Origin of the sequence: uncultured Agrobacterium sp. (assembly GCF_913777885.1) — a bacterium.
Lineage (GTDB): Bacteria > Pseudomonadota > Alphaproteobacteria > Rhizobiales > Rhizobiaceae > Agrobacterium.
Window position 1 is genome coordinate 508,451 of the sequence record NZ_CAJYTV010000003.1, and the last position, 57,671, is coordinate 566,121.

At 58.1% G+C, this 57,671-nt stretch carries 51 protein-coding genes (2 of these 51 running past the window's edge); 27 read left to right on the forward strand and 24 right to left on the reverse strand.

What is annotated here, in order from left to right; genetic code table 11:
* The 3 genes from QZ869_RS03395 to QZ869_RS03405 all read left to right on the forward strand — a co-directional run.
* Positions 1-620, forward strand: the end of a protein-coding gene (locus QZ869_RS03395) for an RDD family protein (protein WP_296019120.1). Its footprint begins 673 nt before the window's first position; 620 of the gene's 1,293 nt are visible here — the last part of the coding sequence; its start codon lies beyond the left edge, outside the window; its stop codon occupies positions 618-620.
* Positions 621-736: 116 nt separating this feature from the next.
* Positions 737-1,525, forward strand: coding sequence for an RDD family protein (locus tag QZ869_RS03400; RefSeq protein ID WP_296102466.1), 789 nt, complete (start codon positions 737-739; stop codon positions 1,523-1,525).
* Positions 1,526-1,721: 196 nt separating this feature from the next.
* On the forward strand, positions 1,722-2,174 hold the full coding sequence (locus QZ869_RS03405) for a hypothetical protein (protein WP_296019124.1): 453 nt from the start codon (positions 1,722-1,724) through the stop codon (positions 2,172-2,174).
* A gap of 62 nt (positions 2,175-2,236) precedes the next feature.
* Here QZ869_RS03405 and QZ869_RS03410 read toward each other — a convergent pair whose 3' ends face one another.
* Positions 2,237-3,484 (reverse strand): AGE family epimerase/isomerase, encoded by a 1,248-nt coding sequence (locus tag QZ869_RS03410; protein ID WP_296102467.1) that lies wholly within the window; start codon positions 3,482-3,484, stop codon positions 2,237-2,239.
* 189 nt (positions 3,485-3,673) lie between these two features.
* Here QZ869_RS03410 and metH point away from each other — a divergent pair, with 189 nt between their 5' ends.
* Positions 3,674-7,447, forward strand: a complete 3,774-nt coding sequence (gene metH, locus QZ869_RS03415; protein WP_296102468.1) for a methionine synthase — start codon at positions 3,674-3,676, stop codon at positions 7,445-7,447.
* Between the two features lie 201 nt (positions 7,448-7,648).
* On the opposite strand, the gene QZ869_RS03420 is transcribed toward metH, so the two are convergent.
* Both QZ869_RS03420 and QZ869_RS03425 read right to left on the reverse strand, forming a co-directional pair.
* A complete protein-coding gene (locus tag QZ869_RS03420) occupies positions 7,649-8,776 on the reverse strand; it encodes an S-(hydroxymethyl)glutathione dehydrogenase/class III alcohol dehydrogenase (protein ID WP_062440438.1) in 1,128 nt (375 codons plus the stop codon).
* Positions 8,777-8,864: 88 nt separating this feature from the next.
* The gene (locus QZ869_RS03425) at positions 8,865-9,803 is read right to left on the reverse strand and encodes a DMT family transporter (protein WP_296019133.1); all 939 of its coding nucleotides are present in this window, start codon (positions 9,801-9,803) and stop codon (positions 8,865-8,867) included.
* 205 nt (positions 9,804-10,008) lie between these two features.
* On the opposite strand from QZ869_RS03425, the gene glmU reads away from it, so the two are divergent.
* The 4 genes from glmU to QZ869_RS03445 all read left to right on the forward strand — a co-directional run bounded on the left by glmU (position 10,009) and on the right by QZ869_RS03445 (position 14,652).
* Positions 10,009-11,370, forward strand: a complete 1,362-nt coding sequence (gene glmU / locus QZ869_RS03430) for a bifunctional UDP-N-acetylglucosamine diphosphorylase/glucosamine-1-phosphate N-acetyltransferase GlmU (protein ID WP_296102469.1) — start codon at positions 10,009-10,011, stop codon at positions 11,368-11,370.
* Between the two features lie 161 nt (positions 11,371-11,531).
* A complete protein-coding gene (gene glmS, locus QZ869_RS03435) occupies positions 11,532-13,358 on the forward strand; it encodes a glutamine--fructose-6-phosphate transaminase (isomerizing) (RefSeq protein WP_296097325.1) in 1,827 nt (608 codons plus the stop codon).
* Positions 13,359-13,608: 250 nt separating this feature from the next.
* Positions 13,609-14,277 (forward strand): DUF502 domain-containing protein, encoded by a 669-nt coding sequence (locus QZ869_RS03440; RefSeq protein WP_296102470.1) that lies wholly within the window; start codon positions 13,609-13,611, stop codon positions 14,275-14,277.
* A 63-nt stretch (positions 14,278-14,340) separates the two neighbouring features.
* Complete coding sequence (locus QZ869_RS03445; RefSeq protein ID WP_296102471.1) at positions 14,341-14,652, forward strand: hypothetical protein; 312 nt, start codon at positions 14,341-14,343, stop codon at positions 14,650-14,652.
* A 46-nt stretch (positions 14,653-14,698) separates the two neighbouring features.
* Here QZ869_RS03445 and QZ869_RS03450 read toward each other — a convergent pair whose 3' ends face one another.
* The 8 genes from QZ869_RS03450 to QZ869_RS03485 form a co-directional block, all read right to left on the reverse strand.
* Positions 14,699-16,033, reverse strand: coding sequence for an MFS transporter (locus tag QZ869_RS03450; RefSeq protein ID WP_296102472.1), 1,335 nt, complete (start codon positions 16,031-16,033; stop codon positions 14,699-14,701).
* A 185-nt stretch (positions 16,034-16,218) separates the two neighbouring features.
* Complete coding sequence (locus tag QZ869_RS03455; RefSeq protein ID WP_296102473.1) at positions 16,219-17,085, reverse strand: protein phosphatase 2C domain-containing protein; 867 nt, start codon at positions 17,083-17,085, stop codon at positions 16,219-16,221.
* A gap of 5 nt (positions 17,086-17,090) precedes the next feature.
* Positions 17,091-18,134, reverse strand: a complete 1,044-nt coding sequence (locus QZ869_RS03460; protein ID WP_296036155.1) for a zinc-dependent alcohol dehydrogenase family protein — start codon at positions 18,132-18,134, stop codon at positions 17,091-17,093.
* A gap of 56 nt (positions 18,135-18,190) precedes the next feature.
* Positions 18,191-19,249, reverse strand: coding sequence for an ABC transporter ATP-binding protein (locus QZ869_RS03465; protein WP_296102474.1), 1,059 nt, complete (start codon positions 19,247-19,249; stop codon positions 18,191-18,193).
* Between the two features lie 11 nt (positions 19,250-19,260).
* Positions 19,261-20,043: an ABC transporter permease gene (locus tag QZ869_RS03470; RefSeq protein WP_296102475.1), complete on the reverse strand. Its 783-nt coding sequence runs from the start codon at positions 20,041-20,043 to the stop codon at positions 19,261-19,263.
* Positions 20,040-20,930: an ABC transporter permease subunit gene (locus tag QZ869_RS03475; protein WP_296102476.1), complete on the reverse strand. Its 891-nt coding sequence runs from the start codon at positions 20,928-20,930 to the stop codon at positions 20,040-20,042. Before QZ869_RS03475 ends, QZ869_RS03470 begins: the two co-directional genes overlap by 4 nt.
* A 96-nt stretch (positions 20,931-21,026) precedes the next feature.
* A complete protein-coding gene (locus QZ869_RS03480; protein ID WP_296076372.1) occupies positions 21,027-22,133 on the reverse strand; it encodes an ABC transporter substrate-binding protein in 1,107 nt (368 codons plus the stop codon).
* 225 nt (positions 22,134-22,358) lie between these two features.
* Positions 22,359-23,240 (reverse strand): MurR/RpiR family transcriptional regulator, encoded by an 882-nt coding sequence (locus QZ869_RS03485; protein ID WP_296019153.1) that lies wholly within the window; start codon positions 23,238-23,240, stop codon positions 22,359-22,361.
* 176 nt (positions 23,241-23,416) lie between these two features.
* Between QZ869_RS03485 and QZ869_RS03490 the strand changes: the two genes are divergently transcribed.
* The 9 genes from QZ869_RS03490 (at position 23,417) to QZ869_RS03530 (ending at position 33,446) form a co-directional block, all read left to right on the forward strand.
* Positions 23,417-24,190: an N-formylglutamate amidohydrolase gene (locus tag QZ869_RS03490; protein ID WP_296102477.1), complete on the forward strand. Its 774-nt coding sequence runs from the start codon at positions 23,417-23,419 to the stop codon at positions 24,188-24,190.
* 197 nt (positions 24,191-24,387) lie between these two features.
* The gene (locus QZ869_RS03495; protein ID WP_296019157.1) at positions 24,388-25,902 is read left to right on the forward strand and encodes an amino acid permease; all 1,515 of its coding nucleotides are present in this window, start codon (positions 24,388-24,390) and stop codon (positions 25,900-25,902) included.
* A gap of 73 nt (positions 25,903-25,975) precedes the next feature.
* Positions 25,976-27,343, forward strand: a complete 1,368-nt coding sequence (locus QZ869_RS03500) for a glutamine synthetase family protein (protein WP_296102478.1) — start codon at positions 25,976-25,978, stop codon at positions 27,341-27,343.
* 17 nt (positions 27,344-27,360) lie between these two features.
* Entirely contained in the window at positions 27,361-28,749 is a 1,389-nt protein-coding gene (locus QZ869_RS03505; RefSeq protein WP_296084851.1) for an aldehyde dehydrogenase family protein, read from the forward strand.
* Complete coding sequence (locus QZ869_RS03510) at positions 28,746-29,891, forward strand: iron-containing alcohol dehydrogenase (protein ID WP_296102479.1); 1,146 nt, start codon at positions 28,746-28,748, stop codon at positions 29,889-29,891. Before QZ869_RS03505 ends, QZ869_RS03510 begins: the two co-directional genes overlap by 4 nt.
* A gap of 111 nt (positions 29,892-30,002) precedes the next feature.
* Positions 30,003-30,479, forward strand: coding sequence for a VOC family protein (locus QZ869_RS03515; RefSeq protein WP_296102480.1), 477 nt, complete (start codon positions 30,003-30,005; stop codon positions 30,477-30,479).
* 168 nt (positions 30,480-30,647) lie between these two features.
* Complete coding sequence (locus tag QZ869_RS03520; protein WP_296102481.1) at positions 30,648-31,358, forward strand: ParA family protein; 711 nt, start codon at positions 30,648-30,650, stop codon at positions 31,356-31,358.
* Between the two features lie 188 nt (positions 31,359-31,546).
* A complete protein-coding gene (locus QZ869_RS03525) occupies positions 31,547-32,167 on the forward strand; it encodes a TetR/AcrR family transcriptional regulator (protein WP_367115307.1) in 621 nt (206 codons plus the stop codon).
* Between the two features lie 49 nt (positions 32,168-32,216).
* Positions 32,217-33,446, forward strand: a complete 1,230-nt coding sequence (locus tag QZ869_RS03530; protein WP_296102483.1) for an MFS transporter — start codon at positions 32,217-32,219, stop codon at positions 33,444-33,446.
* Positions 33,447-33,560: 114 nt separating this feature from the next.
* Here QZ869_RS03530 and QZ869_RS03535 read toward each other — a convergent pair whose 3' ends face one another.
* Positions 33,561-35,015 (reverse strand): L,D-transpeptidase, encoded by a 1,455-nt coding sequence (locus QZ869_RS03535; RefSeq protein ID WP_296078494.1) that lies wholly within the window; start codon positions 35,013-35,015, stop codon positions 33,561-33,563.
* A 212-nt stretch (positions 35,016-35,227) separates the two neighbouring features.
* Here QZ869_RS03535 and QZ869_RS03540 point away from each other — a divergent pair, with 212 nt between their 5' ends.
* The 3 genes from QZ869_RS03540 to QZ869_RS03550 all read left to right on the forward strand — a co-directional run bounded on the left by QZ869_RS03540 (position 35,228) and on the right by QZ869_RS03550 (position 36,911).
* Positions 35,228-36,064, forward strand: coding sequence for an aldose 1-epimerase family protein (locus tag QZ869_RS03540; protein ID WP_296015250.1), 837 nt, complete (start codon positions 35,228-35,230; stop codon positions 36,062-36,064).
* Between the two features lie 123 nt (positions 36,065-36,187).
* Entirely contained in the window at positions 36,188-36,526 is a 339-nt protein-coding gene (locus QZ869_RS03545) for a TIGR01244 family sulfur transferase (RefSeq protein WP_296015249.1), read from the forward strand.
* Between the two features lie 43 nt (positions 36,527-36,569).
* Positions 36,570-36,911, forward strand: a complete 342-nt coding sequence (locus QZ869_RS03550) for a RidA family protein (protein WP_062440491.1) — start codon at positions 36,570-36,572, stop codon at positions 36,909-36,911.
* Between the two features lie 113 nt (positions 36,912-37,024).
* Here QZ869_RS03550 and QZ869_RS03555 read toward each other — a convergent pair whose 3' ends face one another.
* The 4 genes from QZ869_RS03555 to QZ869_RS03570 form a co-directional block, all read right to left on the reverse strand.
* Positions 37,025-37,789, reverse strand: a complete 765-nt coding sequence (locus QZ869_RS03555) for a HugZ family protein (protein ID WP_296015245.1) — start codon at positions 37,787-37,789, stop codon at positions 37,025-37,027.
* Between the two features lie 152 nt (positions 37,790-37,941).
* The gene (locus QZ869_RS03560; RefSeq protein ID WP_296102485.1) at positions 37,942-39,606 is read right to left on the reverse strand and encodes a thiamine pyrophosphate-binding protein; all 1,665 of its coding nucleotides are present in this window, start codon (positions 39,604-39,606) and stop codon (positions 37,942-37,944) included.
* A complete protein-coding gene (locus QZ869_RS03565) occupies positions 39,603-40,808 on the reverse strand; it encodes a CaiB/BaiF CoA-transferase family protein (RefSeq protein WP_296102486.1) in 1,206 nt (401 codons plus the stop codon). Before QZ869_RS03565 ends, QZ869_RS03560 begins: the two co-directional genes overlap by 4 nt.
* 72 nt (positions 40,809-40,880) lie before the next feature.
* Positions 40,881-41,846: an alpha/beta hydrolase gene (locus tag QZ869_RS03570; protein WP_296102568.1), complete on the reverse strand. Its 966-nt coding sequence runs from the start codon at positions 41,844-41,846 to the stop codon at positions 40,881-40,883.
* A 116-nt stretch (positions 41,847-41,962) separates the two neighbouring features.
* On the opposite strand from QZ869_RS03570, the gene ettA reads away from it, so the two are divergent.
* The gene (gene ettA, locus QZ869_RS03575; RefSeq protein ID WP_296015240.1) at positions 41,963-43,612 is read left to right on the forward strand and encodes an energy-dependent translational throttle protein EttA; all 1,650 of its coding nucleotides are present in this window, start codon (positions 41,963-41,965) and stop codon (positions 43,610-43,612) included.
* Positions 43,613-43,709: 97 nt separating this feature from the next.
* Here ettA and QZ869_RS03580 read toward each other — a convergent pair whose 3' ends face one another.
* Positions 43,710-44,180, reverse strand: a complete 471-nt coding sequence (locus tag QZ869_RS03580) for a VOC family protein (protein ID WP_296015238.1) — start codon at positions 44,178-44,180, stop codon at positions 43,710-43,712.
* A gap of 297 nt (positions 44,181-44,477) precedes the next feature.
* Here QZ869_RS03580 and QZ869_RS03585 point away from each other — a divergent pair, with 297 nt between their 5' ends.
* Together QZ869_RS03585 and metF are read left to right on the forward strand one after the other, a co-directional pair.
* Positions 44,478-45,491 (forward strand): metalloregulator ArsR/SmtB family transcription factor, encoded by a 1,014-nt coding sequence (locus QZ869_RS03585; RefSeq protein WP_296015236.1) that lies wholly within the window; start codon positions 44,478-44,480, stop codon positions 45,489-45,491.
* A 1-nt stretch (position 45,492) separates the two neighbouring features.
* Positions 45,493-46,389 carry a methylenetetrahydrofolate reductase [NAD(P)H] gene (metF, locus tag QZ869_RS03590; protein WP_296102487.1) on the forward strand — a complete coding sequence of 299 codons (897 nt, stop codon included), beginning with the start codon at positions 45,493-45,495 and terminating at the stop codon, positions 46,387-46,389.
* A 421-nt stretch (positions 46,390-46,810) separates the two neighbouring features.
* On the opposite strand, the gene QZ869_RS03595 is transcribed toward metF, so the two are convergent.
* From QZ869_RS03595 to QZ869_RS03625, 7 genes are all read right to left on the reverse strand, one after another.
* Positions 46,811-48,037, reverse strand: a complete 1,227-nt coding sequence (locus QZ869_RS03595; protein ID WP_296015218.1) for a lytic murein transglycosylase — start codon at positions 48,035-48,037, stop codon at positions 46,811-46,813.
* Positions 48,038-48,274: 237 nt separating this feature from the next.
* A complete protein-coding gene (locus QZ869_RS03600; RefSeq protein WP_296102489.1) occupies positions 48,275-49,066 on the reverse strand; it encodes a GH25 family lysozyme in 792 nt (263 codons plus the stop codon).
* 140 nt (positions 49,067-49,206) lie between these two features.
* Positions 49,207-49,884, reverse strand: a complete 678-nt coding sequence (locus QZ869_RS03605) for a class I SAM-dependent methyltransferase (RefSeq protein ID WP_296102490.1) — start codon at positions 49,882-49,884, stop codon at positions 49,207-49,209.
* Complete coding sequence (locus QZ869_RS03610) at positions 49,881-51,131, reverse strand: DUF3419 family protein (RefSeq protein ID WP_296102492.1); 1,251 nt, start codon at positions 51,129-51,131, stop codon at positions 49,881-49,883. The genes QZ869_RS03605 and QZ869_RS03610 overlap by 4 nt, the downstream gene beginning before the upstream one ends.
* Positions 51,132-51,331: 200 nt before the next feature.
* Positions 51,332-52,435: a lytic transglycosylase domain-containing protein gene (locus QZ869_RS03615; RefSeq protein ID WP_296102494.1), complete on the reverse strand. Its 1,104-nt coding sequence runs from the start codon at positions 52,433-52,435 to the stop codon at positions 51,332-51,334.
* 121 nt (positions 52,436-52,556) lie between these two features.
* Positions 52,557-53,192, reverse strand: a complete 636-nt coding sequence (locus QZ869_RS03620; RefSeq protein ID WP_296102496.1) for a LysE family transporter — start codon at positions 53,190-53,192, stop codon at positions 52,557-52,559.
* A 239-nt stretch (positions 53,193-53,431) separates the two neighbouring features.
* A complete protein-coding gene (locus tag QZ869_RS03625) occupies positions 53,432-54,643 on the reverse strand; it encodes a pyrophosphate--fructose-6-phosphate 1-phosphotransferase (protein ID WP_296015179.1) in 1,212 nt (403 codons plus the stop codon).
* Between the two features lie 308 nt (positions 54,644-54,951).
* On the opposite strand from QZ869_RS03625, the gene QZ869_RS03630 reads away from it, so the two are divergent.
* The 4 genes from QZ869_RS03630 to QZ869_RS03645 all read left to right on the forward strand — a co-directional run.
* Positions 54,952-55,692, forward strand: a complete 741-nt coding sequence (locus QZ869_RS03630; protein WP_296076302.1) for a DnaJ family molecular chaperone — start codon at positions 54,952-54,954, stop codon at positions 55,690-55,692.
* Positions 55,689-56,456 (forward strand): N-acetylmuramoyl-L-alanine amidase, encoded by a 768-nt coding sequence (locus QZ869_RS03635; protein WP_296102498.1) that lies wholly within the window; start codon positions 55,689-55,691, stop codon positions 56,454-56,456. Before QZ869_RS03630 ends, QZ869_RS03635 begins: the two co-directional genes overlap by 4 nt.
* Positions 56,457-56,702: 246 nt before the next feature.
* Positions 56,703-57,239, forward strand: a complete 537-nt coding sequence (locus QZ869_RS03640; protein WP_296102500.1) for a lytic transglycosylase domain-containing protein — start codon at positions 56,703-56,705, stop codon at positions 57,237-57,239.
* Positions 57,240-57,326: 87 nt separating this feature from the next.
* Positions 57,327-57,671, forward strand: the 5' portion of a protein-coding gene (locus QZ869_RS03645; protein WP_296102501.1) for an FAD-dependent oxidoreductase. It continues 843 nt past the right edge of the window; only the first 345 of its 1,188 coding nucleotides appear in the window; the start codon lies at positions 57,327-57,329; the stop codon falls past the right edge of the window.

The window sequence follows — 57,671 nt, forward strand, 5'->3', positions numbered from 1 at the left end:
GCGTCGCAGCCTTAATCATGGTGCCGTTTATGCTGCTTCTTGTTAGCGGTGCCGTTGTTAATGTGAGCAAGCCCCGCTTCGACAAAAGGACCAATGCGAGCCATAGCACTCTTCCCATTTCTTCTTCTGGAGGTGTCCCGGTTGATCGAATGGTCGTGCCGAATTTGACGCTGACCGATTCGACCAGAACATGGGTCAATCCCAAGACGGGCAGGGGCGCCAGGATCAGCGAAATCTGGGAGCATGTCGCTAATAACGATCCTACCGATCATGACACGTTCATATTCAGATCCAGGGAACTGAGGATGGTGGCAATGTTTGGCTCCGATCTTATTGTCGATGAGGACGTCGATCATACGGCTTATCTGAAGGATCTGGAAATGCAGTTTTCTCCCCTGATAATACCACGCTCAGATTGGAGAGAAACCTATGTCAATGGGGCGCGGGTTTTTAGGTTGGAAGGAATTGCGCCACACGTGCCAGACACACATGTAGACGTGACAGTCTTCATTAGGGGGCGAAATGTATCGAGGCTTTTCACAAGCATGCGGGGGCGTTCCGAGCTGCAATTGGTGGAAAAGAAGAATTTTCTGAGCGCAATATTCGGTACAATCGATTGACTGAATGACAAGCCGTTCGTCCATTAAGTCGACGTTGCAGCATCTTGCTCTCCATACAACTTTACGTATCGATACCGCCTTGCTAGATGCTGTTGGTCGAAATGGGGGCACGAAATATGACCGTTTGGTATTACGCGGTCGGGCAGGAGCGCGAAGGGCCGGTCGACCAAGATAAAATTGAAAAGCTGATTGTCGGTGGCGTGATCGGACGCGACGCCTATATTTGGCGCGAGGGTATGGCTGACTGGCAGGTCGTCGCCGACCATCCCGATTTTGCCGCGTTTTTTCGTGTGCCGACTCCTGTGTCTGCACCGCCTGCGTTACCGCCTACACATGCTCCGGTGACGCGCGCCGAGCCCGCAACTGGTGCTGCGCAGTTGGCTTATGCACCCCGTCTGCGACCGTGGCCGCGCTTCTGGGCAAGAATGCTTGACAATATGCTTCTCTGGCCATTTCTTGAGGTGGGAAGTCGGGCCGCGATGATCACCTTCGCGCCCTATGCAGATGCACTACAAACGCTCGGTTATTCCGCGCTGTTCGGCCTCGCGGCGATGTTTGCGAGTGCCGTTTTGCTGGCGACGAGTATGACGTTGTTTGGAACCACACCGGGCAAGGCTGTCGTTGGCATCCTGGTGCCTGTGCCGGCAGGGGGAAGTGCATTCTCATTCTATCTCGCACGTGAGTTCAAGGTTTTGTTCTTTGCGTATGCTTTGGGAATACCGCTTGCGTTCATCGTGACCTTCATCATTCAATATCTGCGTTTAGCCTCTGGCCGTCCGGCCATGTATGACGAATACAATCCGCCAGTGATTGCAAACCCAGGAAAATTGCGGCTGACCGTCGCGATCATACTGGTCGTCATTGTTTTTGTGTTCGCTGTTCTCGTTAAGGCCGCGTTGCGGTAAGAGCAGAGATAGAGCCCTGAGAGTTCGATCGCCGTCTCTCCGGTTCTTCGTTTTGTTGTCACGCCGACTTTACTGCGTCTCTCTGTGCGTCTTCGCCTTTACCGCGCTATAAGGGGAGCGAAGCATGCCTTCTATCAAAGGCTTTGGGAGAGAGAAGACTGACTGACATGATGTCTCGTATTGCGGAGCGCCGTTCATGATCGTCGGTGTCGTTCTAACGGTCGCTTTGCTGTTGTTTCTCATCGCTTTTCCGCGGCATCTGAAGGCGGTTGTGGCGGCACTTGCCGTGGTCTGGGTGTGCCTTGGCAGCTGGGTGTTGTTCGACTGGATCCGCTCCGGCGAAAGGTTGGCGAAGATCATCGCCACAGCCGCCTATGATCCGACCTGCCAAGATGAGAATGCACCGATCCGGGTCAGTTTTCAGAATACCAATGACGTGGCGGTGGAGCGGCTGACTTACACGCTGCAGGGCTTCGAGCCGGCATTTCGTGCTCCTATTTCGCTCGAGTCATACCAGCCCAACGAAAGGCGTCTTGAGGCGCATGAAAGTTATGCTGCCTGCAGGCCTTTTCGGTTGCGCAGCAACGAACAGGCCGATCCGGCAAAACTGGAATGGCGGGTCACGGTTAATTCTGCGGATTTCGAGTGAGTTTTTCTATGGAGCGGCAAAAGCGGCGGTCCGCGTCGCCGCTCCATTTTTAAACGCTTGGACTAGAAGCGGGCGCCTTTTTCGGCGATCACCTTTGTCAGGCTTCCATTTGCCGGGAAAAGCGGGATGAGGCAGGCTTGCAGGGCGTGATAGATATCACCCTTGCCGGGGAAGAGTGTGTTGGCCGGAACGAGCTCTTCGGTCAGTTCCTCATGCCAGCCGCCGAATTGATGGTCGAGGAAGTTGTTCGCAATCGTGCTCCAGATGCGGCGGTAGCTGTCTTCGTAGAACTCGTCCGCGGGCAGGTGCTCATTGAGGAAGTGGGCGGCACCGGCTGCCTCGCACATGGGCCACCAGAGTTTTTCTGTCTTGGCGGGCGTGTTGTCCCAGTCGAGCGTGTAGAAGAAGCCGCCTTTTTCCCGGTCCCAGCCGAGCGCCATGGACTGGACGAAGAGTGACTTGGCGGCGGTCGGCATCCACTCGTGCTTGCGATTGCCCAGCACCCAGAGTTGTAAGAGAAGGCGTGACCATTCCAGCCAGTGGCCGGGCGTGGAGCCGGAGGGACGAAACATCTCGTTGCCGCGATAATTCTTGTCCAGCACCCAGTTCTCGTCGAAATGCTCAGGCACGCGGAAGTCCAGCGCGCCCGCTGCCCGGCGGATTATGAGATCGGCGATCCGTTCGGCTTTGGTAAGATAGCTCTTGTCGCCCGTGGCCTCGAAGGCGGCCATCAGGGCTTCGGTCAGGTGCATGTTGGAATTCTGGCCGCGATAATTCTCGATCGGCGACCAGTCTCGGTGAAACTCTTCATTGATGGCGCCGTGCTTCTCTTCCCAGAAGCGGGTTTCAAGAACCTCGGTGATGTCGGCCAACATGGCATCTGCCAGCGGATGCCCGACGACCTTGGCGGAGGAGGCGGCGAGAAGCACGAAGGCGTGGCCGTAACCTTGCTTGGTAGCGTCGGCAGGGCCGTTATCATCCACCTGCCAGAAATAGCCGCCATGCTCCTGATCGCGATGCTTGTCCCATAGATAGGTCATGCCATGATCGACGATATCGCCGCAGCCGGGGCGACCGAGAAGGTGGCCGATGGAGAAGCAATGCACCATGCGGGCTGAGGCGTGGATGCCGCGCACCGGATTGTCGGAGGAGAGGGGAGCGCCGTGCCGGTCGAGATCGAAGAAGCCGCCCTTGGGGTTGACCGCGCGATACTGGAAGAAGTCGAAGAGGCCTTCCGCCTGCTTTACCAACCATTGGCGATGCCATGGCAGCGTGCTCCAATAGGCTTTCGTGCTTTCCGTGTCGCTCATCCATTCCTCCTTTGATGCACTGGTGGAGGATACCTATATCTTTGAGGCGCGAGGGTGTCATCCGCACTGGAAATTTCGTACCCTATTTCTCGAACGGGAGCCGCGGAAGCTGCGCGATATGTTGACATAAAGATATCTTTATGTGACTTGATGACTTGCTGATTTGCACAGAATGAGGAGTAAGTGCCGATGTTGGACGATCTGTTTGGCCCTTTGGGCGGCAAACGCGACGGCGCGGAAATTCTGAAGGCGCTGAAACAGGCGGCTGAAGAGCGCATCCTCATTCTCGACGGCGCCATGGGCACGCAGATCCAGGGGCTTGGATTTGATGAAGAGCATTTCCGTGGCGACCGCTTCATCGGCTGTGCCTGTCACCAGAAGGGCAATAACGACCTGCTGATCCTGACGCAGCCGGATGCGATCGAGGATATCCATTTCCGTTATGCCATGGCAGGCGCGGATATTCTCGAAACCAACACGTTTTCCTCCACGCGCATCGCGCAGGCGGATTACGAGATGGAAGGCGCGGTTTACGACCTGAATCGCGAGGGCGCCTTTGTCGTTCGCCGTGCCGCGCAGCGCGCCGAGCGGGAAGATGGGCGCCGCCGTTTCGTCGCCGGTGCCATTGGCCCAACCAACCGCACCGCGTCGATCTCGCCAGACGTGAACAATCCCGGTTATCGTGCCGTCAGCTTCGACGATTTGCGCGCTGCCTATGGCGAGCAGATTGACGGCTTGATCGATGGCGGTGCTGATATCATTCTGATCGAAACGATCTTCGATACGCTGAACGCCAAGGCTGCGATCTTCGCCTGCGAGGAGCGCTTTGCTGCCAAGGGCATTCATCTGCCGGTGATGATTTCCGGCACGATCACCGACCTTTCTGGCCGCACGCTGTCTGGCCAGACGCCGTCGGCCTTCTGGAACTCGGTGCGTCACGCCAATCCGTTTACCATCGGCCTCAACTGTGCGCTTGGCGCGAACGCCATGCGTCCGCATTTGCAGGAACTGTCGGATGTGGCCGATACCTTCATCTGCGCCTATCCCAATGCCGGTCTGCCGAACGAGTTCGGCCAGTATGACGAAACGCCGGAGATGATGGCGGCACAGGTTGCCGAGTTTGCCCGTGAGGGTCTGGTCAATGTGGTGGGCGGTTGCTGCGGATCTACGCCGGAGCATATTCGCGCCATAGCAGAAGCCGTGAAGGGTTTTGAGCCGCGCAAGGTGCCCGAACACAAGTCCTTCATGTCGCTGTCCGGCCTCGAGCCCTTCGTGCTGACCAAGGACATTCCTTTCGTCAATGTCGGCGAGCGCACGAACGTGACGGGCTCTGCCAAGTTCCGCAAGCTGATCACCGCTGGCGACTATACGGCTGCACTTGCCGTTGCCCGCGATCAGGTGGAGAACGGCGCGCAGATCATCGACATCAACATGGATGAGGGCCTGATCGACAGCCAGAAGGCCATGGTCGAGTTCCTCAATCTGATTGCCGCCGAGCCGGATATTGCCCGCGTGCCGGTGATGATCGACAGCTCCAAATGGGAGATCATCGAGGCTGGCCTGAAATGCGTTCAGGGCAAGGCGATCGTAAACTCCATCTCGCTGAAAGAAGGCGAGGAGAAGTTTCTCGAGCAGGCGCGTCTGGTGCGTAATTACGGCGCTGCCGTCGTCGTCATGGCGTTCGACGAAGTGGGGCAGGCGGACACTTACGAGCGCAAGGTTGAGATCTGCACCCGCGCTTACAAGCTCCTGACGGAGAAGGCCGGGCTTCTGCCGGAAGACATCATTTTCGACCCGAATGTCTTTGCTGTGGCGACAGGTATCGAAGAGCACAATAATTACGGCGTGGATTTCATTCAGGCCACCAAGACGATCCGCGAAACCATGCCGCTCGTGCATATTTCCGGCGGCGTCTCGAACCTCTCCTTCTCCTTCCGCGGCAATGAGCCGGTGCGCGAGGCGATGCATGCCGTGTTCCTCTACCACGCCATTCAGGTCGGCATGGATATGGGTATCGTGAATGCGGGCCAGCTTGCCGTCTATGAGAGCATCGATGCGGAATTGCGCGAGGCCTGCGAAGATGTGGTGCTGAACCGCCGCGACGATGCGACCGAACGGCTGTTGGAAATTGCCGAACGCTTCCGCGGCGCTGGCGCCAAGGAAGGCAAGGTTCAGGACCTGTCGTGGCGCGAACTCCCCGTTGAGAAGCGGCTGGAGCATGCGCTCGTCAATGGCATTACAGACTATATCGATGCGGATACGGAAGAGGCGCGCCAGCAGGCGGCCCGTCCGCTGCATGTCATCGAAGGTCCGCTGATGGCGGGCATGAATGTAGTCGGCGATCTCTTCGGTTCGGGCAAGATGTTCCTGCCGCAGGTGGTCAAATCCGCCCGTGTGATGAAGCAGGCCGTTGCCGTGTTGCTTCCCTTTATGGAAGAGGAAAAGCGCCTGAATGGCGGCGATCAGCGCAAGGCTGCGGGCAAGGTGCTGATGGCGACGGTGAAGGGCGATGTCCACGATATCGGCAAGAACATCGTCGGCGTCGTTCTCGCCTGCAATAATTACGAGATCATCGATCTCGGCGTCATGGTGCCAACCACCAAGATCCTTGAGACAGCCGTGGCAGAGAAGGTCGATGTCATCGGTCTTTCCGGCCTCATCACGCCGTCGCTGGATGAAATGGTGCATGTGGCCTCCGAGATGGAGCGCATGGGGCTAGATCTGCCGCTTCTGATCGGCGGGGCGACGACCAGCCGTGTTCATACGGCGGTGAAGATCCACCCGCGTTACGAGAAGGGGCAGGCAATCTATGTAACCGACGCCTCGCGTGCGGTCGGCGTGGTGTCAGCACTTCTGTCGGAAGATCAGAAGCCAGCCTATATTGACGGCATTCGCGCCGAATATGCCAAGGTTGCCGATGCGCATGCGCGCAATGAACGCGAGAAGCAGCGCCTGCCGCTGTCGCGTGCGCGCGAAAACGCGCAGAAGGTGGATTGGACGGGCTATCAGCCGGTCAAGCCGCAATTCATCGGCACCAAGACATTCGAGGGCTACGATCTTGAAGAACTGTCGCGCTATATCGATTGGACGCCTTTCTTCCAGACCTGGGAATTGAAGGGTCGTTTCCCGGCCATTCTCGAGGATGAGAAGCAGGGCGAGGCGGCGCGCCACCTTTATGCGGATGCGCAGGCCATGCTGAAGAAGATCATCGACGAAAAGTGGTTCCGCCCGCGCGCCGTCATCGGATTCTGGCCTGCCAATGCGGTGGGAGACGACATCCGTCTGTTTACCGATGAGAGCCGCAACTCGGAGCTCGAAACCTTCTACACGCTGCGCCAGCAGCTTTCCAAGCGCGATGGACGGCCCAATGTCGCGCTGTCGGATTTCGTCGCGCCGAAGGACAGCGGTATTGCCGACTATGTCGGCGGCTTCGTGGTGACGGCGGGTATTGAGGAAGTGGCGATTGCCGAACGTTTCGAACGGGCCAATGACGACTATTCATCCATTCTGGTGAAGGCGCTGGCCGACCGTTTCGCCGAAGCCTTTGCCGAGCGCATGCATGAACGGGTGCGCAAGGAGTTCTGGGGCTATGCGCCGGATGAGAAGTTCACCAGTGATGATCTTGTCGAAGAAGCTTACGCCGGTATTCGCCCGGCGCCGGGCTATCCGGCTCAGCCTGACCATACGGAGAAGGACACGCTGTTCCGTCTTCTTGATGCGACGAACCAGACGGGTGTGGAGCTGACTGAAAGTTACGCCATGTGGCCGGGCTCGTCCGTGTCCGGCCTCTATATCGGACATCCGGAAAGCTATTACTTTGGTGTTGCCAAGGTGGAGCGGGATCAGGTCGAGGATTATGCTCGGCGCAAGGGTATGGCGGTGAAAGATGTCGAGCGCTGGCTTGGACCTGTTCTGAATTATGTGCCGACGGATGCGGCGAAGGAAGTTGAGACGGTGGCCTGAGTTGGGGATGAGGTTGCGTCTGACGTAGAGCGTTAGGCGTCATAACTCCTCTGTCCTGCCAGATATCTCCGCCTCAAACGGGCAGAGCCGATGCGGCAACCGCCCGCCAATTCTTAAAGTGAAATGGAAAGAGGGGCCTCGCAGCCCCTCTAAATCCTTCCAGCGCAGCAGCGCATACTCCCGCGCCAATCATATCTTACATCAATAGACCACGACGCCGCGGATGCTCTCGCCCTTGTGCATCAGGTCGAAGCCCTTGTTGATGTCTTCGAGTGGCATGGTGTGGGTGATCATCGGGTCGATCTGGATCTTGCCTTCCATGTACCAGTCGACGATCTTCGGAACGTCCGTGCGGCCGCGGGCGCCGCCAAAGGCCGTGCCCATCCAGTTGCGGCCGGTCACCAGCTGGAAGGGGCGGGTGGAGATTTCCTGGCCAGCACCTGCAACGCCGATGATGACCGACTTGCCCCAGCCGCGGTGCGAGGCTTCCAGCGCCTGGCGCATAACCTTGGTGTTGCCGGTGCAGTCGAAGGTGTAGTCCGCGCCGCCGATCAGATCGCCATTGCGCTTCGTCATGTTGACGAGGTAAGGCACGATGTCGTCGCCGACGTCTTTCGGGTTGACGAAGTGCGTCATGCCGAATTTTTCGCCCCAGGCCTTACGGTCATTGTTGATATCGACGCCGATGATCATGTCCGCGCCGGCAAGACGCAGGCCCTGAAGCACGTTGAGGCCGATGCCGCCGAGACCGAAAACGATTGCCGTCGAGCCGATCTCGACTTTGGCGGTATTGATGACCGCGCCGATGCCGGTCGTCACGCCGCAGCCGATGTAGCAGACCTTGTCGAAGGGCGCGTCCGGGTTGATCTTGGCAACGGCAATTTCCGGCAAAACCGTGTAGTTGGCGAAGGTGGAGCAGCCCATATAGTGATGGATCTTGTCCTTGCCGATGGAGAAGCGGCTGGTGCCGTCCGGCATCACGCCTTGGCCCTGAGTCGAGCGGATGGCGGTGCAGAGGTTGGTCTTGCGCGAGGTACAGGAATAGCACTCGCGGCATTCGGGCGTGTAGAGCGGAATGACATGGTCGCCCTTTTTTACCGAGGTGACGCCGGGGCCGACATCGACGACGATACCGGCACCCTCATGGCCGAGGATCGCCGGGAAGAGACCTTCCGGATCGGCACCCGAGAGGGTGAAGTCATCGGTGTGGCAGATACCGGTTGCCTTGACCTCGATCAGCACTTCACCGGCGCGTGGGCCTTCCAGCTGAACCGTCATAACTTCCAATGGCTTGCCTGCCTGAACGGCGACTGCGGCGCGAACGTCCATCCTCTGGTCTCCTTTATGTCTTTATCATTCGTGGAAGCACTTTTTGCCCGACGCGGGCCTTACGAACAAGTGCAGTTGCGGCAATTCTTCAAACTTCCGCGACCTCTGCCATCTTGAGACGTCGAGCGCTCAATCTCTCGCGCCAGATGATGAACAGACCTGACGTCACGATGATGACGATGCCGAGCCATTTGGACGGTGTTGGGAAATCCAAAAACAGCAGGTAGCCAAGGATCGTGGCGGAGATGATCTCAAAATACTGGAAGGGTGCCAGAAGCGATACGGGCGCGAGGCGAAACGCCTTGACCACGAGAAGATGCATATAGCCCGAAATCGAGCCGAGAAGGATCAGGAGAACGAGGCCATGATCCCAGCCGGGCAGGGACATGTCGAAATTGGTGTCTCCCAGTCCGTGGCCGATCAGAAGAGCGACGCCCATGAAGATCGTGCCGGCAATGCCTGCCATGGTCTGCATGACCAGGGGGCTGTCACCCTCACCAATCGCGCGGTTTAGGAAGAGGTAGAGCGTGAAGAGAAAGGCGCAGGCGACAGGCAGTAGCGAAGTGAGGCCGAAGAGTTCGAAGCTTGGCTGGATGACGATCATCGCACCGATGAAGCCGACGGCGATCGCGCTCCAGCGCATCCAGCCGACCCGCTCTCCCAGAAACAGCGCGGACATGATGGTGAGCAGAAAGGGTTCGACGAAATAGATGGCAAAGACGTCGGCGAGCGGCATGTATTTGACAGCGGCGAAGAAGGCGAGGCTTGCCGCAGCATGCAACACGCCGCGCAGCAGGTTGAGCCAGGGGCGCTTGGCATGGATCAGCGACTTTGGCGACATGAAGAGCAGCAGCGGAAGCGTGCAGACCAGCTGGAAGAAGAAGCGATAGAATGTCACCTGACCGGGGGACATGCCCTCATGCGCCATATATTTGGCAATCGCATCCATCACCGGCAGCACGATCATGCAGGCCGCCATGATAAGCATTCCACGGACGGGCTGGCTGACGCTCTGCGAAGAAGACATGCGGGGTTTCCGGATTTCGTTAGGAGGGCGATCAAGACAGATTAGAAGATTTTCAAAGCGTTGAAAGGGCGTTTTGGACTTCAACCGACCTCATGAAGCTTTCCATCACGTCGCTTTTCAACCCGTCATGCAATTTCCATGGTTTCTTTCTCGTCGAGCGTTTATAGCGGCTGAACAATATTCGATGCTTTGAGTGGAGATCCAAGTGGAACGCACCTGTCTTGCCGTCATTCTCGCCGCCGGTGAAAGCACGCGCATGAAATCGTTCATGTCGAAGGTTTTGCACCCCGTTGCCGGACGGCCGATGATCGCGCATGTGATGCAGGCGGTGTCCGGCGCTGGCGTGAGTGCTGCCGCGCTTGTCGTTGGTCGCGATGCGGAGAAGGTTGCGGATGCCGCGCGTGTCGCAGGCGTTTCTGTAGAACCTTACCTGCAGAAGGAGCGGCTTGGCACGGGCAACGCAGTGCTGGCGGCTCGCGAAGCAATCGAGAAGGGTTTCGACGATATTCTGATCGCCTATGGCGATGTGCCGCTTTTGACGGCTGAAACGCTGAACCGGGCGCGTCAGGCGCTGGCAGGGAACGTGGATATCGTCGTCATAGGTTTTCATACGGACAAACCAACCGGTTATGGTCGACTTCTCGTGCAGAATGGCGAACTCGTCGCCATCCGCGAGGAGAAGGATGCCAGCGACGACGAGCGCAAGGTCACATGGTGCAATAGCGGCCTGATGGCGATCAATGGTCGCCGGGCGCTCGATCTGCTCGACCGGATCGGCAACAACAATGCCAAGGGCGAGTATTATCTGACCGACATCGTCGAGATCGCCCGCGCCAATGGCGGCAAGGCCGTGGCCGTCGATGCGCCAGAGGCTGAGATGACCGGCTGCAACAACCGCGCCGAACTCGCCATCATCGAAAAACTCTGGCAGGAGCGGGCGCGTCATCAGTTCATGATCGACGGTGTTTCGATGATCGCGCCGGAAACCGTGTTCCTTTCCTGGGATACCAAGATTGGTCAGGACGCGCTGATCGAGCCGAATGTGGTGATCGGACCCGGTGTCACCATCGAATCGGGTGCCGTCATCCATGCCTTCTCGCATCTGGAGGGCGCTCATGTCAGCGCTGGTGCGACAGTTGGCCCCTATGCGCGGTTACGTCCCGGCGCCAATCTGGGGGCGAAATCGAAGGTCGGTAATTTCTGCGAAATCAAGAAGGCGGAAATCGGCGAGGGTGCCAAGGTCAATCACCTCACCTATATCGGCGATGCTTTCGTTGGTGCTGGCAGCAATATCGGCGCTGGCACGATCACTTGCAATTATGACGGCATCAACAAGCACGAGACGCGGATCGGCAAGAATGCCTTTATCGGCTCCAACTCTGCACTCGTGGCACCCGTGACGATTGGCGACGATGCCTATGTCGCTTCTGGGAGCGTGATTACCGATGACGTTCCCGGCGACGCGCTGGCCTTCGGCCGTGCGCGCCAGGAGGTGAAGGAAGGCCGCGCCAGCGTGCTTCGCGCCCGCGCCCAGGCCATCAAGAACGCCAAGAAGAAACCGGCGTAACCTTCTGACAAAGGTAACGAATAGACATTGAAAGTGACCGCGGTTGCGATTGCGGTTTTTGCGGAAATCGCTACGACTTCCGCCATTGAAAAAGCATCCGTATGGATACCCGACTCAGGTTTCGGATCGACGGATGCTCACCAAAATCTTTGGAGAACTGTATGTGCGGTATCGTCGGAATTGTTGGAACGCAACCGGTTGCGGAGCGCCTTGTGGATGCGCTGAAGCGGCTGGAATATCGGGGCTATGACTCCGCAGGCGTTGCGACGATCCATGATGGCGCGATGCACCGCCGCCGCGCCGAGGGCAAGCTCTTCAATCTGGAGAAGAAGCTGTCGGAAGAACCGCTTCCCGGCATTACCGGCATTGCCCACACCCGCTGGGCAACGCATGGGGTTCCGAACGAAACCAATGCCCATCCGCACTTCGTCGATGGCGTTGCCGTTGTGCATAACGGCATCATCGAGAATTTCTCGGAACTGCGTGAGGAGCTGAAGGCCGAGGGCGCGACGTTTACCACCCAGACCGATACGGAAGTGGTGGCGCAGCTGCTCGCCAAGTATACCCGTGAAGGGCTTTCCCATCGCGATGCGATGCTGACGATGTTGAACCGCGTGACTGGTGCTTTTGCGCTGGTGGTGATGTTCCAGGACGAGCCGGGCACGCTGCTGTCGGCCCGCTCCGGCCCGCCGCTGGCCGTCGGTCATGGACGTGGCGAGATGTTCCTCGGTTCGGATGCGATTGCGCTTTCGCCCTTCACCAATGAGATCACCTATCTGGTGGATGGCGATTGCGCCATCATCACCGCATCCGGTGCCGAAATCATCGATTTTTCCGGCGACCCGGTGCAGCGTCAGCGCCAGATTTCGCAGGCGACGGCCTATGTGGTGGACAAGGGCAACCACCGCCACTTCATGGAAAAGGAAATCTACGAGCAGCCGGAGGTCATTTCCCACGCGCTCAGCCACTATGTCGATTTTGCCGACAAGCGGGTGAAGGATATCGATCCGGCCATCGACTTTTCCAAGCTCACCGGCCTTGCGATTTCCGCTTGTGGCACTGCCTATCTCTCCGGCCTGATCGGCAAATACTGGTTCGAGCGCTATGCACGCCTGCCGGTGGAAATCGATGTGGCGTCGGAATTCCGCTATCGCGAAATGCCGCTTTTGCCGACACAGGCAGCCCTCTTCATCTCCCAGTCGGGCGAGACAGCCGATACGCTTGCCTCGCTGCGTTATTGCAAGGAGAACGATCTGAAGATCGGCGCGGTCGTCAATGTGCGTGAATCGACCATCGCCCGCGAATCCGACGCGATTTTCCCCATTCTGGCCGGTCCTGAAATCGGTGTGGCTTCCACCAAGGCCTTCACCTGCCAGCTTGCCGTGCTGGCCTCGCTGGCGATTGCTGCCGGTAAAGCGCGTGGCACGCTGACGGCGGCGCAGGAAACCGAACTGGTGCGTCATTTGATCGAGATGCCGCGCGTCATGAGCGAAGTGCTGAACGCCATCCAGCCGCAGATCGAAACCCTGTCTCGCGATCTCTCGCGTTTCAAGGATGTGCTCTATCTCGGTCGCGGCACCTCCTTCCCGCTGGCGCTGGAAGGCGCGCTAAAGCTGAAGGAAATTTCCTACATCCACGCGGAAGGCTATGCGGCAGGGGAATTGAAGCATGGACCGATAGCCCTCATCGACGAGAACATGCCGGTCATCGTCATTGCACCGCATGATCGGTTCTTCGAAAAGACCGTATCGAACATGCAGGAGGTGGCAGCCCGCGGTGGGCGGATCATCTTTATCACCGATGCGAAGGGTGCTGCGGCGTCGTCACTGGAGACCATGGCGACTATCGTGCTGCCAACCGTTGATGAACTCATCGCACCGATGGTATTCTCGTTGCCGATCCAATTGCTCGCCTATCACACGGCCGTCTTCATGGGCACGGATGTGGACCAGCCGCGCAATCTGGCAAAGTCTGTGACGGTGGAATGATCATCTGATCCAAGTCGACTGGGCACACGAGGCTCGGCATATAGCCGCCGTTTCGAGTGTCGCCGCGATGCAAGGCTGACGATATTGATGACGAATAATTCATGGTTCGCCTATTGCGGGGCGGAACGCCGTCCTGCATTGTCCGTTATCAACAGGCATGCTTCGGCGACTTCGCTTCATGTCTCTCTGCTGTGTCCGACGCCGAAGTCATCATGCTTCGACTGGAAATGCTCTAACATTCAGTGAGTTGATGACGGATCGCCCACTCAGAATTTCTTTCGCGACACGCCTGCGTAACAGCTTTCTGACCGGCGTTCTCATCCTCGCGCCCGTTACTATCACCATGTGGCTGGTCTGGACGTTCCTGCAATGGGCGGATAGCTGGGTGAAGCCATATATTCCAGCGCGCTACGACCCGGAAGAATATTTCAATGTCGCCATTCCCGGTTTCGGCCTGCTGATTGCTGTCATTGGCATCACCGTCATCGGTTTTCTCGGTAACAATCTGATCGGCAAGTGGATCGTCGGTTTTGGCGAATCCATTCTGAACCGGATGCCGCTGGTGCGCCCGATCTATAAAAGCATCAAGCAGCTGTTCGAATCGGTGTTGAAGGAGCATTCCAATTCCTTCAAGCGCGTCGGCATGATCGAATTTCCCGGGCCTGGCACATGGGCCATGGTTTTCGTCGCATCCGAAGCCAAGGGCGAGCTCGCTTTCCGCTTCAATGAGTTAGGCCAGGAAATGGTGGCGGTTTTCCTGCCGCCGACACCAGTTCCAACGGCGGGTTTTTTGCTGTTTGTCCCCAAAGACAAGATCATCATGCTCGACATGTCGCCAGAGGATGCTGCGAAGCTCCTTATCTCTGGCGGTCTGGTTGCGCCTGATTTCGAGCCACCGAAAGCTCTTGCTCCAGTTTAATTCGGGTTACCTGGACCTTTGCGTGCTTCCGACCTATTGTTGGAATCAACCTGGGGGAGATACATGCGCTTTATTCGAAATTGGGTCATCCCGTTTTTTTCAACGGTCATTTTCGCCTTCATCGGCCTTCTGATCACCGGGTCGCCGGGATACAATATCGTCATGACATTTGACGGGCAGCCTATCGACGGCGGCCCTACACCTGAGCAGGTTGACGCCACAATTGCGAGAGGAACAGGGCTCGATAGTCATGTCGATTTCTATGGCATCGCGCTTCCAGGCGAGCCCCTGTTTTGGATGATCGGCATCGTTCTCGTAGCAGCGTTTATCGACTACAAGTTCGGGTCGGCCTTCAAGATGCCCGCCTCTGCCTGATCTATCGGGAATGGCGCGAGCGCGCCAAGTCCCGTTTAGTCGGTTATTATCGCTTCTGCAACGTCGCGAGCTCTTCCACACCCACATGGCTCTCCACCGCGCTGCCGCGCAGGTGAAGATAAAGTCCGATGAAGAAGGCGAGCCCGGCGATGAACACCAGATACCAGGCATGCGCCATGGGGTTGATCGCAAGCGCTGTGCTCACCGCAATCGGCGTCAATCCGCCGAAGACGGCGTAGGAGACGTTGTAGGCGAAGGACAGGCCTGAGAAACGAACCGAGGCCGGGAAGGCGCGGACCATCACGTAAGGCACCGCACCCGCCATGCCGACCGACAGGCCCATCACCGCGTAAAGCGCAAACATGTTGCTGAGCGATGTTCCGGCATAGCTGTAGAAGGTGAAGGTGGCGATGCCGAAGAAGATGCTGGCGCCCATGAAGAAAATGCCGCTGCCGATGCGGTCGATCAGCGCGCCGGCGATGATGACACCGAAGATCAGGAACAGGGTGCCGAAGCTCGTGCCGGCCAGCGCTTGTGTCGGCGTGTAGCCGTAGAGCTTTTGCAGGAAGGTGGCCGTCATCAGCGTCGTGACGACGATGGCCGCGGACAACACCCAGGTGAGCAGCGCGGAGACCACGACGCCGCGCATATGGTTCTTCAGCACGAGGCTGAGCGGCAGCTTGTCCGAGAGCGTTTTTGAGTTCTTCATCTGCGTGAAGATCGGCGTTTCTTCCAGCCAACGACGCAGATAGACCGCGATCAATCCAAAGACGCCGCCGATGAGGAAGGGAATGCGCCAGGCATAGCCCGACACGGCTTCCGGCGTGAAAATGGTGTTGATCGCAAAGGCGATGAGCGATCCCAGCATGATTCCGAAAGACAGGCCAGACGTCAGCAGGCCGCAGGCAAGGCCGACATAGCGAAAGGGCACGTGCTCAGACACAAAGGTCCAGGCGCCCGGCACCTCGCCGCCAATGGCCGCTCCTTGCAGCATGCGCAAGACGATGAGCAGGATGGGCGCTGCGACGCCAATCGTTGCATAGGTCGGCATAAGGGCCATGCCGAGTGTCGAGAGTGCCATCAGCAGGATGGAGAAGGCGAAGACGCGCTTGCGGCCATAGCGGTCTCCGTAATGGGCGAGAATGATGCCGCCGATGGGTCGCACAAGATAGCCGGCGGCGAAGATGCCGAAGGTCTGGATCATCACCAGCCAGTCCGGCATGTCCGGCGGGAAGAACAGATGACCGATCACCGTGGCGAAGAAGACGAAGATGATGAAGTCATAGAATTCCAGCGCGCCGCCGAGAGCGGAAAGGCCAAGCGTTCTATAATCCTGTGCATTCAGCGCGCGGGCGGGAACCGGGGTCGTGGTGGGAGACATGAGCGGTTTCTTCTCTCAGGGATCGTTCCCTGTGCCATGCGTTAAAGAGCCTGCTAATTCAAGTCTTTTGTCAGCTTATGTCACAGCGTCTATTAAAGCGTACGGTGATCGTTCAGATTTGTCTTTTGGGCTTTTGTTGTCTTACCGCACGTCTTGACCGCAAGGCCGCTGCACAATTTTGCGCGTCATGCGTTTGTGATCCTACACAAAATGGCGGTTGTGTCGTCAGACTGTTTCAGCCGGGGGTATTGTAGACCCTTTGGATCAATATCCCGCTCCAACTGGCGAAGCTCTCGGATGAGGCTTGCTAGTCCGGCTGTGACGGCGCGGCGGATGAGGGAGCCAGGGGTGTAATTCCTATAAAGACTCACAAGATCTGCCAGTCCATCAGAACAGATGATAGCCGTGGCGCCGCCTGAGATTTCGATCTCGGCGGTCGCGATGTGGTCAGCCGTTTCGGGAACGAGGCTCAGGGACCAGACGGTGCCATCCGCCGTGTTCTGTCGTTCGCGGTTGCGCCTTAGATCGGCAAGCGTTTTGGGGTCGCTGGTTGCCATGCCCGCCGCACCGATGCCGCCCAGACGAGCGATATGGGCGCGTGCCGCTGCTTGTTCACGCTCGAAGGCGTCGGGCAGGGCCATCAGGTTTTCTTCCCGGCCGTCATCATGAAGGATATAGACGACGCTATCGCCAAGGCCGGCGAATTGCAGCCCGTTGGGCGTGATGCGCAGACCCGCGAGCGCGGCAACCGGCCAGGCATAGCGCGGCTGATCGCCCGCCGTGGCCTCGAAGATGGTTCTGGCATCCTTGGAAATGCGGCGGATGATGTCTGTAAAATCCGCCCCGGGCGAGACTTCGCTCATCAAACGCTTGGCGGCGAAGTCGGCAATCCATGCGGCATCCGAGCCAAACTCCGTCATGAACTGCCACTCGCCAAGGCCAGTCGCGCCATCGACGACGAATGCGCTTGAGGCATTCCATGCCAGCCGATCCTCGTTGGGGCGCTCTGCCTTGCCGGGATCGCTGATGCTGTCGATAACGTCAATCTGCATGGGAGTTACTCGAAGCGGCTGATGATGCTGATGCCGCTATCCTTGAAGCTGTCCATCGCGGGTAGCGCGGTGACGGCATCGGATAGAGAAATGTGCTTGCCGATGAGCTTTTCCGGAGAGAGCTTGCCGGTGCGGATCATTGCCAGCATGTCGTCATAGCGCCAGGCCTGCATACCGTGGCTGCCGTAGATTTCCAGTTCATGAGCAATCACCCGCGCCATCGGGATTTGCGGCATGGAATGATCGGCGAGCATCAATCCCACCTGCACGTGGCGGCCACGGCGGCGCAAGTTACTGATCGAGTTGCAGCAGGTTTGCGGGTGGCCAAGCGCATCTACGGAGACATGAGCGCCGCCGCCGGTCGCATCGCGGACAGCTTCGGTCACGTCGGCAACGTTGCGGCTGTTGATGGTGACGGTGGCGCCGAGTTCCTTGGCCAGCGCCAGCTTGTCATCGGCAATATCGATGGCGACGATCTGCGCGCCAAGACCTGCGCCAATCATGATGGCGGAGAGCCCGACACCGCCGCACCCGTGAACCGCCAGCCATTCGCCGCCTTTCAGACGACCCTGGTCGACGACAGCGCGGAAGGAAGTGGCAAAGCGGCAACCGAGGCTTGCTGCCGTATCGAAGCTCATATCGTCAGGCATATGGACCAGATTCTGGTCGGCATAATCGATCGCGACATATTCGGCAAAAGAGCCCCAATGGGTGAAGCCCGGCTGGAACTGCGTTTCGCAGACCTGCTGGTTGCCAGAGCGGCACTCCTGGCAGTGGCCGCAGCCGGAAACGAAGGGAACGGTGACGCGGTCACCCACCTTGAAACGCATGACATTCTTGCCAACCGCAGAAATCACGCCGGCGAATTCGTGACCCGGCACATGGGGCAGGTGGATGTCGCTGTCATGGCCCATCCAGCCGTGCCAGTCGCTGCGGCAAAGGCCGGTCGCCTTCACCGAGATGACCACGCCGCCCGGTGTCGGCTCCGGGTCCGGCAAGTTCGAGATTTTCGGTGCTTCGCCAAACCGTTCGTAGAATAATGCGCGCATAGGTGCCTCCTGAGTTGGAGCGGAGTTACCCGGTTTTCCGGTCTCGAAACAGTGCGCTACTCTGCTACAATCATCAAATCTTCTGATGCAAAGTGTAAGCTGACGCGCTCGCCGATGGCAGGCTGTGCCGTGCCGGGATCGTTGAACATGTCGAACGAAAGCACGCTGCCGCCGACATCGAGACGAGTGCGGATGACCGAGCCGAGGAAGTGGCTGGAGGTCACAATGCCGGAAATGGCGACATCGCCCTTGGCGCTTTCGGCCAGCGATCCAGCTTCCGGGCGAAGTGCAACGGTGACCTTTTCGCCATTCGCCTTTGCAAGCGGCTTTTTCAGCGAGACCTTCTGATCACCGATCAGAATTGTGCTTGTTGCTGCATCGACAACGGTGGCGTCGATGAGGTTCAACGTGCCGACGAAGGAGGCGACGAAGCGCGTGGCCGGACTGTTGTAAATCTCGAAAGGCGAGCCAATCTGATCGGCGCGACCGGCATTCATCACCACGATACGATCCGAAATCGACAGGGCCTCTTCCTGGTCATGCGTGACAAAGATTGTGGTGATGCCAAGCTTGCGCTGGATCTGGCGGATTTCTTCACGCAGCGACACGCGGATCTTGGCGTCAAGCGCAGAAAGTGGCTCGTCGAGGAGCAGCACTTCCGGCTTGGGTGCCAGCGCGCGTGCAAGTGCCACGCGCTGTTGCTGGCCGCCCGACATCTGGTAGGGATAGCGGTCTGCCAGATGCTCCAGATGGATGAGCGCCAGCATTTCCTTGACGCGTGCGTCGATTTCAGCCTTCGGCTTGCCTGCGACCTTGAGGCCGAAGGCGACGTTTTCGCGGACATTGATGTTCGGAAACAGCGCGTAAGCCTGGAACACCATGCCGATGTTGCGCTGGTTGGGACGAAGTGTCGTCTGGTCCTTGCCGTTGATGACGATTGCGCCATCGCTCGGCGTTTCGAAGCCTGCGATCATGCGCAACACGGTCGTCTTGCCGCAGCCTGATGGGCCGAGGAAAGAGACGAACTCGCCCTTCTCGATGGCCATATTGAAGTCATGCACGACCTGGATCGGACCGAAGGATTTTTTGATGTGCGTGAGTGTCAGAAAGCTCATATAGAAATCCTTCATGCCTTGGGAGGCGCGCCCTTCTGGTAGCGGGAGACGAGTTGGATGAGACCGAGGCAACCCCAGGTGATGCCGAATGAAATCACGGCAAGGGCAGCAGGCTCGTAAGCACGGTTCGCGCCGAGAAGCTGCATGTAGGGGCCGAAGGCCGGTCGGTTCAAAAGCGCCGCCATGGTAAACTCACCGATGACGATGGCGAAGGTCAGGAAGGCGCCAGATAGGACGGCGACAAGGACGTTCGGCAGGATGATGCGGGCAAGAATGGTCGTCCAGCCGGCGCCAAGGCTTTGCGCCGCTTCCGTCAGCGTGCCGATATCGATGGTGCGAAGGCCGGTATCGACGGCGCGGTACATATAGGGCAGCGCCAGCGTGGTGTAGCCAAACATCAGGAGCAGGTTGGTGCCTGTCGTCGTGCCCGTCAGCGGTAGCCAGCTGGACGTGTTGTAAAGGCGGATATAGCCGAAGACGATGACGATGGCCGGAATGACAAGCGGCAGCAGTGTGATGAACTCGATAACGGGGCGCAGTGTGGGCAGTTTCAGCCGCACCCAATAGGCTGTCGGCACCACCAATAATACGCCGAAGACGATGGTGACGAGCGCCATGACCACGGAATAGGTGAAGGTTTCCTGAAAGCGCGGGTCGCTCAACACTACGGCATAGGCATCGAAAGAATAGACACCACGCCGCATCTTCAGCGAGAAGTTGGTCATGCCGATCAGCGGCAGGGCGAAATAGAGGATACCGAAGAGGAGGGCGCCCCAGGCGAAAAATCGCTTCATTTCAGCCACCTCTCGCTGCGCGTGCGCATCCAGATATAGAGCGTGTTGGCGATACAGGTGACGACGATCATGCCGAAGGCCAGCGCATAGCCAAGATTGGCATTGCCGAGAACGTCACCGCGGATCTGGGCGAAGAGCAGGATCGGTACGATGCTGAGCGAGGAGCCGGTGAGCGCGATCGCCGTTGCGACAGCACCAAAGGCGTTGGCGAAGAGGAGCGAGAAGGTGCCAAGGATCGATGGCAAAAGGATTGGAAAGGCGACCATGCGCCAATATTGCCAGCCGCTTGCGCCGAGAATTTCGGCGGCTTCGCGCCATTCGCGCTTCAGGCCGTCGAGGGCTGGGGTGATAATGAGGATCATCAGCGGGATCTGGAAGAACAGATAGGTGATCGTCAGGCCCCAGAATGACAGAATGTTGAAGCCGAGGACGCGCAGATCGATGCCGAGCTGGGTCTTCAGAAACAGCGTGACGAGGCCGACGGGGCCAAGCGTGGCAATGAAGGCGAAGGCCAGCGGCACGCCAGCAAATTGGGACGCGACGCCCGAGAAGGTCAAAAGCGGCGCACGGATTTTCTGCGGCAAGCCGCCCAGCACGACGGCGCAGGCCACGGCAAAACCGATCAGACAGCCAAGGGCTGCGGAGGCAACGCTAATCTTGATCGATATCCAGTAGGCGGCAAGGATCGAGGGTGTGAAGAGCCCGATAATATTGTCAAAGGTGAAGCTGCCGTCCGGGCCTTGAAATGCGCCGATGACGATCTTCATCGTCGGCATGATCAAGAAAAGCAGGACAAAAATGGCGAATGGCAAAATGCCGAGCCATTCGAGCTTCGGCCGATAGCGCCGTTTAACCGGCAGGGCTGTGCCAGTATCTGCTGATGACATTCTGTCCCCATTGCCGCGATCATCGCGGTCTCATTCTTTATGTGCAGCCAGCCGCCCCGGACTTTCGAGACCGGGGCGGCTGTTCGTTGTTACGTCTTACTTGACGTTGGCGCCGACGACTTTGTCCCAATCGCCGGTGACGGCTGCCTTGTTGGCATCGACATCTTCGAGCGTCGGGAAGGTTGCCTTTTCATAGGCTGCCGGTGGCGGCAGGGCGTCGAGAAGGTCCTTCGGGATCTTGTTCGCCTTGGCCATGGCATTGAAGCGGATCGGATGGCAGAAGCCCTTCAGCCAGCCGAGCTGACCGTCGTCCGAATAGAGGTGCTCCATCCACAGTTTCGCGGCATTCGGGTGCGGGGCGTAAGCGGAGATGCCCTGCACGTAGACGCCAGCCAGAACGCCCTTTTCAGGAACAACGACTTCTGTCGGTGGGTTACCGTTCAGCGTCTTTGCCCAGCCGAGAGCGTTGTAGTCCCAGGCAATCACGATCGGCGTTGCACCCTGTGCCAGCGTTCCGGCCTTGCCGATAACGGGCACGAAGTTGCCAGCCTTGTTCAGGTCTGCAAAGTACTTCAGGCCTGCTTCACCAGCTTCCTTGCCATCTTTCGCGCCTGTGGACAGACCAGCGGCGAGAACGCCGAGGATCGCCTGGTTGGAGGCGCGCGGGTCACCAGCAAGTGCGACCTGACCGGCATATTCCGGCTTCAGCAGATCGGCCCAGTCTTTGGGAGAATTCGTCACAAGGTCCTTGTTCACGAAGAAGGACATGACGCCGTAATAGTCGCCGTACCAGTAGCCTTCGGCGTCCTTGACGTTGTCTGGAATTTCGTCCCAGGTGGAGACCTTGTAAGGCTGGAGAAGACCGTCCTTCTTGGCCTGTGGGCCGAATGCCAGACCGACGTCGATCACGTCCGGAGCCTGCGGGCCCTTATTGTCCTTGTTGGCCTTGATGGCTTCGATCTCGTCAGCCGAACCGGCATCAGGATTCAGCTCATTGACCTGGATTTCAGGGTACTTGGCCTTGAAGGAGGCGATGACGTCGCCGTATCCACACCAGTCGTGCGGCAGGGCGATGGTCGTCAGCATGCCTTCCTTCTTGGCAGCTGCGATGAGTTCTTCGCTCGGTGCTGCCGTGGCGATTGCCGTGGTGGCAAGCACGATTGCGGTGGTAAGCGAAAGCAGTCGGCGGCTATTTGAGATCACTTTTGTTCTCCTCTACGTGTCTCATGCGTCGGCGGACGCTGTACGTGGCTTGCATGAATGTTATGTGACGTTTGTAAGGGTGCTTATTGCGGTCACGCTAGCCCCGTTTGGGCCTCCTTGCCATGTTTACGTCACTTTTTTGTCATGTTGCAATGTTTGCGACATTTGTCGTTCTACTTGCGTCTTCTCCCTCTCATCCCTTTATGTGCTTCGATCGCTGGTGTCTCACCGTCGATCTGGTTTTCTGAACAGGCGTGTCTGTTCGAAAAGGCCTTCGAGCGCGTTCATGCGCTGACGGGTTTCATCCCATCCATTGCTTTGCACCGCTTCGATCAAGGCCTCGACGACGAAGAGGGTCACGACCGAGCTGTCCCAAGCGGATGGCGCTTCAATGCGCACACGGAAGGTGTGCTTGGCAAAGCGTGATACGGGCGAGGTCCATTGATCGGTGAAAAGCAGAATGCTGACATTGTTGTCATGCGCCACTTGGGCGAGCGTCACCATGTCCTGTTCGTAGCGACGGATATCGAAGATCACCAGCACATCACCTGCGCTCATGTTCAGCATGTATTGCGGCCAGGAGCTGGAGTTGGATGACATCAGTGCCGTCTTCGGGCGGATGACCTGCATATGGGTGAAGAAATATTCCGCAATCGCACCAGTGATGCGCCCACCGACGAAATAGATGCCGCGCTTTCTGTCCGAGAGCAGTGCGGCCGCATTGTCGAAATCGGCCGTGTCCAGATCGCTCAGCGTGTCGCGCAGATTGTTGGTGATGGCAGCGGCGAAGCGGTTCAGGATATGCAAGCCAGGCGCGTTGCTTGCCCATCTGTCATGCTTGGCAATCGGGTTGGAAATGGTGGCTTCCAGCTCCTGGTGGAGGCTTGCCTGAAATTCGGGGTAACCCTTGTAGCCAAGCTTTTGCACCATGCGCGCCACTGTGGGAGTGGAAACGCCTGCATTTTCTGCAACGGTGGTGATGCTGCCGAGACCCGACACCGGATAGTTCGCCAGTAGACTTTCGGCGAGCTGTCGTTCGGCGCGCGTCAAATCCTCATAGTGGGTCTGGATGACCTCCGACACCGTCGCAGACGACGTGTTGCTCAAATTTTTCCCCTTTTCCGGTTTTCTCACCGGGTTTTGCGCAAGATTAAGATACGCCGCTGCGCCGGAGTCAATCGAAAAAATGAAGAGAAAATTTCAAAAATCTATTTGACACTTTGGGATATGTGAAGAATTCTCTTCGCGTCGTTGGGGAACGGCAAAACCAGTGGGGTACGACCATGACGGTTCGTTCGCAATTTTTCCATGCCGACGAAGGTGACGCAGTCGCGGTGGAAAACGAAACGGGGAACAGCGCTGTGCTGCTCGTCTGTGAGCATGCCTCGAACACGCTTCCCGCACGCTACGGGGATCTCGGTCTTACCGAGGATGTTCTCTCGAGCCATATTGCCTGGGACCCCGGTGCGCTTTCAGTGGCGCGCTTTATGTCTCAAAAGCTCGATGCGGCGCTGGTGTTTCAGCGGTTTTCGCGACTGATCTATGACTGCAACCGTCCGCCGGAGTCGGCATCCGCGATGCCGGTAACGAGTGAGATTTACGACATTCCCGGCAATGCCGATCTGGATGAGTCAGAGCGGTTTCTTCGCACTGCCGCGCTTTACGTGCCTTTTCATGAAGCCGTTTCCAGTCTTGTGGAAAGGCGCAAGATCCTCGGTATCGAGAGTGTCGTCGTTACGATCCATAGTTTCACGCCGATTTATCACGGGCGGGTACGCGAGGTGGAAATCGGCATTCTGCATGACAGGGACTCGCGCCTTGCCGATGCGATGCTGGTCGATCGAGACAGATCCTCTTTCAAGGTAGAGCGCAACCAGCCCTATGGACCGGAAGACGGCGTAACCCATACGCTTCGCCTGCACGCGCTGCCGGACGGGTTGCTGAATGTGATGATCGAGGTTCGCAACGATCTGATCGCCGACGATGCGGGGCAACGTGCGGCAGCCGACCATTTGAGTGAAAGCCTCGAAAGAGCGCTTGCAAGCATAGGAGACTAGACTTGAATGGCGGCAGGTTTTCCTGTCGGAGAACGATGTGCCGTGTGGTCCAGAACGCCGATAAAGGCGCGAGCCAGACGGGATAGGGAACAGCAGATGCATGCGGCCGGTGGGGAAAACCTTGCCAGCCGAAACTGGGGCAAAATCGGCCAATCCGGCTGACTGCCTGCTTTTTTCTTGATCAGGAGAGACAAGGCATGGACAGTTCATCATCCGGCGTCAGCTATAAGAAGGCGGACGCATCCTATTTCGAGAAACGTGGACTTTCGCGTTATGCGGGCGTCTGGTCGCTGTGGGCGCTCGGCGTCGGCGCGGTCATTTCCGGGCATTTTTCCGGCTGGAACTTCGGCTTTGCCACCGGCGGCTGGGGCGGTATGCTGGTGGCGGGTATCATCATCGCCATCATGTATCTGGGGCTTACTTTTTCCATCGCGGAAATGAGCCCGGCGCTGCCGCATACCGGAGCGGCCTATTCGTTCGCGCGAACGGCTATGGGGCCATGGGGTGGTTTCATCACCGGGCTTTGTGAGAACGTTGAGTATGTTCTGACCCCTGCCGTCATCGTCACCTTTATCACGGCTTATGTGAACTCAATCCTCGGGCTCGATCCGGCCTATTCGCCGCTATTGTGGGTGCTGTTTTACATCATCTTCCTTAGCCTCAACGTGTTCGGGCTTGAGTTGTCCTTCAAGGTCACGCTGGTCATCACGCTGATTTCGCTCGGTGTTCTGGTGTTCTTCTGGATCAGCGCCATTCCAAATATCGACTTCTCGCGCTGGGCGCTGAATATCGGTGTCGGGCCGGATGGCAAGGCTGTCGAATTGCCGGAGGGCAACGGCTCCTTCTTCCCCTTTGGTATCTCGGGCGTCCTTGCGACACTTCCCTTTGCCGTCTGGCTGTTCCTCGCCATCGAGCAGTTGCCTCTTGCAGCCGAGGAATCGGTCGATCCCAAGCGCGACATGCCCAAGGGCATCATTCTCGGCATCATCACGCTGATGATTTCCGCGTTCATGATCGTGCTGCTCAACCCTTCGCTTCCAGGTGTTGGGACGTTCCATCTCAGTTCGGCGCTCGAGCCTTTGTTGGATGGTTTCAAGGCGGTCTATGGTGACAGCGGCGTGGTTCTCTTGGGCCTCGTGGCGCTGACCGGTCTTATCGCCAGTTTCCACACAATCCTTTACGCACAGGGGCGGCAGATTTATTCGCTCTCGCGTGCGGGCTACTTCCCGACCGCGCTCTCCATCACACACTCCAAGTTCAAAACGCCGCATGTCGCCATGCTGACGGGAGCGATTGTGGGTTTGAGTGTCATGATGATCATCTGGTTCGCGCTCGGTGCGGAGCAGGGCGGCAGCATCATCGGTAGCGTGTTGCTGAACATGGCGGTATTCGGCGCGATGTTCTCCTACATCATGCAGGCGATTTCCTTCATCCTGCTACGTAAGAACCTGCCGCACATCGAGCGGCCTTTCCGCTCGCCGCTTGGGGTGCCGGGTGCCGTGCTCACCATCATCATCGCAGTCGTGACACTGCTTTATCAGGTGCAGGATCCAAACTTCACCAAAGGTGTACTTTGGGTTGCGATCTGGTTTGCCGTTGCAATCGCCTATTTCGCGATGATCGGTCGCCATCGTCTCATTCTCTCTCCAGAGGAAGAGTTTGCGATGGAGCAGAAGCAGGTTGCGCGCAACGTCTCTCCTGTGAAGGCGTGACGGTCCAAATATCGCAGGGCGGCTCCTTCGTGGCCGCCCGCTGCCAAACACGAAAAAAGGGAACAACCACATCATGACGACCTACACATTCGACGAGCTGAAGAAGGATGTCGCCGAAGGGCGGATCGATACGGTTCTGGCATGCCTCGTGGATATGCAGGGTCGCCTGATGGGCAAGCGGTTTCAGGCGCAGTTCTTTGTCGAAAGCGCGCATGAGGAAACCCACAGCTGCAACTATCTGCTCGCCACCGACATGGAGATGGAAACCGTCTCAGGTTATAAATCCACCAGTTGGGAGAAGGGCTATGGCGATTATACGCTTAAGCCGGACATGGCGACCTTGCGCCGCGTTCCTTGGCTGGATGGGACCGCGCTCGTTCTGTGCGATGCCTATGATCATCACACCCATGCCGAGGTCCCGCATTCGCCGCGCGCCATGCTGAAGCGCCAGGTCGCGCGGCTTGAGGCCATGGGTCTGAAGGCTTACATGGCAAGCGAACTGGAATTCTTCCTCTTCGACCAAAGCTTCGAATCGGCACGCGCCAGCGGGTATCGCAACCTTAATCCAGCGAGCGCCTATAACGAGGATTACCATATCTTCCAGACCACCAAGGAAGAAGAGGTGATGCGCGCCATCCGTAACGGTCTGCAGGGCGCGGGCATCCCGGTGGAGAACACCAAAGGTGAGGCCTCCGCCGGCCAGGAAGAAATCAATGTGCGCTATGCGGACGCGCTGACCATGGCCGACCGCCATGCCATCATCAAGAACGCCACCAAGGAAATCGCCTGGTCCAAGGGCAAGGCCGTGACCTTCCTCGCCAAATGGAATTACAGTGCCGCTGGCAGCTCTTCCCACATTCACCAGTCGCTCTGGAGCCTGGATGGTAAGACGCCGAAATTCTTCGACAAGGACGCCGAGTATGGCATGTCGCAGATGATGAAGCATTATGTGGCGGGGCTTCTGGCGCATGCCAGCGAGATCACCTATTTCCTCGCGCCTTACATCAACTCCTACAAGCGCTACATGGCAGGCACATTCGCACCGACCAAAGCGGTCTGGAGCATGGACAACCGCACGGCGGGGTACCGTCTGTGCGGCGATGCCACCAAGGGCATCCGCATCGAGTGCCGTGTGGGCGGCTCCGATCTCAACCCGCATCTTGCCATGGCAGCGCTGCTTGCGGCCGGCATTGACGGCATCGAAAAGAAGATGGAACTTGAGCCGCAATTCGTCGGCGACGCCTATGGCGGAAAGGAAGTTCGAGAAATCCCGAAAACGCTTCGCGACGCCACGGATCACCTGAACGGTTCCGCCATGCTGCGCGGGGCTTTCGGGGACGACGTGATCGACCACTATGTGCGTGCCGCAAAGTGGGAGCAGGAAGAATATGATCGCCGCGTAACCGACTGGGAAGTCGCGCGCGGTTTCGAAAGAGCATAACAGGCTAGGAACATATCATGGTCATGATCCAGAATATCTCGCCGATCGACGGCTCGGTTTATGCCGAACGGGAGGCGATGTCGCTGGATGCGGCGCGCAGCGCCGTGTTGAAGGCGCGGGCTGCGCAAAAAACGTGGGCGCATCGTCCTTTGGAGGAACGCGTTCAACTGGTTCTGAAGGGCGTCGCACGACTTAACGAGATGGTGGACGAGGTGGTGCCGGAACTCGCCCGCATGATGGGTCGCCCGGTGCGCTATGGTGGCGAGTTCAAGGGTTTCAACGAGCGCTCCAACTACGTGGCCTCGATTGCGGCAGACGCGCTTGCCCCGCTCGTCATCGAGGATAGTGGCAATTTCGAACGCCGCATCGAGCGCGAAGCCCATGGCGTCGTCTTCGTTATCGCGCCGTGGAACTACCCCTATATGACGGCGATCAACACGATTGCGCCGGCCCTGATGGCTGGCAACACAGTGGTGATCAAACATGCGGCGCAGACGCTCCTCGTCGGCGAGCGGATGGTGCGTGCCTTTGTCGAGGCCGGTGTGCCGGACGATGTGTTCATCAATCTGTTCCTCGATCATCAGACGACGTCTGCGCTGATCGCCGAAGGGTTGTTCAACTTCGTCAATTTCACCGGATCGGTGGAAGGCGGGCGCGCGATCGAGCGGGCGGCGGCAGGCACCTTTACCGGACTTGGTCTGGAGCTTGGCGGCAAAGACCCAGGCTATGTCATGGACGATGCCGATCTAGACGCGGCGGTCGATACGCTGATGGATGGCGCGACCTACAATTCCGGCCAGTGCTGCTGCGGTATCGAGCGCATCTATGTCAATGAAGCGCTGTTCGATGCCTTTGTCGAAAAGTCGGTGGCCTGGGTCTCCAACTACAAGCTCGGCAATCCGCTGGAGCAGGAAACGACCCTTGGACCAATGGCCAACAAGCGTTTTGCCAAGGTCGTGCGCCAGCAGGTGGCCGACGCGATGTCTAAGGGTGCCAAGGCGCTGGTCGATCCGAAGCTGTTCTCCGCCGATGACGGCGAGAGCGCCTATGTCGCGCCGCAAATCCTCATCGACGTCGATCACTCCATGGAGTTCATGACGGAAGAGACCTTTGGTCCTGCCGTCGGCATCATGAAAGTGAAGAATGACGATGAAGCCATAAAGCTGATGAATGACAGCAAATACGGTCTCACCGCATCGCTCTGGACGCAGGATCCCGAGCGTGCGGGCCGGATCGGGCGCGAGATCGAAACGGGTACCGTCTTCATGAACCGCGCGGATTATCTCGACCCGGCGCTCTGCTGGACCGGCGTCAAGGAAACCGGGCGCGGCGGCTCGCTCTCCGTTATCGGCTTCCAGAACCTGACACGTCCGAAATCATACCATCTGAAGAAAGTCACGAAATGAATATCGTCGCAAACTGGAGCTATCCGACCCCGATCAAGCTCGGACGGGGCCGCATCAAGGAACTGGCGGATGCCTGCAAGACGCTCGGCATCAAGAAGCCGCTTCTGGTGACGGATCGCGGCCTTGCCGACATGGCGATCACTGGCCATGCGCTGGATATCCTTGATGAGGCGGGTCTTGGACGCGCGATCTTCTCCGACGTCGATCCGAACCCGAACGAGATCAACCTCGAAGCCGGTGTGAAGGCGTTCAAGGATGGCGATCATGATGGCGTCGTCGCCTTTGGTGGCGGCTCGGGGCTGGATCTCGGCAAGGCGGTGGCCTTCATGGCGGGGCAGACGCGTCCCGTATGGGATTTCGAGGATATTGGCGACTGGTGGACGCGTGCCAATTCGGACGCGATTGCACCAATCGTCGCCGTGCCGACGACTGCCGGAACGGGATCTGAAGTGGGGCGCGCCAGCGTCATTACCAATTCCAAGACCCATGTGAAGAAGATCATCTTCCATCCGAAATTTCTGCCGGGCGTCGTCATCTGCGATCCGGAACTGACCGTCGGCATGCCGAAGGCGATCACCGCTGGCACCGGCATGGATGCGTTTGCCCACTGCCTGGAAGCTTATTCCTCGCCCTTCTTTCACCCAATGAGCCAGGGTATTGCGCTGGAAGGCATGCGGCTGATCAAGGAATTCCTGCCGCGGGCTTACAAGGACGGCACGGATATTGAAGCACGCACCAATATGATGGCAGCCGCCGCGATGGGTGCAGTCTCATTCCAGAAGGGTCTCGGCGCGATCCATTCGCTCTCGCATCCGATCGGTGCGGTCTACAACACCCATCACGGCATGACCAATGCGGTGGTGATGCCCGCCGTGCTGCGCTTCAACCGGCCTGCGATCGAAGACAAGATCGCGCGTGCGGCAGCGTACCTCGGGATCGCCGGCGGGTTCGACGGCTTTTACGACTACGTGCTGGAGCTTCGCAAGGAACTCGGCGTGCCGGAGAACCTGACAGCCATGGGTATCAAGCCGGATCGTATCGACGAGCTGACGGCGGAAGCGATCAAGGATCCGAGCTGCGGAGGCAACCCGATCGAAATGACGCTTGAGAACACCAAGGCGTTGTTCGAGGACTGCTTCTGACCGATCGAGGCGGGGCTTCACGCGTCCCGCCGCCAGCCTTCGGTAGAGACCTCAATATCGCTACATGCTGATAAACGCGTTATGATCCTTATTTCCATGGGAGGAAGGATCATGAACAAGAACAGGATCTGTATCTGGTACGACAAAGACGCCGAGGCCGCGGCGCGGTTTTATGCGCAGACTTTTCCAAATAGCGCTGTAGGCACCATCACCCGGGCGCCCGGAGATTATCCGAGTGGCAGCCAGGGTGACGTTCTGGTGGTGGAGTTCACCGTTGCCGGAATACCCTGCATTGGCCTGAATGGTGGACCGACCTTCAAGCACACGGAAGCCTTTTCCTTTCAGATCGCTACCGACGACCAGGAGGAAACAGACCGCTACTGGAACGCCATCGTCGGTAATGGCGGGCAGGAAAGCGATTGCGGGTGGTGTAAGGACCGTTGGGGTATTTCCTGGCAGATCACGCCGCGCAGTCTCACGGACGCGCTGGCTGCTGGCGGCGGTGAAGCCAAACGGGCATTCGCAGCAATGATGGCGATGAAAAAGATCGATGTGGCGAAGGTCGAGGCCGCGAGGCGCGGCGACTGATTGGGGCAATCCACAGTGCCCCTGAACGGCGGAGGGGTGCCGCCCCGAGGCGCCATTCCGCCGGTGTTTCCAATTTGTTAACCATATTGGTTAACACTCTCCCAAGCACCATGCTTCGGTGCATTCCAGAGCATCGTACTTCCTAGGCTCTGACATTTCGGGGTCGCTATGACAGTCATTACATTCGCCAATACCAAGGGTGGGGCAGGCAAGACGACAGCAGTTCTTCTGCTGGCAACGGAACTTGCCCGTACCGGTCACCGCGTCACGGTTCTCGATGCCGATCCGCAGCTTTGGATTTCGCATTGGTTCGAGCTCTCCGGCTCGATCAACAATCTCAGCGTCATTTCCAACGTAACCATGGCGTCCCTGGAAGGTCATATTCGCGAGAACCGCTCCAATACGGACTGTTTCCTCATAGATCTTCCCGGCACCAAGAGCCCGCTCTTGACGATGGCGCTGGGGATTTCCGACCACGTTCTCATTCCCGTGCAGGGTTCGGCCATGGATGCGCGTGGCGCTGCGGAAGTCATGGATCACCTCGCATTTCTCGACATGAAGATGGGCAGGAAGATCGACCATTCCGTCGTGCTGACGCGTGTGAACGCGATGGTCAGCACCCGCGCTCTGCTTCAGGTCAAGATGCTGCTGGAAAAGCGCAATGTCCGCGTTCTCAATACACCGATTGCCGAACGTGCGGCCTTCCGCGACATCTTCGATCATGGCGGCACGATTGCAGCACTCGACTGTCAGAAGGTCAGCAACGTCGACAAGGCACTGGAGAATGTCCGGCTCTTTGCATCCGAGGTGCTGGCCCTTCTTCCCGCGCGCGTGGTTCGTTCTGGACGGGATTTCAGGTTCGGTCGCAAGGCAGCCTGATCGTTATATTCTCGACGTCATGGGTTCTGGCGATGCCTACGCCGATTAGGGATCGCCTCACGCCTGGTCGCTAGCGATCATAACTGGCCGGTTTACAAAAGGCAGATCGAGCGCTCCTCATCAAGCCGCGGCGTGCTATCGAAAATTTGCGCTTGATTTGGAAACGATCATTTCCTATATCTCCCTTCATGACAGAAATTGCTTCTCCATTCTCACCACAGCGCCAGCGCGGACGTCCGCGTGAATTCGATGTCGATACCGCTATCGACAGGGCCATTGGCGTGTTTGCAGAGCGCGGCTTCCATGCCACGTCCGTCGGCGATCTGACGGGGGCGATGGAGCTGACGCAGGGCAGTCTCTACAAGGCCTTCAAGGACAAGAAGGATATCTATATCGCTGCCATCGAGCGCTACAAGCTTGTGCAGACGAAGCGGTTCGAGGCAAGGGTCCAGGCCGGGGAAAATGGCCGCGAGAAGCTGCGGGCTGCCATGGACTTCTATGCGGGAAACTCGGCGGGATCATCTGGTGAGCAAGGCTGTCTGATCGTCGGTGCCGTGGCCGATCTCGCGTCGCTGGATGAGGATGTGGCTCGCGTCGTTCGAAGCGCGATCAAGGCGCGTGAAAATATACTGGCCCGGCTTGTACAAGTAGGGCAGGCGGACGGCTCTATCAAAAACACAGCGGATTGTGATGTCCTCGCGAAAACGGCGCTTTGTCTGCTGTACGGAATGCGGGTTGTCGGCAAGACCGCCCCCACACGGGAGGAAATGTCTTCGGTCGTTGATGCCGCCATGCGCATTTTCGATTGATCTTTTTGCTTATTTCGGAAACGAATGTTTTCTAATTTGGAGTGACGTTATGGCGTTGAAAGCTATCGACACGGATGAACCGACGGAAGAGACGATGTCTTCCGCGATGATATTTTTGCTGGCGAGCGCCTGTGGGCTCGTGGCAGCGAACATTTATTACGCACAGCCGCTAGCAGGTGTGATCGGCCCTGAACTGGGCCTTTCGTCGGCCGCGACCGGGCTGATCGTGACGCTCACTCAGATCGGCTATGGGCTAGGACTTCTTTTCGTCGTACCGCTCGGCGATCTCGTTGAAAATCGCAAACTTATTGTCGGTACTGTTGCCACGGCGGTTCTGGCTCTGATTTCGGCGGCGCTCGCGCCAGATGCCGGTCCTTTTCTATTTGCGATGTTCTTTGTTGGTGTCAGCTCTGTGGCGGTTCAGATGATCGTTCCTTTTGCGGCGCATATGACCCCAGCCGCAATCCGCGGGCGTGTTGTCGGTAATGTCATGAGCGGGTTGATGGTTGGCATCATGCTGGCGCGCCCGGTCTCCAGCATCCTGTCGGAGTTCGTCTCCTGGCGCGGTGTTTTCCTCGTTTCCGCTGTGGCGATGGGTATTCTGGCGACTGTGCTCTATCGTCAACTGCCGCGGCGCATGCCCGATGCCAAGCTGCCCTATCGCGCTCTGCTGGCTTCAATGGCAGAACTTGCTCGCACGACGCCCCTTCTGCAGCGGCGCTCAGCCTACCAGGCAGCCATGTTCGGGGCCTTCAGCCTGTTCTGGACGACCACGCCTCTTTATCTGAGCGGTCCTGCTTTCCAGCTATCGCAAGGTCAAATCGCGCTCTTCGCGCTGGCAGGTGCAGCCGGTGCCATCGCCGCTCCCATAGCCGGACGTGTGGCGGATCGAGGCTGGACGTGGGGCGCGACGCTCTTTGCGCTCAGCGCTGCTGCGACATCCTTTCTCGTTACGCATATCGCACCGGAAGGGTCGCATCTGTCTCTAGCGCTCCTCGTTATCGCCGCCATCATCCTGGACTTTGCCGTCACCACCAATCTGGTGCTGAGCCAGCGTGCCATCTTTTCGCTGGGCGCTGAGTTTCGCAGCCGCCTGAACGGCGTCTTCATGGCAACCTTCTTTATGGGTGGCGCGGTCGGATCGGCGCTTGGTGGCTGGGCCTATTCCCATGGGCAGTGGACGGCGGCCTCATGGCTGGGTTTTGCACTGCCGATCATGGCGCTTGGCTTCTTTCTAACAGAACGTAGAGGAGAGAGGCGGGCGGTGAGACTGGGCTGAGGAGAACCTGTCTCCTCCACTTCTTCGATCGGCCTCTCATAGGCGCGGCAGCGGTCTAGAAACAAAAAAATCCCCGGTCAGAGGCCGGGGATTTCTGTTTTCAGAGGTTGGAGTTTACTCCGCGAATTCTACCACCACGCCGGGGCGGACCATCTTCGCCAATTCCGTTGCGTCCCAGTTGGTCAGGCGGATACAGCCGTGGCTGTTGGTCTTGCCGATCTTGGAGGGCTCTGGCGTTCCATGGATGCCGTAGGTCGGCTTGGAGAGCGCAATCCAGACTGTTCCGACTGGGCCGTTCGGGCCTGGCGGGATTTGTAGGATCTGAGTGTTCTGGCCCTGCTGGAAGTTGATCTTCGGATTATAGGTGTAGCCCGGGTTCAGCGCGATGCGCTCAACAGTATGTGTGCCGCTTGGCGAGGGCGTGTCTGAAGAACCGATGGTCGCCGGATAGGCAGCGATCAGCGTGCCGCTTTCGTCATAGGCAAAGACCTGTTTGATACCCTTATGCGCTACGATGCGGGCAACTTGGCCCTTCTTCGGTTCACCGGGGTTTGCAACCTTGATGATGGTGCCAGGAACGGTGAAATCGACGCCGGGGTTGAGTTCCTTCAAATAGGTCTCATCCATGTGGAAGCGCTCGGCCAGGGCTTCCGTCGTGGACGTGTAGGACATGGCGGGGAGAGCGGCCTTGGCGGCGTAGTCGTCTGGAATAGAGGCGACGTAAGGGCCCGCTGCATCGGCTGCTGTAATCGTGTAATCCACGATCGCCAGACCGCCGCTGTTGCGCAGGCGCTCCAGAATGTCGTCGGTATTGTTGGGATCCAGCCTTTCGCCGGTCATCTCCTGCCAAGCCGCAATTGCCTTGTTGACGTTGTCGCCCATCTTGCCATCGATCACACCGGGAGAGATGCCTTCGCGGTCTAGAAAGACTTGAAGGGCGACAATCTCCTGGCGCGAACGATTGACCGGTGCTGTGACAGGCTGGTTGCGTTCGATCAGATGGTCTGGCTGGGGCACGGCAGCGGTGGTGCTTTCACCCGGCATGGGCTGGCTCAAAGGACCGCTTTCGACATCACCACGGCGCGGCTCGACGGAGCCGGTGTAGACCCCGTCGCTGTTGCCATCATTGCGAAACTCGCGATAATCACGGTACTGGCCTTCGCCCTGATAGCGTTGATTTTCCTGGTACCCATAGCTCCGCCGTGGCTGCTCCGGCTCGCGATAACGACCGGGTGGCGGCGGGTAGTAGGTGTCTGGCTCGCTGTAATAGGGGTCGCGCTGTGCCTGGTAGGGATCACGCGGCGCCTGCGGCTGTTGCTGAGCGCCGCCGGGCATCTGCGTGCCGACGAGATTTCCGTAGCGATCGTAATAAACGGTGCGACCCATACGGTCACGGCTGATGACAACATCGTTCGGGTTCGGAAGATAATCCAGAACGGTGCCGTCGGGTGCGACCAGAACGCCCTGTTCCTGAGTGACATAGCGCTGTTGTGCGGACGCGTTCGACGGTGCAAGCACCGGCGACGCTGCGACTGCGAGACAGAACACGGCGTTAAGAAAAAGTTTCACGTTCTTGCGATCCCTTGGGTTAGTCCCAATAAACACACGGTAATCTTGACCCTATTGTGAAAAAGGTGAATTCGCGGTTAATGCAATCTTAATTTTACGCGGCTGCGATAGCTTTTGCGTGAGCGATGCGTCAATTGCGTCACGGAATTTTCGCATTCTCGCAGGAAAACCCTGGTCGAGTGTGCCGCAGACATGCCTGGGAGGAGCCGCTGATGAAAGAATTCAAAGCCGGAAAGTCGCCGTCCATCTTTCTCGACGACACATCCATGCTTGATATCGGCCCCTGCATCGTCGATGGTGTGAATATCGCACCCGAGCGCGCCATTCCGGATGACGGCGATCCGAGAATCGATCACTCGCTTGAGGGGTTCTTGTTCACCTGCGGTCCTGATCATATTCGCCATCCCCAACCGATTGCAGGCGATGCGAGTGGACGGAAATACCCGTTGCATGGCTCTTTCTCCTCTCATACTGCGGAGATCACCCGATGGTCTCTGACGGACGGTAATGCCGAAGCTGCGGCGCGGGTTCCGGTCGGGCTGGCTGACGGCGGCACGGCGCTGCTGGAACGGATTTGGCGAATCGATGGTGCGACCGGAGAGGTAAGCCTGGAGGACCGCGTGACCAATACCAGCGATCACACCCGTCCTACCTTCCTCATGTATCACATGAACGTCGCTGCGAAGCTCTTCGACGACGCCGTGCGGCTGGAGAGCGCATCCTTTGAAGGTGGCGGCTTTGGCTGGCGTTTCGGCGAGGAGCCCGGCAGCGTCTTTTGTGTCCCCGCGCAGGCGGAAAACGGCTGGTCATCGCTGACACTTGGGCCAATTGCGTCGATTGGCGGTCGCACCCTCAAGGTTTCTTTTCGCACCGACACATTGCCCTATCTGCAGATGTGGCGAAACCAGAAGAGCCCCGCCAATGTGCTTGGCATAGAGCCTGTTTCGCACCGGTGGGTCGACCGGGCTGAGTTGGAGCGTGAGGGCGAGTTCAACATGCTGCAGCCGGGTGAAAGCCGCACCTATGGTTTGCGCTTTTCTATTCTTTAAACCGCTGTTTAATTGGAAAGGCCTGTCATTGACGCATCCGGCTCAACCCCTTACATCGGAGGCGGAATTCGTGAAATGGCGGTCCTGGAGCGCTACGAAGCCGTTACCCTCGGAGGATAGAAGATGGATATCAGACGCATCGATGACGATTACTCCGTTACCGGACAGATCAGCGTGGCCGATCTCGACGAGGTGAAAGCGCTTGGCTTCAAATCCATCGTATGCCACCGCCCGGATGACGAGGAAGAAGGCCAGCCGCGTTTTGCCGATATCGCCGAACGTGCTGAAGAGCTTGGCCTCACCATCATGCATGTGCCGGTCGGCCGCTTTGGCGTCGATCCCGATGCCGTGGCCGGCATGGTGGATGCGCTGGATGAATTGCAGCGCCCCATGCTTGGCTATTGCCGCTCCGGCGCACGCTCCACTGCCATCTACGAAAAGACCCATCATCTGCGGGGCTGATCCCGCACCTCTTATCCAAAGCCTACCAAACAGGAGTTTTACTATGAGCATCAAGCGCATCGAACCCGGCAAGCGCATGAGCGGCGCGGTCGTTCACGGCAACACCGTCTACCTCGCAGGTCAGGTCGGCGAAGGCACCTCCGTGACCGAGCAGAGCAAGTCCGCGCTGGCTGAAGTCGATCGCCTGCTGGCTCTGGCCGGCTCCGACAAGTCGAAGATCCTGCAGACGATCATCTACCTTTCCGACATGTCCACGTTCGGCGAAATGAACGCGGTTTGGGAAGGCTGGATCGACCCGGCAAACCCGCCAGCGCGCGCCACCAGCGAAGCAGCGCTCGCGACGCCGGACTACAAGGTCGAGTTCATCGTCACTGCCGCAATCTGATCGCTTAACGATCGATTTTTTCAAAAGCCGGTCCTTTGGGCCGGCTTTTTCGTTGGACGGAGATTATGTGCGAGAACGGCCAATTCTCTTTCCGTTCGAATCGCTTACCGCGATCACTTCGCAGATTGAGTCAGTGCCTTGGCAAGTTGATTCAAGTCGGTGACCCGCTCGGCAAACCACAGTCTTGCCAGATCCTGTGACGAGGCCAGATTGACGCCGTCAGGATCGATCGAGGTGACCTTCCATGCCCCGGGCTTCCTACCGGCCATGACGGCGAGCCGTGAAGCTTCGCCCTTGATTGCGTTGATGCGGGAAATCTCGTCGTCAACCGCAGCGATCAAACTGTCTGCGCCGCTCAGATCCGTGCGCAGGTCGTCGGCGGTGATGTTGTTGGCGTTGCGCGCAGGGCCGCCATTGATCTGCACACCGTCGATTCTCATCCGGTAAAGCTGGGTGTCCGGCAAACCGAGGTAGAGCTTGGCCTTTGGGTAGCGTGCGATATAGCGCGCCTTGGCGAGTGGTGTTTCCGCGTCGCTCATAAGTTCCGCCCGGCCGACCAATGTCAGACGGGGCAAGGTAAGGGCGTCGCCCTTGTTGAAGGGAGCCAGCACCAGCGAGATGCGGGGATCGGCCTCGATGTTGCGGGCATGAAGCGCCAGGCGCGCGGCGAAGAAGAACGGCGTTCCATCCGGCTCGACGGCGATGTTGGTGGCGGTATTGTAGGGATAGCCGCTTGCGGGATCGAGAGTTGCCAGACCGCAGGTTCGTGATGTCAACAACACATCACGCGCCACCCGGATCGCCTCGAATGGTGCACCAGCCGAAGCTTCGATCGTGGCATTGCGGGGTGTGATGACCGGGATTTTGCTGTTGTGCATGGCGGCTTGTCGTTCCTTCATTCCGGCTTTTCAAGGTGACCAAGGCAGCCCAAGAATATTGGGCCGACAAATCACCTTGGTTGCGCGCAAGCGCTTCAGCCTGATCTCTGCCACGGAGACAGGGATGAGGGAAGACAGGAAGATCTACTACCTCAGCTCTTGTTCCTGATCTGCGTCAGCGTGCGGGCAGGGGTGATCGCTTCTGCGTCAAGCTTGATCTCGATGATGGCCGCTTTGCCGCTGGCGCGTGCGCGCTCGAAGGCAGGACCAAAGTCTTCGGTCTTTTCCACCAGTTCCCCATGGCCGCCGAAGGCTTGGGCATAGGCGACGAAGTCCGGATTGACGAGATCGGTGGCGCTGACGCGGCCGGGATATTCCCGTTCCTGGTGCATGCGGATCGTGCCATAGGTGCCGTTGTTGACGAGCACGGTGATGATCGGCAGGCCGTAGCGTACGGCTGTAATGAATTCCTGGCCGTGCATCATAAAGCAGCCATCACCGGCAAAGCAGATGACTTCACGCTCGGGGAAGAGATGCTTGGCCGCAACGGCTGCCGGCAGGCCATAACCCATGGAGCCGGACGTGGGCGCGGCTTGTGTGTTGAAGCGGCGGAAACGGTGGAAGCGGTGGACCCATGTGGCGTAGTTGCCGGCGCCATTGGTGAAGATTGCGTCTTCCGACACATTGGCCTCGATCCAGTCCATGATCGGCCCCATCTGCACGTTGCCGGGACCGGTCTGGGGTGGTGTGGACCATTTCAGATAGGCCTCGTGCATGGCAGAGGTGCGTTCCGCCCAGGCCGGGTTTGCATCCATTTTGAGCTCTGTCAGAGCCTCGACGAAGTCCTCTGGCGCTGCGCAGATGGCGAGATCCGGGCGATAGATGCGGCCGAGCTCTTCGGCTTCCGGGAAGACATGGACCAGCGTCTGCGACGGGTAGGGGATGTCCAGCATGGTGTAGCCGGAGGACGGCATTTCCGACATGCGGGCGCCGACAAGCACGATGAGATCGGACTCCTTGATCTCCTTCGATAGCGCCGGATTGATGCCGATGCCGACATCGCCTGCGTAAGACGAACTCGTGTGATCGAAGAGCATCTGGCGGCGGAAGGAGCAGCCGACTGGCACCTTCAGGTTTTCAGCAAAATTCTTGAAGGAGGCAACGGCCTCTTCCGACCAGCGCGTGCCGCCGAGGATGAACATCGGACGCTTGGTGTTTGCGAGCAGGTCTGTGAACCTTGCCATCTGCTTGGGGCCGGGATGGTTTTCCACTGGCGTGTAGGCTTTGGCTTCCGGGGCTTCGACCTCTTCCACCAGCATATCTTCCGGCAGTGTCAGCACGACGGGGCCGGGGCGACCGGATGTTGCCACCGCAAAGGCGCGTGTGACGAATTCGGGGATACGGCGGGCATCGTCGATCTCGCCGACCCATTTGGCGAATTCGGTGAAGGCGCGGCGATATTCGACTTCCTGGAAGGCTTCGCGTTCGCGTGCGTCGCGCTGCACCTGGCCGATGAAGAGGATCATCGGAATTGAATCCTGTCTTGCGACATGTAGACCGGCGGAGGCATTGGTTGCGCCCGGGCCGCGTGTGACCATACAGATGCCTGGCTCTCCCGTCAGTCGGCCCCAGGTGTCAGCCATCATGGCGGCACCACCTTCCTGGCGGCAGACGACGGTTTCGATGCCGCTTTCATAAAGCGCATCGAGAACCGCCAGATAGCTTTCCCCGGGCACGCAGGAGACGCGCGACACGCCATTGGCCTTCAGCGCTTCAACGATCAGTTGGCCGCCGGTTCTCTTTCCCAAAGTCGTCATTGCGCGATGTTCCTTTCGATATCGTCCAGTTCGGCCAGAACCTCGGCCTGATGTTCTCCAAGGCGCGGGCTTGGACGGTTGTAGCGTAGCGGCGTTTCAGAGAGCACGATGGGCGTGCGAACGCCAGGGATGACCGTTCCATCCGGGGCTTCCAGGTCTATGCGAAGACCGCGTGCCTGAACTTGTGGATCGGCAAACATTTCTTCGATGGAGTTGATCGGACCTGCTGGAACTGCGTTGCTTTCGCAAGCCGTCAGCAAATCGCGCTTCATCCATTTGAGCGTCTCTGTGGAAACGATCTGGCGGACCTCCAGCTTGTGCGCAACGCGTGCCTTGTTGGTCGCATAACGCTCGTCTTCAGCGATCGCATCGACACCGAGGATCTTGCAGAGGCGCTTGAACTGACCGTCATTGCCAACGGCGAGGATCAGGAAACCATCGGCTGTTGGCACCACCTCATAGGGCGAGATGTTCGGATGGGCATTGCCGAGCCTGACGGGTGGCCTGCCGGAGATCAGGTAGTTCATGTTCTGGTTGGCCAGCACGGCGGACTGCACATCCAGAAGTGCCATATCGATGTGCTGACCCTCTCCAGTGCGGAGCGTGTGGATGAGCGCCGCTTGGATCGCTGTCACGGAATAGATGCCGGTAAAGATATCGGCAACGGCAACGCCTGCCTTCATCGGCTGGCCGTCCGGCTCACCGGTAATCGACATGAAGCCGGACATGCCTTGAACGATGTAATCGTAACCGGCAAAATCCGCATAGGGGCCAGTCTGGCCGAAACCGGTGATGGAGCAGTAGATGAGCTTTGGATTGAGCGCGCGCAGGCTGTGGTAATCGAGGCCGTATTTCTCCAACCCGCCGCGCTTGAAATTCTCGATCACCACATCGGCGGTCTTAACCAGACGCCGCACGGTCTGGCGGCCTTCCTCAGTCTTCAGGTCGACAGTGATGGAGCGCTTGCCGCGATTTGTCGAATGGTAATAGGCGGCCGAAAGATTGTCGCCATCCTTGCTCTCGACAAAGGGCGGTCCCCAGGCGCGCGTATCGTCGCCACCATCCGGGCTTTCAACCTTGATGACATCGGCCCCCATATCGGCCAGCATCTGGCCCGCCCATGGGCCTGCCAGAACCCGGGCGAGTTCGATGACACGGATGCCCTTGAGGGGCGGCTCTTTCGACGATGATGGTTCGACCATGAGTTACCTTGCGCTTTCCCCAGCCTTATAAACGGGTGGGTGAAAGCGCGCATGTGAATTTATCTCATGGGTTTATTCCGTTTGGGCAATGTCACTTTTCTTTCCGTCCGTCACTCTCGCAGCCCAGGCCGCGAAATCCGCTGCAGGCTTTTCCCAGCCGATCTCGTTCAGTGTTTCGTGGCGCATGCCCTTATAGATCGTGTTCTCAACATACGAGAAACCGGCGTTGCGAAACCTCTCCGCCAGCCAGTGGATTTCCCGCCCGTTATTGGTGGCGGCATCCTCGTCACCACTTACGAGGAGGACGGGAAGTTGTTTGGGTAGGCGCTCCATCAGCTTCGGGCCGCGATAAGACATCTCGAAGACATCCTGCCACAGCGAAACACTGGCTTCGAACTGGCAGAGCGGGTCGCCCACATAGGCATCGACAGCTGCTTTGTCATGGCTCAGCCAGTCGGCAGTTGTGCGCTTCTCCGGCATACGCGCGTTCCAGATGCGAAAGGTGGCCTGCGGCAGAACGGCGCTTGGCACGTCCGAGCCCTTCAGCATTTTTTCGATGCGCAGCACCGCTTGCGCGAGGCGACCCATCACGCCGGTGTTGAAATTGGAGTTCCAGATGGAGAGAGCGTCGAAACGGTCCGGGTGGCTTACGGCAGTGTTGAGCGCAATCAACCCGCCCATGGAGTGACCGAAGAGGATAACCGGCAGGCCAGGATGACGTTTCGCGATGAGATCTCGCATGGCGATAACATCCTCTACGACCTTGTAAAGTCCATCCTTGGGAGCGAAGCGTCCTATGGGAGCGTCCGCAGAGCGCGTGCGGCCGTGGCCGCGATGGTCATGCGCATAGACCTGGAAACCGTGGCTGGCCATGAAATCGGCAAAGTGCCTGTATCGCCCGGCATGGTCCACAAGTCCGTGCAAGATCATCAGGACGCCGCGCGGTTCGCTTCTGGCAGCCTCATGACGATAGGCGAGTGTGGCGCCGGAAGGGCTCTCGAGCCGCTCGATTTTACCGAACATCAGATCGTCGCCCATGCGCTGTTCCACTTGCTTATTATTGGCCAAGAGGTTGCTCCTCAGCCCCGTTTACCTTACATAGCGGCAAATTTCCCAATCCGAATTTTCAAATCCGACGCGGAGCATTCGCTACAATGGCACGCCAATTCATCTATCACATGTCCGGGCTGAACAAGTCCTATGGCGCGAAGAAGATTCTCGAGAACGTGAACCTCTCCTTCTACCCTGATGCCAAGATCGGTATTCTCGGTCCGAACGGCGCCGGTAAGTCCACGGTTCTGCGCATTATTGCCGGTCAGGACAAGGAATTCACGGGCGAAGCTTGGCTGGCCGAAGGCGCGACTGTCGGCTATCTGGAGCAGGAGCCGAAGCTCGATCCCAACAAGAACGCCTTCGAAAACGTCATGGAGGGCGTCGCCGACAAGCAGGCCGTTCTCGACCGCTACAACGAACTGATGATGAACTATTCCGACGAGACCGCCGACGAAGGCGCCAAGCTTCAGGATATCATCGACAGCCAGAACCTCTGGGATCTGGAACAGCAGGTCGAAATGGCGATGGAAGCGCTGCGCTGCCCGCCGAAGGATGCCGATGTCACAGTGCTTTCGGGTGGTGAGCGTCGTCGTATTGCGCTTTGCCGTCTGCTGCTATCGCAGCCGGACCTGCTGCTGCTCGACGAACCGACCAACCACCTTGATGCTGAAACGATCGCCTGGCTCGAAAAGCACCTGCGCGATTACCCCGGCGCCGTCATGATGATCACCCACGATCGCTACTTCCTCGACAACGTCACGGGCTGGATCCTCGAGCTTGATCGTGGCCGTGGCATTCCCTACGAAGGCAACTACTCTGCCTATCTGACGGCCAAGGCCAAGCGCATGCAGCAGGAAGCGCGTGAAGAAGCCGGTCGCCAGAAGTCGCTCTCGCGCGAACAGGAGTGGATTGCTTCGAGCCCCAAGGCTCGTCAGGCAAAGTCCAAGGCGCGTATCAAGGCTTACGAACAGCTGGTTGATGCGGCCGAGAACATCCGTCCCGGTGACGCGCAGATCATCATTCCTGTCTCAGAACGTCTCGGACAGGTTGTTATCGAGCTTGAAGGGATCAAGAAAGGCTTCGAAGGCCGCACGCTGATCAACGACCTGTCGATCAAGCTGCCACCAGGCGGCATCGTCGGCATCATTGGTCCCAACGGTGCCGGTAAGTCGACGCTCTTCAAGATGATAACCGGTCAGGAAAAGCCGGATGCCGGTTCGATCCGCGTCGGTGAAACGGTTCATCTCGGCTATGTCGACCAGAGCCGCGATGCGCTCGATGCCGACAAGACCGTCTGGGAAGAAATTTCGGGCGGTGCAGAAGTCATCAAGCTCGGCAAGTTCGACATGAACAGCAGAGCCTATTGCGGCGCCTTCAACTTCAAGGGCGGCGATCAGCAGCAGAAGGTCGGCAATCTTTCCGGTGGTCAGCGCAACCGCGTTCACCTGGCCAAGATGCTGAAGGCCGGCGGCAACGTTCTTCTCCTCGACGAACCGACCAACGACCTCGATACCGAAACGCTGGGTGCGCTCGAAAGCGCGCTTGAAGCATTTGCCGGCTGCGCCATTATCATCAGCCACGATCGCATGTTCCTCGACCGTCTGGCCACACACATCCTCGCCTTCGAAGGCGATGGCCATGTGGAATGGTTCGAAGGCAACTTCGAAGATTACGAACAGGACAAGATCCGCCGTCTTGGCCCTGATGCGCTGAACCCGGGCAGCCAGGCTTACAAGCGCCTGACGCGCTGAGTTTTCTCAGCCGAGTTAGAAAAAGCGGTTCTAGATCCATAAGGCGAGAGAGGCGGGAGATGATTCCGCCTCTCTTTTTTCTGGAGTTGTCTCTGCTTCAGGAATTATCGGCAGTCAGTTGCTTCCACTCGGAGAATGTCAGCGTCCCAGGGATGTCTGTCCGAGGCTGATCCGTCAAGAGCGCGATATACTCAAGAGAGTGACCATCGGGGTCGTCGAAGTAGACGCTGGCTGCGGGCATCCATGGAAAGACGATCGGCTCTTCGATCTCCGATCCTGCACCGTCGCGGGGGATGATGTTTTTTGAACGCAGGTACTCGGATGCTTCGAGCAGTTGCTCAAGGCTGGTCTGAAAAGCGATGTGCAACCGACTGCGCAACGGAGAACTGTGTATGGACCACAGGCCAAGCATGGAGGTCTCGCGACCCGCGATCCAGAAGAAGGCGACATTCCGTTCCGGAATGGTGTGGGCCAGCTCCAATCCCACAACATCGCGGTAGAAATCTATGGATCGATGAAGGTTCGATACGGTAAAATGGGTTTCGTAGAGACCTTTGAGTGAAATCACGAGCGTACACCTTGTCGAGCCTGCATCGCGGCTGTTTTTTGGAACGCCGTGTTGGTAGGACCTCAAGTATAGTTGAGGTCAATAGAGTTTTTTGGAAATCGCGTGGGGGTGGCAAGTCACGGATCGTGTAGTCGGATCGATCGCGGCTGGATTATCGTGCCGACCGTCTTCCTGACAGGTCGGCTTCGCTCCGGCCTTTTCGAAGTGCTTTTCTTGTGCGGATCGAAGTCCAGTCTTGCATCTCTGACTCAATCGTATAAAGATATCTTTATATGTTGATTGGGTGAGGTTGCGGCTTTGGCGCTTGGACTGGATAATCTGGTGGATCTATTGAAGGCGGCGGGAGAGCCTACGCGCTTTCGTCTCCTCGCGCTGCTCTCTGCCGGTGACTTGACTGTGACAGATCTCACCGAAATCCTTGGTCAGTCGCAGCCGCGCATTTCGCGTCATCTCAAGCTTCTTGCAGAAGAAGATCTGATTGACCGCTATCAGGAAGGTGCCTGGGCTTACTTCCGTTTGAAGCAGGATGGCAAGTCAGCCGAGCTCGTGAAGCAGTTGTTATCACTTGCATCCTCCGCCGATGCGGTTCTTGCGCGCGACAACGAGCGCCTCGCCGCGGTCAAACGCGTGCGCGCCGCTCGCGCGCAGGAATATTTCAGCCGCAATGCCTCTGCGTGGGACGAGCTTCGACGTCTGCATGTCAGCGATGAGGCCGTGGACGCGGCACTTTTGAAGTTGATCGGCACCACGCCGGTCGACTCGATGCTCGATCTGGGAACGGGGACTGGCCGTATTCTGCAGCTGCTGAGCGGCATCTATCGTCGTGCCATCGGCATCGACGCCAGCCGTGACATGCTGGCCGTCGCGCGCTCCAATCTGGATAAGGCGGGTGTCGCCCACGCGTCTGTGCGCCATGGTGATATTCTCAATCTGCCCTTGGAAGGCCAGGATTTCGATCTGGTTGTCGTCCATCAGGTTCTGCACTTCCTCGATCATCCGGAAATGGCGATTGCCGAGGCGGCGCGCATGCTGCGCCCCAATGGCCGTCTGGTGATCATCGATCTGGCGCCGCATTCTCTGGAATATCTGCGGGAAGAGCACGCGCATGTCCGCCTGGGATTTTCGAACCAGACCATGGAAGAGTGGCTGAAGAAGGCCGGTCTCTCGCCGGAAAAGTCGATGGACTTGCATTCCGGCAAGGCATCCGCCCAGTCGCTGGACGTCACCATCTGGGTTGCACGCGACCCGCGCCTGCTGATTGCCGGGGATCAATCGGCAGAGGCTCAATTCGTTTCCGCCGGGAGGGCATGATATGACCAAGACTGAAATCGACCGCAACCCTTCCAGCGACTTCAAGCTTTCCTTCGAGTTCTTCCCGCCGAAGAGCCCCGATATGGATGTGCAGCTTTGGGAGACGGTGGAAGAACTGTCCCGCTGGAACCCGGACTTCGTGTCCGTGACCTATGGGGCAGGGGGCACCACCAAGGCGCCGACGCTGGAAGCAGTGCGCCGGATGATCTCGGTGGCAGGCTTGTCGACGGCATCGCACCTGACCTGCGTGGATGCCAGCAAGCGCGAGACACATGAGGTTGTGGAAGAGCTGCGCAATGTGGGCGTCAAGCATTTCGTTGCGCTTCGAGGCGATCCTGCGACGGGAATCGGTACGGCCTACAGGCCGCACCCGGAAGGCTACGAGAACGCCGCTGCCCTGGTGCGCGGCCTGAAGGAACTGGGCGACTTCGAGATTTCGGTGTCCTCCTATCCGGAAAAGCATCCGGAGAGCGAAAGCGACGCCGTCGATATCGAGATGCTGAAGCTCAAGGCGGATAACGGCGCAACGCGGGCGCTGACACAATTCTTCTTCGACAATGATATCTTCGAGCGTTACATGGAGCGCGTCACCAAAGCCGGTATCAAAATACCGGTCGTGCCGGGCATCATGCCTATTCAGAACCTCACGCAGTTGAAGCGTTTTGCCGGTCGCTGCGGCACCAGCATTCCAGCCTTTCTCGACGAGCGCTTTGCTGGTTATGACGATGATCCGGGAGGCCGCGCCAAGGTTGCCGCCGATGTCGCCGCCGAGCAGATCCAAGACCTGCGCCGCCGCGGCGTTAACGAATTTCATCTCTACACCATGAACCGCGCGCCTCTGGTGAATGCGGTTCTGGAGAATGTCGGCTTCCGTCCAGCACGCAGATCTGCTGCCTGATGGAACCGCAGTCATTCAAGATAAAAAAAGCGCAGGTACCAAAACCTGCGCTTTTTTAATGGCTTATGAGGATCAACTTGCGGCCGTGCGTCCTAAACCCCAACGTGTCGTCAGATGAAAAGCATCAATCCGACAAACGCAAACGCCACGCCGACTGCCAAGGCATTAAGAGAATTTGTAAGTCCCATGCTCTGCCTCCTGTTCGTTGACAGTAAGCATTATGACCGTTTTGTGTCTTTTGAAAAGCGCTTTTTATGATGCACTGCACACCAAACAGGCCGCTTATGGGTGAAATTGCGGCAGCAATCCATTGAAAAACAACTTATATTACACGGTGAAGATTTCGTTATTCTGACCTTAAAAAAGTAAATGGCCGAGGTTTCCCCCGGCCATTTTCATCGAATCCGATCGTCTCAGATCATTAGAGCTTGTCGAGAAGCTCGCGGGTCGGCCAGCCATCGGCAGGCAGGCCCAGACGTTGCTGTTCGCGCTGAACGGCGATGCGCGTCCCGGAGCCAAGAATGCCATCGATCTTGCCGACATCATGTGTCTTGGCATCCAGCTTCGTCTGCAGTTCCTTCATCTCGGCATCGTTCAGGCCGGGATCCGGGTTGCCTTTGGTGTAGACCGGAGCGCCCATCAGACGTGTGGCGAAATAGGCCGCAGAGGTCGTGTAGATAAACGACTGGTTCCACTCGAGATAGATGTTGAAGTTCGGGTAGGTGAGGAAGGTCGGTCCCTTGCGGCCCTGCGGCATGATGAGCGCTGCCTGGAGGTTTGCGAACTTCTTGTCGCCGTCGCGCGGCGTGACCCCGAGGTTGAACCATTCACCAGCGGTCATCGTCCCGCCGAGGCCGGATTTTTCCCATGGCAGGTTTTCCGGCACCGACACTTCCTGAATCCAGGGCTCACCCTTCTTGAAGCCGAGATGCTGAATGAACTTCGCAGCCGTCAGGATGGCGTCCGGCGCACTGCCCTTGACGTTCACGTGCCCATCGCCATCACCATCGACGCCAAAGGCGATGATGTCCTTTGGCAGCATCTGAACCTGGCCGATCTCTCCTGCCCATGCGCCCGTGTTCGTGGCTGGGTCGAGATCGCCATGTTGCACCATTTCGGTGAGCGCGATCAGCTGTGGTCGGAAGAGCTCCGGACGGCGGCAATCATGCGAGAGCGTCACAAGAGCGTTGCGCGTGTTGAAATCGCCCTGCACGGCGCCGAAATCGGTTTCCATAGCCCAGAAGGCGGCAATGACACCGGCTGGTACGCCGAACTCGTCTTCGGCACGCTTAAAGACAGAGGAATATTCCTGAATCTTCTTGCGGCCCATGTCCAGGCGGCCCTGGCTGACGGTGCGCTGAGAGAACTCGAGGAAGGTCTGGCGGAAAACGCCCTGGGCGCGGTCGCGCGCCAGGACCTTCTGGTCGATCTGCGCACCTGCCAGTGCCTTGTCGACGGCCTCTGCAGGAACACCCTTGGCCACGGCCTCTTCTTTCACGCCTTTCAGAAAGGTGGCCAGATCGCCACCGCAGGCAACCTGTTTCGGATCATCGGCAGAGACAGTTGGGGTTACGGCAAGAGCGGAGCCGCAGGACAGGGCGAAGAGCGTGGCAGCGACTACCAGGCTGCGTTGCGGGAAGCTGAACATCGGAATTCCTCAATGTGCGATTGGCCCACTGGTTTCATGCCCTTTGTGGCAGAAGCATGGGCGACATCGTGAAAGACAATAGCAGGGCTTAGGTTTCCTCAAGCCCTGCGATTATTTCGCAGCACATCTGCCCTTCTCGGCGGAAAAATCAAGTTAAAAGGCTGCGGCGCGAGTGTATCAAGCCGCTTCACGACGAGAGGCTTGGCAAAACTTGCCGGTTCGAAGGATTGGTCGCCCTCAACTGCGAGTGTTGGACGCCGAGGCGACCCATGTGCGCCAGTTCTTTTCGCTTCCAGCAAAGACGTTGATATCTGTTGGCGTGCTGATGCCGGGAATGACGCCCGTGCCGGTATATTGCCAGAAGGCCCATTGGCGGTCCGGATAGATTTCCGATGGGTGTGCGGCAACCGAGCGCACCCAGAAACGGTAATCCTTGAACTGACCGACGAGATTGTCGCGGTGAAAATCGACGCTGGTGTAGATGATCGGACGCTTGCCGTAGTGATTTTCGATGCGGGTGAGAAAGCGCTGAATTTCGGCGCGTACGACGTCCGGCGAAGGGCGGGTCTTGCAGGTCGGCGAGGCAGGGTTCCACTCCACATCGAGAACCGGCGGCAGCTTCATCGATTCCTTCGGTACGTTGCGAATGAACCACTGAGCCTGCGCTTCCGCAGGGGCGCAAAAATAATAGAAGTGGTAGGGCGCGTGCGGCACACCGGCGGCGGCGGCACCGCGCCAGTAGTCGTCAAAACGGGAATCCACGCGGTCGGTCCCTTCCGTTGCCTTGATGAAGGCAAAGGACACGCCGGATTTGCGCACCGTCGCCCAGTCGATCTCGCCATTCCATTTGGAGATGTCGATGCCGTGGACCTCATGACCATGTGGCGATTTGCGGCCAAAATCATGCGGATCGCTATCCTTGAATTTCGGTCTCGCAACGGATGCGGTTTCCAGAAAATCATAACTGGTGGAGGTGCAGCCGCTGACAAGCAGCAAGGTGCCAAGAAGAGCCGGAATGAGCCGCCGCATGATGTTCCCAGTTAAATGATGTCGCGCCGATGACGGCCTTCGGTTCGAAAGCGCATATCGTTAATCCTCGTTTACCATAACAGGGTAAACAAGCGGTTATGACAAGAGTCCGCGCGATAAAATCATCCTGAAAACGTCAGTCAGCTGTTGGGCGTGGTCAGCACCGCCCTCCAGGCGTAGCCACGTGCAATCGGCTCGAATTCCAGTCGGGCATTGTGCCTTCCGGCAAGCGTTTCCAGCACAAAGCGCAGATTGGTCCGGGGGGTGACGTGAAACTTCGTCAGCCATGCCTGAAGCAGTGAGCGGAACCAGACCGGCAGCTGTTCCTGCTGGCCGAAATCGACGATGTGCAAGGATCCGCCAGGCGCGAGCGAGAGGAGGGCGCGTTCGATGGCCTTCTCCCATTCCGGAATCATCGAGATTGCGTAGGAGATCATGATCCGATCGAAACCATCGTTGCGGCCAAATTCTGAAAGGCGGAACGTGGTTGCGTCGGACACACGCAAGGTGGGACGCGCCGTCTTTCCCGAAAAGTTTTCCGCCGCAGTCGCAAGCATTTCGGAGGAGATATCCAGGCCATAGAGCTTGGCGAGCGGAAAATGGCGGGCTGCGAGGAGAAGATTTCGGCCAGTGCCGCAGCCGATTTCCAGGAGGCTTCCGCCATGGGGCACATCCAGGCGCTCGATGGTTCGGTCACGGCCGAGGAGATAGTATTTGCGTGTGATGTCATAGATGTGCCGCTGGTGGCGGTACATCCTGTCCATGAGGGTTGCATGCTGGACGTCAGCAAGCCCCACGCTGTCTCCGATGCTCTTCATGCTGACGCCCTCTGATAGATATGAAAGCCGCCATAGATGGCTGAGCGGTCTTTTGCGTTGAGCTCCAGCGAGCGGTCTTCGAGATAGGACCATTGTGCACGAATATCGGATGAAAGACGGCCTTCGATGACACTTTTTTCTGCCGCTGTGCGGAAGATCACTCGGGCATCGGCTGTCGCCGTGCGGCTGATCTGCGCCCACAAGTCGTTGATCTGCACGTCGCTCATCCAGTCCTGCGCGTCCAGCAGCACGTAACGATCTACCGATGAGGCGGGTTTCGAAGCCAAAAGCTCCGTGAAGGTAGCGTGGTGGACGCTGACGCGATCGGTATTTCGACGAATGGCGTCATAATAATCCGCCTTCAGATAATCCGGTAGCGCCCCTTCGCCTGCGTCCGGGTAGCGACGGGCGAAAGCCTGCCAGGCGAAGTAATTGTCTTTCAGTGGAAAATCACATGCGAGCTTTTCCAGGCGTCTGCGCAACACCGGCGCTATGGTATTGCCTTCTGAAAGGCTGGCAAGTTCGTCATATTGCTTAGGTGGAATGCCAAGACCGAAGAGTGAGCTCTTGCGTCTGGTAAGCCAGCGCACCATCGGCTTGTCAAAGAGCGGGGCGACCTTTTGATCGAAGAATTGACGCTGCTCTTCGACAGAACGGGCATTCGCCAAGTCGTTGAGCTTCACTCCGTGAAGGCGCGCCAGGATATGACCAGCACCGATAAAGCGTCCGAGTAGGCCGGTGCGGTAGATGTTGCGATCAAAGACCGAGATGCGACGGCGTCCTGCGATGGTTCGCTTAGACCAGTAAGCCCGCGTCTGCGGGTCGAGGTTTGGAGCGATGAAGCGATCATAGCCGTGGCTGTTCGTGGCGATATCGGCTTTTCCGAATTGGCGCACCACGTCGCTATGGCTCGGCAGGTGACGAAAAGCTGCAAGCTTCAGGCGGTTCAGCGCAATGTGGTGTGGATTAAGATCAACGACATCGATGCTTTTTGGGCTGCGCGACAGATAAGCCAATGCATTACAGCCGCCAGAGCCGATGGTGACGATGCTATGGCCGTCGCGCAGTTCCATGGCTTGCATGTCGACCTCTGGATCTTCCCAGATTTGTGGATAGACGAGGCCGGAAAACAGCATGCCGAACAGCCGTTCCGAAAAGCCGCTGGTCGATATCGGCTTGTGCTGGAGAAGTGCGCTTTTGAGCTTGGTGTTTTTGCTGAAGCCGGTTTTGGGGGCAGCATTCGTCATATGATTCCACCTATCGTTCGGGTGACAGGCGTGTAGCGTCAGGACGCAACAGTTTCATGACGGCAGATACGGGTGAGAGATACGAGCGGGCAGGGTGGCGTCGCGCCACTGCACCTGTCGGCCACATGCTCAAAGCTGGATTTCAACTCAAAACTGCGCAACAGTTCAGATTGATATGAGGGAAAGCACTTGCCCGTCTGCTACTGGCGCAGAACGTGGAGCATGCCTTTGCGCTTGGCGTCGTAGTAGTATCCACGAGCATAAAGACGAACGGCACCGTCGCGGTCGTTCTCGGACACCTTCCAGGCTCCGCTCAGATATTTTACCGCATAGCGCAGGTTGGTTTCGGCATCGAAGAGACCGGAAGCCGGGCCATTGAAGCCCATGGAGCGAGCGGTGGCGTGCTTGATCTGCATCAGGCCGAAATGGCCATGATTGTAAGCGCCGGGATTGTAACGGCTTTCGCGCATGACGACGCGGTGAACCAGATCTTCCGGCACGCTGTACATGGTGGCGTATTTGGAGATCAGACCGCTGAGCTTCTCGCGACCGACGGGCTGCGGTCCGGTACTGAGACCCTCGCGCGTGCTGATCGCAGCCAATGCTGCGTTCTGCGGGGCGGAGGCATAGGCAAGCACGGTGCTGTCCGGCTTTGGCAGCGGAACAATGGTTTGTGCCCGCACCATGTCTTCGGTCAACTGCACAGGCGCAGCCGATGGGGTGCCGGGCGGTGGTGGCGCTGGCGGAAACGCGCCCTTGACCGCGGCGACCTGCGGCAGGGATGCGGTTGCGGATGTGCTGGCCGCGGCTTGAAGACCGGCTGCGTGTCCGGTGGTCATCGCTGTTGCTGCAACGGGGGTTGCGCCGAGCGAGGCGCCGGTCGAGGCAGACGCCAGCTGCGGTGCGCCGGTCGGCGACTGAATCTGCGCGGAAATGGCCGCTGCGGCTGCAATTTCGGCTGCGGGTGGCAGTGCGACGCGACCGCCCTTGACGGCTGCGGCGGCGGGAAGGTGCGTGGTAGCAGACGCCGATGCGACTTCGATTTGAGAGCTTGCGTTGCTTGTGGCGGTACTTGGTGCTGCCGCCGCAACAGTGCCGGGCTGCTGACCTTCAGCCTGCGCCTGCGCTTCAGGTGCTGTAGACGGTGCATGCGCAGAAGCGGATGCTGCTGCAATCTTGGGGGATTTAATGTCAGAATTTGCGGAATATTCGACGCTGGTGCATCCTGCCAATGCCAGTGCCAAGCCCATAGTGGACGACAAAAGTGACGCCGATCGAAGGCGCAAATTGTCAGAAAATATCATGCTGCCGCCTCTAATTTGCCTGCCGTTTGATGCCCCCGTATCAAACGAAGCACGCAGTCTCCTGGGCGGATCATTAACGCATTGTAAGGAATCCAGCAAGACGGTGAGAAGCAGTTGCGTGTCAGGCCGCGATTCGACGATAGCCGGCGGACACGGCGCGACCCGTTATGAAGCGTGTTCCACGGGCGCTTTTGATCCTTTTCGTGGCCGACGCACGGCGCACGAGAGCGATAGTGCTGCGGCCAAAAAACGCTTGAAGCGTCAGGCACAAAATCGAAACGAGCAGGGCCGCAGCCTGCATCTGCGTCAACATCTCGAGGGTATCGCGTGAGCGGTTGATGAACTGCGACAGGAAAGCGACGAAGAATGCGAAGTAGCGCAGCCGCAAGGCCGACAGCATAAAACAATCGACGAAGATTGAGCCGAGCGTTCTGCCCGGTAGATTGTCGTTCTCCGCCTGAGATTCGCGTGCTGCCGGTGTAGCAACCGTCCATAGAGCAAAGAGCATCAACCAGCCGCTGGCCGCCCATTGAAAAATTTCGATGAAGGATTGAGGTGCAAACGTCGTCGCAGCAATCGCGATCGCGGCAGCCGTAAAGGTCATCATGACACCAAGTGCCGCGCCTGTGACGGACGCGATCATGGTGCGCTTGCCGCGGACAACCGCGTAGGTTGCCACCTTGAAGGCGACGGGCGATGGCAATGCGAAAAGAATGGTACAGGCTGCCAAGAAGACCAGCCAGACTTGTGCGGACATGAATACCTCCTTGCCCATCCGATCAATTTACCAAGCAACGAGGCGATAATAAAGCCTTCGTCACATGGAGTTGCCAACATAGCCGTCTTTCCCGCTCCGCGTTGTGCGAAAGCCACGCCAGGCTCTTCATACCCTCACAGCGTACAAAAATCATTGGCCCGGAAATCAAACCGATTTCCGGGCCAATGGATGCATAACCACGCGAATTTCGTCTGTTTTGTCGAGGCAGACGCCTCAGTTTATGCAGCCTTAAATGGCTGGCCGATATGATTCATAACGTCACCGAACCACGGCGCGGAGATGTCGAAGTGCTTGCCGCCCTTGATGCGCGGGAACTCGATCGTGCGCAGCTTACCGCCCTGATCCTCATCATGGCCGGTGACGCCGGAGATTCTGTTGAGCGCACTTTCTACCGCGAGATCGACCATGCTGTGAATCAGCCGCAGGTCTTCGCCGTTGGCGGGAGCCGAGCGGGCATAATAGCCCGACTTCTGCACCATGGTGCGCTCGGCGCCGATAAGGCTTGCGAATTGCTTCTGGAACCAGCCGCCGACATTGATCGTATCGATCTTCACGTGACCGAAGGCGTCGCGCTTGATCGCTTCGCCAGCCGCTTCACGCTCCGCCACGATGGAATCAAGGCCCGCTCCTTCCGACACGAAGAGTGTCACGAAGCCGTTCTTCTCCATGATTTTTTTCAGGCGTTCGGCTTCCGCCTGAATGTCGAAGGCCATTTCTGGCAGATAAAGACCATCGATGCGCTTCAATTCCTCGCCCATTAACAGGCCTTCGACATAGTCGTTGCCTTTGACCTTCTGGATATAGGCGCGTGCAGTTGCGGCCGTCAGCCAGCCGCAGTGGCGGCCCATGACCTCGTGAATGACGAAGGTCTTGGGTGCAGCACTCTGTTCGTTGCTGACATTGTCGAAGAAATTTGCGCCGACTTCGGCAGCCGTCCATGCGCCGAGCGACTGCTTGATCGGCACCACGTCGTTATCGACAGTCTTCGGAAGGCCGACAACGGTGAGATCATAACCATTTGCACCGAGATAAGCGGCGAGATCGGCGGCGGTTGTGTTGGTGTCGTCGCCGCCAATGGTGTGGAGAATGGTCACCCCGTCCTTGGCGAGGCGGTCTGCGGCAACCTGCAACGGGTTCTGGCCTTCCTTCACCAGTCCGCGCTTGGCGCAGTCTGCAGCATTGGTCAATTTCACGCGGCTGTTGCCGATTGGCGAGCCGCCGTAGCGATGCAGGAGCGGAGCTTTTTCGCGCATTTCTTTTGTGATTGCGACGCTATCGCCCAGAAGCACGCCCTGGTAGCCGGAGCGGTATGCCACGATGTCGATCTCGGGAGCGATGTCGGTGTAACGCTCGATCAATCCGCCGACAGCAGATGAGAGGCAGGGCGCCAGGCCGCCCGCGGTCAACATTGCGACTTTCTGTTTGGCCATCGAGGCTCTCCTTTGTCAGTTCCAATGCGTGTCGGGGCAAATGGATGCGACAGCATCATGGTCATGTAAAGTGAATTTCTCAAGAAAAACGGGTATTTCGCGGTATTTTCGAAGAACGGTGAACCGCGTCGGCAATATAATCGTTTCAATGATTACAAGTGTTCGTCATCCCGGAACTCGGCTGTGGAAAAGCTGTTACACTTGCAGTTGGTGATCAGCGCCACGCCAAACTATCATGACGAAAACTTAATGATCTGCGACCTTTATGCATATTGCATTCCAACCATGGAGCCGTCATGCTGAGAGACATGATGTTCGATTTCGCCTGTTTGCAAATTTCATCCCTTTGGGAACGGCTGCTCGGCGCAATCGGCGAAGCGGCAGGAAACGTGCTTGGTCGTGTGATCGAAGCGGTACGCACCGTCTTCGAGGGCGATCCGGAAACACGGCGAAAGGTTTCCTTCTCCGTAGCCATCATCGCGCTTTCCGCGAAGATGGCTAAAGCCGACGGTGTGGTCAACGACGCAGAGGTCCGCGCTTTCCGCCAGATATTCGATTTTCCCGAAGAAGAAGCCAGAAACGTCGCAAGGCTTTATAATCTGGCGCGTCAGGATGTCGCCGGTTACGAAGCTTACGCCGAACGGCTTTCGGGTCTTTGCGGCACCGGACAGGAAAATTGCGAGATGCTGGAAAGCGTGGTTGACGGCTTGTTCCACATCGCCAAGGCGGATGGCCTAATTCACGAAAGAGAATTGGCGTTCCTTGGTCGAATCGCCGAAATCTTCCGTATCACCGACGATCACTTCGAAATGATCATGGCGCGTCATGTTCATATGGAGGGACGAGATCCCTACCGTGTGCTTGGCGTTTCGCCGTCAGACGACTTCTCCGATATTCGCAAGCGCTACCGTCTGCTGGTCGCGGAACATCATCCCGACAAGCTGATCGCTCGAGGCGTGCCCATGGAATTGCATGCGGCGGCAAATGAGCGTATGGCGGCACTCAACGCCGCCTATGCAGCCATCGAGAGAGAACGCCGCGTCGCATGAGGGACTTCACGCCGGATTATGCCGGTGCCAGCGTCCAGCCCTCGCCAAACCATGGCGAGCGAGTGGACGTGAGCGCACCCGATGCCATCATTCTACATTACACCGGTATGGAAAGCGCTGAACGGGCGCTGTCGTGGCTTTGCGATCCGGCAAGTCAGGTGTCCAGCCATTACCTCGTCTTCGAGGACGGACACATCATTCAGATGGTGGCGGAAAGCCGTCGCGCCTGGCATGCGGGCAAGAGCTTTTGGGCGGGAGAGGCCGACCTGAACTCGCGCTCGATAGGCATCGAAATCGCCAATGGCGGCCATCCCGCCGGATTGCCGGAGTTTCCTGAAGCCCAGATAAATGCAGTCGCTGAATTGTGTCGCGACTGTGGCTCACGGTGGTCGATCAAGCCGGAACGGGTGCTCGCGCACTCGGACATCGCACCTGTTCGCAAGGTTGATCCCGGTGAGAAATTCCCGTGGGACATCCTGTCGCAGAAGGGTGTTGGCCACTGGGTTCAACCGGCGTCCGTCGGCGGCGGACGTTTCTTTCAACGCGGCGATAGCGGTCAGCCGGTCGAGGCCTTGCAGTCAATGCTGTCTCTTTACGGTTATGGCGTTGAAATTTCTGGTGCTTACTGTGAGAAAACGGAGGGTGCCGTCGCAGCCTTTCAGCGTCATTTCCGGCCTGCCCTGGTGGATGGGATTGCCGATTTCTCCACCATCGACACACTGCACAGGCTGATTTCGCAATTGCCAAAATACAAGAACGCGTAACTGCGATTTCGATAAAACCGCTGTGATCGAAACCGCTCTTCGACGTAGTTTGAGAACTCTGCCACAGTAAATCCTTATTAGACGACTTTAAACGCCGCATCGAAATGCGGCTGGCTGGATATCGTCCTCGACGCCGATACTATCAATGATGAAGACGTGCGGCGGGAAAGTCGCGATGACTTCCCGGATGCGCGCCCTTGCGTGTCCATTACTGCACGTCTTTGTGCCTGGAGACTATTTATACTAATGAGAAATGTGATTGTTTCTGTCTCGGTCTGCATCTCGATGCTGGCCGCGCAGACCGGGATTGTTTTGGCCAAGGATGATGTGAAGACCAAGACCGTGACACTGCAGACCTTTTTCCGCAAGCCCGGCTATCCCATCCCCGAGCGAACCCTTCCCGCCACGCTGAAGAACGATTACTCCGATCTCATCGTCAAATACGCCAAGCGCTACGGCGTACCGATCAATCTGGCGCATGCTGTTGTTGCCGTCGAAAGCCGCTTCAACCCAAAGGCCCGAGGCAGTGCGGGCGAAGTGGGGCTGATGCAGATCAAACCCGCCACCGCACGAATGATAGGTTATCGCGGCACGGTGAAGGCGCTCTACGACCCTGAAATCAATATCCGCTGGGGTATGCAATATCTTGCCACTGCGCACCAACTTGGAGGTGGCGAGGTGTGCAGCACCATTTTGCGCTACAATGCAGGTCACGCCGCCACGCGCATGAACCCGGTGTCCAAGGCCTATTGCGGAAAGGTTCAGGCATTGATCGAGGGCTGATCGGGCACGACGCGGCATTCGCAAGCCGGGGCTTTTTTCGATGCGCAGAGTTTGTTAGTCGAAAAAGCGCAAGTGGTGGAGCGCAGCATGAGAGACTTTAGGTATATCGTGATCGGAGCCGGGATGATGGGTGCTGCCGCAGCTCGCCATCTCTCGTCGCAGACGGATGGGGTCGCTTTGATCGGTCCTGCCGAACCTTCGAACCGAAAGACCCATCATGGCGTCTTCTCAAGCCATTACGACGAGGCGCGAATCACACGCGGCTTCGATGGCGATCCCGTGTGGGCTGAGCTTGCGAAGCGCTCGATCTCTCGTTACGGCGAGATCGAGCAAAAGAGCGGCATTGGCTTTTATCACGAGGTCGGCTGCCTCTTCAGCGGCAACGGCGCGGGTCTCGGCGGTGCATACGTATCGGGCGCCATGAGTCGCAAG

Coding starts and splice junctions, on each gene's coding strand:
- QZ869_RS03595 (WP_296015218.1), bottom strand. CDS start 48,037: ATGTTCAGCTTCCCGCAACGCAGCCTGGTAGTCGCTGCCACGCTCTTC.
- QZ869_RS03420 (WP_062440438.1), bottom strand. CDS start 8,776: ATGGACGTTCGCGCCGCAGTCGCCGTTCAGGCAGGCAAGCCATTGGAA.
- QZ869_RS03490 (WP_296102477.1), top strand. CDS start 23,417: ATGACGGTTCGTTCGCAATTTTTCCATGCCGACGAAGGTGACGCAGTC.
- QZ869_RS03445 (WP_296102471.1), top strand. CDS start 14,341: ATGCGCTTTATTCGAAATTGGGTCATCCCGTTTTTTTCAACGGTCATT.
- QZ869_RS03460 (WP_296036155.1), bottom strand. CDS start 18,134: ATGCGCGCATTATTCTACGAACGGTTTGGCGAAGCACCGAAAATCTCG.
- QZ869_RS03565 (WP_296102486.1), bottom strand. CDS start 40,808: ATGGTCGAACCATCATCGTCGAAAGAGCCGCCCCTCAAGGGCATCCGT.
- glmS (WP_296097325.1), top strand. CDS start 11,532: ATGTGCGGTATCGTCGGAATTGTTGGAACGCAACCGGTTGCGGAGCGC.
- QZ869_RS03530 (WP_296102483.1), top strand. CDS start 32,217: ATGGCGTTGAAAGCTATCGACACGGATGAACCGACGGAAGAGACGATG.
- QZ869_RS03600 (WP_296102489.1), bottom strand. CDS start 49,066: ATGCGGCGGCTCATTCCGGCTCTTCTTGGCACCTTGCTGCTTGTCAGC.
- QZ869_RS03625 (WP_296015179.1), bottom strand. CDS start 54,643: ATGGCCAAACAGAAAGTCGCAATGTTGACCGCGGGCGGCCTGGCGCCC.
- QZ869_RS03640 (WP_296102500.1), top strand. CDS start 56,703: ATGAGAAATGTGATTGTTTCTGTCTCGGTCTGCATCTCGATGCTGGCC.
- QZ869_RS03545 (WP_296015249.1), top strand. CDS start 36,188: ATGGATATCAGACGCATCGATGACGATTACTCCGTTACCGGACAGATC.
- QZ869_RS03495 (WP_296019157.1), top strand. CDS start 24,388: ATGGACAGTTCATCATCCGGCGTCAGCTATAAGAAGGCGGACGCATCC.
- QZ869_RS03405 (WP_296019124.1), top strand. CDS start 1,722: ATGATCGTCGGTGTCGTTCTAACGGTCGCTTTGCTGTTGTTTCTCATC.
- QZ869_RS03605 (WP_296102490.1), bottom strand. CDS start 49,884: ATGAAGAGCATCGGAGACAGCGTGGGGCTTGCTGACGTCCAGCATGCA.
- QZ869_RS03440 (WP_296102470.1), top strand. CDS start 13,609: ATGACGGATCGCCCACTCAGAATTTCTTTCGCGACACGCCTGCGTAAC.
- QZ869_RS03615 (WP_296102494.1), bottom strand. CDS start 52,435: ATGATATTTTCTGACAATTTGCGCCTTCGATCGGCGTCACTTTTGTCG.
- QZ869_RS03560 (WP_296102485.1), bottom strand. CDS start 39,606: ATGACGACTTTGGGAAAGAGAACCGGCGGCCAACTGATCGTTGAAGCG.
- QZ869_RS03540 (WP_296015250.1), top strand. CDS start 35,228: ATGAAAGAATTCAAAGCCGGAAAGTCGCCGTCCATCTTTCTCGACGAC.
- QZ869_RS03500 (WP_296102478.1), top strand. CDS start 25,976: ATGACGACCTACACATTCGACGAGCTGAAGAAGGATGTCGCCGAAGGG.
- QZ869_RS03410 (WP_296102467.1), bottom strand. CDS start 3,484: ATGAGCGACACGGAAAGCACGAAAGCCTATTGGAGCACGCTGCCATGG.
- QZ869_RS03450 (WP_296102472.1), bottom strand. CDS start 16,033: ATGTCTCCCACCACGACCCCGGTTCCCGCCCGCGCGCTGAATGCACAG.
- QZ869_RS03455 (WP_296102473.1), bottom strand. CDS start 17,085: ATGCAGATTGACGTTATCGACAGCATCAGCGATCCCGGCAAGGCAGAG.
- QZ869_RS03505 (WP_296084851.1), top strand. CDS start 27,361: ATGGTCATGATCCAGAATATCTCGCCGATCGACGGCTCGGTTTATGCC.
- metH (WP_296102468.1), top strand. CDS start 3,674: ATGTTGGACGATCTGTTTGGCCCTTTGGGCGGCAAACGCGACGGCGCG.
- ettA (WP_296015240.1), top strand. CDS start 41,963: ATGGCACGCCAATTCATCTATCACATGTCCGGGCTGAACAAGTCCTAT.
- QZ869_RS03630 (WP_296076302.1), top strand. CDS start 54,952: ATGATGTTCGATTTCGCCTGTTTGCAAATTTCATCCCTTTGGGAACGG.
- QZ869_RS03520 (WP_296102481.1), top strand. CDS start 30,648: ATGACAGTCATTACATTCGCCAATACCAAGGGTGGGGCAGGCAAGACG.
- QZ869_RS03425 (WP_296019133.1), bottom strand. CDS start 9,803: ATGTCTTCTTCGCAGAGCGTCAGCCAGCCCGTCCGTGGAATGCTTATC.
- QZ869_RS03555 (WP_296015245.1), bottom strand. CDS start 37,789: ATGCACAACAGCAAAATCCCGGTCATCACACCCCGCAATGCCACGATC.
- QZ869_RS03475 (WP_296102476.1), bottom strand. CDS start 20,930: ATGTCATCAGCAGATACTGGCACAGCCCTGCCGGTTAAACGGCGCTAT.
- QZ869_RS03635 (WP_296102498.1), top strand. CDS start 55,689: ATGAGGGACTTCACGCCGGATTATGCCGGTGCCAGCGTCCAGCCCTCG.
- QZ869_RS03465 (WP_296102474.1), bottom strand. CDS start 19,249: ATGAGCTTTCTGACACTCACGCACATCAAAAAATCCTTCGGTCCGATC.
- QZ869_RS03620 (WP_296102496.1), bottom strand. CDS start 53,192: ATGTCCGCACAAGTCTGGCTGGTCTTCTTGGCAGCCTGTACCATTCTT.
- QZ869_RS03470 (WP_296102475.1), bottom strand. CDS start 20,043: ATGAAGCGATTTTTCGCCTGGGGCGCCCTCCTCTTCGGTATCCTCTAT.
- metF (WP_296102487.1), top strand. CDS start 45,493: ATGACCAAGACTGAAATCGACCGCAACCCTTCCAGCGACTTCAAGCTT.
- QZ869_RS03510 (WP_296102479.1), top strand. CDS start 28,746: ATGAATATCGTCGCAAACTGGAGCTATCCGACCCCGATCAAGCTCGGA.
- QZ869_RS03515 (WP_296102480.1), top strand. CDS start 30,003: ATGAACAAGAACAGGATCTGTATCTGGTACGACAAAGACGCCGAGGCC.
- QZ869_RS03570 (WP_296102568.1), bottom strand. CDS start 41,846: ATGGGCGACGATCTGATGTTCGGTAAAATCGAGCGGCTCGAGAGCCCT.
- QZ869_RS03610 (WP_296102492.1), bottom strand. CDS start 51,131: ATGACGAATGCTGCCCCCAAAACCGGCTTCAGCAAAAACACCAAGCTC.
- QZ869_RS03550 (WP_062440491.1), top strand. CDS start 36,570: ATGAGCATCAAGCGCATCGAACCCGGCAAGCGCATGAGCGGCGCGGTC.
- QZ869_RS03400 (WP_296102466.1), top strand. CDS start 737: ATGACCGTTTGGTATTACGCGGTCGGGCAGGAGCGCGAAGGGCCGGTC.
- QZ869_RS03525 (WP_367115307.1), top strand. CDS start 31,547: ATGACAGAAATTGCTTCTCCATTCTCACCACAGCGCCAGCGCGGACGT.